54 protein-coding genes and 1 tRNA gene (1 of these 55 only partly in view) are annotated in these 56049 nt (G+C 54.6%); 29 read left to right on the top strand and 26 right to left on the bottom strand.

Features of this window, described 5'->3' with window-relative positions; genetic code table 11:
* The 6 genes from nuoN to waaA form a co-directional block, all read left to right on the top strand.
* A protein-coding gene (nuoN, locus tag ACI43T_RS08605) for an NADH-quinone oxidoreductase subunit NuoN (RefSeq protein WP_039404494.1) crosses the window boundary here: on the top strand, positions 1–669 show its 3' end. 807 nt of this gene lie to the left of the window's left edge; 669 of the gene's 1476 nt are visible here — the last part of the coding sequence; the start codon falls outside the window, past its left edge; it ends in the stop codon at positions 667–669.
* A 127-nt stretch (positions 670–796) separates the two neighbouring features.
* Positions 797–1096, top strand: coding sequence for a DUF2818 family protein (locus tag ACI43T_RS08600; protein WP_405386526.1), 300 nt, complete (start codon positions 797–799; stop codon positions 1094–1096).
* A 54-nt stretch (positions 1097–1150) separates the two neighbouring features.
* Complete coding sequence (gene proB / locus ACI43T_RS08595; RefSeq protein WP_405386524.1) at positions 1151–2275, top strand: glutamate 5-kinase; 1125 nt, start codon at positions 1151–1153, stop codon at positions 2273–2275.
* Between the two features lie 251 nt (positions 2276–2526).
* Positions 2527–4017: a cryptochrome/photolyase family protein gene (locus ACI43T_RS08590; protein WP_405386522.1), complete on the top strand. Its 1491-nt coding sequence runs from the start codon at positions 2527–2529 to the stop codon at positions 4015–4017.
* 145 nt (positions 4018–4162) lie between these two features.
* Positions 4163–5308, top strand: a complete 1146-nt coding sequence (locus tag ACI43T_RS08585; RefSeq protein ID WP_405386520.1) for an FUSC family protein — start codon at positions 4163–4165, stop codon at positions 5306–5308.
* 105 nt (positions 5309–5413) lie between these two features.
* Positions 5414–6679, top strand: coding sequence for a lipid IV(A) 3-deoxy-D-manno-octulosonic acid transferase (gene waaA, locus ACI43T_RS08580; RefSeq protein WP_314107414.1), 1266 nt, complete (start codon positions 5414–5416; stop codon positions 6677–6679).
* A gap of 64 nt (positions 6680–6743) precedes the next feature.
* Here the strand turns inward: waaA and ACI43T_RS08575 are convergent, their stop codons facing one another.
* The 4 genes from ACI43T_RS08575 to ACI43T_RS08560 form a co-directional block, all read right to left on the bottom strand.
* Complete coding sequence (locus ACI43T_RS08575) at positions 6744–6917, bottom strand: hypothetical protein (protein WP_405386517.1); 174 nt, start codon at positions 6915–6917, stop codon at positions 6744–6746.
* Between the two features lie 310 nt (positions 6918–7227).
* On the bottom strand, positions 7228–8700 hold the full coding sequence (locus ACI43T_RS08570; RefSeq protein WP_405386515.1) for a malate:quinone oxidoreductase: 1473 nt from the start codon (positions 8698–8700) through the stop codon (positions 7228–7230).
* A gap of 196 nt (positions 8701–8896) precedes the next feature.
* On the bottom strand, positions 8897–9487 hold the full coding sequence (locus tag ACI43T_RS08565; protein WP_377081639.1) for a GNAT family N-acetyltransferase: 591 nt from the start codon (positions 9485–9487) through the stop codon (positions 8897–8899).
* Positions 9484–10101, bottom strand: a complete 618-nt coding sequence (locus ACI43T_RS08560) for a 5-formyltetrahydrofolate cyclo-ligase (RefSeq protein WP_377081637.1) — start codon at positions 10099–10101, stop codon at positions 9484–9486. Before ACI43T_RS08560 ends, ACI43T_RS08565 begins: the two co-directional genes overlap by 4 nt.
* A gap of 65 nt (positions 10102–10166) precedes the next feature.
* On the opposite strand from ACI43T_RS08560, the gene ACI43T_RS08555 reads away from it, so the two are divergent.
* The 6 genes from ACI43T_RS08555 (at position 10167) to ACI43T_RS08530 (ending at position 15142) form a co-directional block, all read left to right on the top strand.
* Complete coding sequence (locus tag ACI43T_RS08555) at positions 10167–10382, top strand: hypothetical protein (RefSeq protein WP_377081635.1); 216 nt, start codon at positions 10167–10169, stop codon at positions 10380–10382.
* A 173-nt stretch (positions 10383–10555) separates the two neighbouring features.
* Positions 10556–11284, top strand: coding sequence for a 30S ribosomal protein S2 (gene rpsB, locus ACI43T_RS08550; RefSeq protein ID WP_009175016.1), 729 nt, complete (start codon positions 10556–10558; stop codon positions 11282–11284).
* A 123-nt stretch (positions 11285–11407) separates the two neighbouring features.
* Positions 11408–12262 (top strand): translation elongation factor Ts, encoded by an 855-nt coding sequence (tsf, locus tag ACI43T_RS08545; RefSeq protein ID WP_003759406.1) that lies wholly within the window; start codon positions 11408–11410, stop codon positions 12260–12262.
* Between the two features lie 432 nt (positions 12263–12694).
* A complete protein-coding gene (pyrH, locus tag ACI43T_RS08540) occupies positions 12695–13414 on the top strand; it encodes a UMP kinase (protein WP_293276089.1) in 720 nt (239 codons plus the stop codon).
* A gap of 692 nt (positions 13415–14106) precedes the next feature.
* Positions 14107–14574 (top strand): pilin, encoded by a 468-nt coding sequence (locus ACI43T_RS08535; protein WP_405386511.1) that lies wholly within the window; start codon positions 14107–14109, stop codon positions 14572–14574.
* A 121-nt stretch (positions 14575–14695) separates the two neighbouring features.
* Entirely contained in the window at positions 14696–15142 is a 447-nt protein-coding gene (locus ACI43T_RS08530; RefSeq protein ID WP_314107402.1) for a pilin, read from the top strand.
* 422 nt (positions 15143–15564) lie between these two features.
* On the opposite strand, the gene ACI43T_RS08525 is transcribed toward ACI43T_RS08530, so the two are convergent.
* From ACI43T_RS08525 to rsmI, 3 genes are all read right to left on the bottom strand, one after another.
* A tRNA-Pro gene (locus ACI43T_RS08525) sits at positions 15565–15641 on the bottom strand.
* A 71-nt stretch (positions 15642–15712) separates the two neighbouring features.
* Entirely contained in the window at positions 15713–16081 is a 369-nt protein-coding gene (locus tag ACI43T_RS08520) for a DUF488 domain-containing protein (RefSeq protein ID WP_293276086.1), read from the bottom strand.
* A 25-nt stretch (positions 16082–16106) separates the two neighbouring features.
* Entirely contained in the window at positions 16107–16994 is an 888-nt protein-coding gene (gene rsmI / locus ACI43T_RS08515; RefSeq protein WP_308025023.1) for a 16S rRNA (cytidine(1402)-2'-O)-methyltransferase, read from the bottom strand.
* Positions 16995–17090: 96 nt separating this feature from the next.
* On the opposite strand from rsmI, the gene ACI43T_RS08510 reads away from it, so the two are divergent.
* From ACI43T_RS08510 to ACI43T_RS08480, 7 genes are all read left to right on the top strand, one after another.
* Positions 17091–17438 carry a YraN family protein gene (locus tag ACI43T_RS08510; RefSeq protein ID WP_405386508.1) on the top strand — a complete coding sequence of 116 codons (348 nt, stop codon included), beginning with the start codon at positions 17091–17093 and terminating at the stop codon, positions 17436–17438.
* Between the two features lie 7 nt (positions 17439–17445).
* Positions 17446–18039 carry a phosphoheptose isomerase gene (locus tag ACI43T_RS08505; protein ID WP_009175008.1) on the top strand — a complete coding sequence of 198 codons (594 nt, stop codon included), beginning with the start codon at positions 17446–17448 and terminating at the stop codon, positions 18037–18039.
* A 74-nt stretch (positions 18040–18113) separates the two neighbouring features.
* Positions 18114–18722, top strand: coding sequence for a BON domain-containing protein (locus tag ACI43T_RS08500; protein WP_009175007.1), 609 nt, complete (start codon positions 18114–18116; stop codon positions 18720–18722).
* Positions 18723–18847: 125 nt separating this feature from the next.
* Positions 18848–19459 carry a hypothetical protein gene (locus tag ACI43T_RS08495; RefSeq protein ID WP_405386504.1) on the top strand — a complete coding sequence of 204 codons (612 nt, stop codon included), beginning with the start codon at positions 18848–18850 and terminating at the stop codon, positions 19457–19459.
* Between the two features lie 129 nt (positions 19460–19588).
* Complete coding sequence (gene map / locus ACI43T_RS08490) at positions 19589–20368, top strand: type I methionyl aminopeptidase (RefSeq protein ID WP_293276083.1); 780 nt, start codon at positions 19589–19591, stop codon at positions 20366–20368.
* 283 nt (positions 20369–20651) lie between these two features.
* On the top strand, positions 20652–20945 hold the full coding sequence (locus ACI43T_RS08485; RefSeq protein WP_009175004.1) for a helix-turn-helix domain-containing protein: 294 nt from the start codon (positions 20652–20654) through the stop codon (positions 20943–20945).
* Positions 20946–21080: 135 nt separating this feature from the next.
* A complete protein-coding gene (locus tag ACI43T_RS08480; protein ID WP_405386501.1) occupies positions 21081–24020 on the top strand; it encodes a valine--tRNA ligase in 2940 nt (979 codons plus the stop codon).
* A gap of 73 nt (positions 24021–24093) precedes the next feature.
* Here the strand turns inward: ACI43T_RS08480 and ACI43T_RS08475 are convergent, their stop codons facing one another.
* The 12 genes from ACI43T_RS08475 to ACI43T_RS08420 all read right to left on the bottom strand — a co-directional run bounded on the left by ACI43T_RS08475 (position 24094) and on the right by ACI43T_RS08420 (position 36181).
* The gene (locus ACI43T_RS08475; protein WP_293276081.1) at positions 24094–24588 is read right to left on the bottom strand and encodes a GlcG/HbpS family heme-binding protein; all 495 of its coding nucleotides are present in this window, start codon (positions 24586–24588) and stop codon (positions 24094–24096) included.
* Positions 24589–24762: 174 nt separating this feature from the next.
* Positions 24763–25473 (bottom strand): thiol:disulfide interchange protein DsbA/DsbL, encoded by a 711-nt coding sequence (locus tag ACI43T_RS08470; RefSeq protein ID WP_009175001.1) that lies wholly within the window; start codon positions 25471–25473, stop codon positions 24763–24765.
* Between the two features lie 185 nt (positions 25474–25658).
* The gene (locus ACI43T_RS08465) at positions 25659–26786 is read right to left on the bottom strand and encodes a Fic family protein (protein WP_405386498.1); all 1128 of its coding nucleotides are present in this window, start codon (positions 26784–26786) and stop codon (positions 25659–25661) included.
* A 175-nt stretch (positions 26787–26961) separates the two neighbouring features.
* Positions 26962–29235 (bottom strand): Tex family protein, encoded by a 2274-nt coding sequence (locus tag ACI43T_RS08460; RefSeq protein WP_405386496.1) that lies wholly within the window; start codon positions 29233–29235, stop codon positions 26962–26964.
* A gap of 107 nt (positions 29236–29342) precedes the next feature.
* On the bottom strand, positions 29343–30641 hold the full coding sequence (gene tyrS, locus ACI43T_RS08455) for a tyrosine--tRNA ligase (protein ID WP_405386494.1): 1299 nt from the start codon (positions 30639–30641) through the stop codon (positions 29343–29345).
* Positions 30638–31168, bottom strand: coding sequence for a hypothetical protein (locus tag ACI43T_RS08450; protein ID WP_405386492.1), 531 nt, complete (start codon positions 31166–31168; stop codon positions 30638–30640). Before ACI43T_RS08450 ends, tyrS begins: the two co-directional genes overlap by 4 nt.
* A gap of 3 nt (positions 31169–31171) precedes the next feature.
* Positions 31172–31753, bottom strand: a complete 582-nt coding sequence (locus ACI43T_RS08445; protein WP_405386490.1) for a hypothetical protein — start codon at positions 31751–31753, stop codon at positions 31172–31174.
* Between the two features lie 156 nt (positions 31754–31909).
* A complete protein-coding gene (locus tag ACI43T_RS08440; RefSeq protein ID WP_405386488.1) occupies positions 31910–32242 on the bottom strand; it encodes a DUF262 domain-containing protein in 333 nt (110 codons plus the stop codon).
* 39 nt (positions 32243–32281) lie between these two features.
* Positions 32282–33373, bottom strand: a complete 1092-nt coding sequence (gene ychF / locus ACI43T_RS08435) for a redox-regulated ATPase YchF (protein WP_405386485.1) — start codon at positions 33371–33373, stop codon at positions 32282–32284.
* Between the two features lie 167 nt (positions 33374–33540).
* The gene (locus tag ACI43T_RS08430) at positions 33541–34815 is read right to left on the bottom strand and encodes an AmpG family muropeptide MFS transporter (RefSeq protein WP_293276074.1); all 1275 of its coding nucleotides are present in this window, start codon (positions 34813–34815) and stop codon (positions 33541–33543) included.
* A gap of 137 nt (positions 34816–34952) precedes the next feature.
* Positions 34953–35759 carry a 4-hydroxy-tetrahydrodipicolinate reductase gene (gene dapB / locus ACI43T_RS08425; protein ID WP_405386483.1) on the bottom strand — a complete coding sequence of 269 codons (807 nt, stop codon included), beginning with the start codon at positions 35757–35759 and terminating at the stop codon, positions 34953–34955.
* A gap of 20 nt (positions 35760–35779) precedes the next feature.
* Complete coding sequence (locus tag ACI43T_RS08420; protein ID WP_293276072.1) at positions 35780–36181, bottom strand: outer membrane protein assembly factor BamE; 402 nt, start codon at positions 36179–36181, stop codon at positions 35780–35782.
* 217 nt (positions 36182–36398) lie between these two features.
* On the opposite strand from ACI43T_RS08420, the gene fur reads away from it, so the two are divergent.
* Both fur and aat read left to right on the top strand, forming a co-directional pair.
* Entirely contained in the window at positions 36399–36836 is a 438-nt protein-coding gene (gene fur / locus ACI43T_RS08415) for a ferric iron uptake transcriptional regulator (RefSeq protein ID WP_039851119.1), read from the top strand.
* A gap of 132 nt (positions 36837–36968) precedes the next feature.
* Entirely contained in the window at positions 36969–37709 is a 741-nt protein-coding gene (gene aat, locus ACI43T_RS08410; protein WP_293276071.1) for a leucyl/phenylalanyl-tRNA--protein transferase, read from the top strand.
* 206 nt (positions 37710–37915) lie between these two features.
* On the opposite strand, the gene ACI43T_RS08405 is transcribed toward aat, so the two are convergent.
* The 3 genes from ACI43T_RS08405 to parC form a co-directional block, all read right to left on the bottom strand.
* Complete coding sequence (locus ACI43T_RS08405; protein WP_009174991.1) at positions 37916–39541, bottom strand: sigma-54-dependent transcriptional regulator; 1626 nt, start codon at positions 39539–39541, stop codon at positions 37916–37918.
* Entirely contained in the window at positions 39534–41111 is a 1578-nt protein-coding gene (locus tag ACI43T_RS08400; RefSeq protein ID WP_009174990.1) for an ATP-binding protein, read from the bottom strand. The genes ACI43T_RS08405 and ACI43T_RS08400 overlap by 8 nt, the downstream gene beginning before the upstream one ends.
* A gap of 153 nt (positions 41112–41264) precedes the next feature.
* Positions 41265–43574, bottom strand: coding sequence for a DNA topoisomerase IV subunit A (gene parC, locus ACI43T_RS08395; protein ID WP_377079499.1), 2310 nt, complete (start codon positions 43572–43574; stop codon positions 41265–41267).
* 268 nt (positions 43575–43842) lie between these two features.
* On the opposite strand from parC, the gene ACI43T_RS08390 reads away from it, so the two are divergent.
* On the top strand, positions 43843–44175 hold the full coding sequence (locus tag ACI43T_RS08390) for a hypothetical protein (RefSeq protein ID WP_377079498.1): 333 nt from the start codon (positions 43843–43845) through the stop codon (positions 44173–44175).
* Positions 44176–44239: 64 nt separating this feature from the next.
* Here ACI43T_RS08390 and ACI43T_RS08385 read toward each other — a convergent pair whose 3' ends face one another.
* Entirely contained in the window at positions 44240–46201 is a 1962-nt protein-coding gene (locus ACI43T_RS08385; RefSeq protein WP_405386479.1) for a transglutaminase family protein, read from the bottom strand.
* A 136-nt stretch (positions 46202–46337) separates the two neighbouring features.
* Positions 46338–46646 carry a YfcZ/YiiS family protein gene (locus ACI43T_RS08380; protein WP_009174987.1) on the bottom strand — a complete coding sequence of 103 codons (309 nt, stop codon included), beginning with the start codon at positions 46644–46646 and terminating at the stop codon, positions 46338–46340.
* Positions 46647–46815: 169 nt separating this feature from the next.
* On the opposite strand from ACI43T_RS08380, the gene ACI43T_RS08375 reads away from it, so the two are divergent.
* Entirely contained in the window at positions 46816–47499 is a 684-nt protein-coding gene (locus ACI43T_RS08375; protein ID WP_009174986.1) for a 2,3-diphosphoglycerate-dependent phosphoglycerate mutase, read from the top strand.
* 657 nt (positions 47500–48156) lie between these two features.
* On the opposite strand, the gene mgtE is transcribed toward ACI43T_RS08375, so the two are convergent.
* Entirely contained in the window at positions 48157–49611 is a 1455-nt protein-coding gene (gene mgtE, locus ACI43T_RS08370) for a magnesium transporter (RefSeq protein WP_405386476.1), read from the bottom strand.
* Between the two features lie 247 nt (positions 49612–49858).
* On the bottom strand, positions 49859–50791 hold the full coding sequence (locus ACI43T_RS08365; protein WP_405386474.1) for a LysR family transcriptional regulator: 933 nt from the start codon (positions 50789–50791) through the stop codon (positions 49859–49861).
* 181 nt (positions 50792–50972) lie between these two features.
* Between ACI43T_RS08365 and ACI43T_RS08360 the strand changes: the two genes are divergently transcribed.
* The 6 genes from ACI43T_RS08360 (at position 50973) to ACI43T_RS08335 (ending at position 55873) form a co-directional block, all read left to right on the top strand.
* Complete coding sequence (locus ACI43T_RS08360; protein WP_405386472.1) at positions 50973–51722, top strand: Nif3-like dinuclear metal center hexameric protein; 750 nt, start codon at positions 50973–50975, stop codon at positions 51720–51722.
* Positions 51723–51846: 124 nt separating this feature from the next.
* Positions 51847–52428 carry a ubiquinol-cytochrome c reductase iron-sulfur subunit gene (gene petA / locus ACI43T_RS08355; protein WP_009174982.1) on the top strand — a complete coding sequence of 194 codons (582 nt, stop codon included), beginning with the start codon at positions 51847–51849 and terminating at the stop codon, positions 52426–52428.
* 18 nt (positions 52429–52446) lie between these two features.
* Positions 52447–53796 carry a cytochrome b gene (locus ACI43T_RS08350; RefSeq protein WP_377079496.1) on the top strand — a complete coding sequence of 450 codons (1350 nt, stop codon included), beginning with the start codon at positions 52447–52449 and terminating at the stop codon, positions 53794–53796.
* A 14-nt stretch (positions 53797–53810) separates the two neighbouring features.
* Complete coding sequence (locus ACI43T_RS08345) at positions 53811–54599, top strand: cytochrome c1 (protein ID WP_293276063.1); 789 nt, start codon at positions 53811–53813, stop codon at positions 54597–54599.
* A gap of 238 nt (positions 54600–54837) precedes the next feature.
* On the top strand, positions 54838–55443 hold the full coding sequence (locus ACI43T_RS08340) for a glutathione S-transferase N-terminal domain-containing protein (protein WP_009174979.1): 606 nt from the start codon (positions 54838–54840) through the stop codon (positions 55441–55443).
* A 19-nt stretch (positions 55444–55462) separates the two neighbouring features.
* Complete coding sequence (locus tag ACI43T_RS08335) at positions 55463–55873, top strand: ClpXP protease specificity-enhancing factor (RefSeq protein ID WP_405386469.1); 411 nt, start codon at positions 55463–55465, stop codon at positions 55871–55873.
* Positions 55874–56049: the final 176 nt, after the last annotated feature.

Below are 56049 nucleotides of genomic sequence, written 5' to 3'. Positions count from 1 at the left end.
CACGACTGGTCGCAGATGTTCGCCGTGTTGGCGGTGGCATCACTTTTGATCGGTAACCTCGCCGCCATCATGCAGGCCAACATCAAACGTATGCTCGCCTATTCCACCATATCGCATATGGGCTTTATCCTGCTGGCGTTTATGGCGGGGGCGGTCGGTTTCGCGGCGGGCTTGTATTACGCCATTACTTACGCGCTGATGGCGGCAGTCGGTTTCGGCATATTGATGGTATTGTCCACTGACAATATTGAGTGTGAAGAAATCAAAGACTTGGCGGGTTTGAACCAACGCCATGCTTGGTTTGCCTTCCTGATGCTGCTGGCGATGTTCTCGATGGCGGGTATTCCGCCGCTGATGGGCTTTTACGCCAAATTCGGCGTGATTAAGGCTTTGTTGAGCGCATCGACCGCCCAAAACGCCGCCATGGCGGGCAGCACATACATCGTACTTGCCGTGTTCGCCGTGGTGATGTCGTTAATCGGCGCGTTCTACTACCTGCGCGTGGTTAAAGTCATGTATTTCGACGAATCCACCCATGACCAACCCGTCGGCAGCAACTATGCCGCCAAATTCTTCCTAAGCGTCAACGCGTTCCTGCTGATTTTGTGGGGCATCATGCCGCAAACGGTGATTGACTGGTGTGCTAGGGCTTTGGAAAACACCTTGTAAAGCGATGAACCGAAACGGCAGCCGTGTCAGAGGCTGCCGTTTTTGTTAAGATACGCAGCTCAAGATTGTTTTTTCAGACGGCCTTTTGAATCAAAAAGGTCGTCTGAAAACAGAAAGACACACCATCATGACCGCATCCATGTACATCCTTTTGGTATTGGCACTCATCTTCGCCAACGCCCCCTTCGTTACCACCAAGTTTTTCGGCGTACTCCCGCTCAAGCGCAAACATATCGGGCATCACCTCGTCGAATTGGCGGCAGGCTTCATCCTGACCGCCGTCCTCGCCTACATCCTCGAATCCCGCGCCGGCGCGGTACACCAACAAGACTGGGAGTTTTACGCCACCGTAGTCTGCCTTTACCTGATATTCGCCTTCCCTTGTTTCGTGTGGCGCTACTTCTGGCATGCACGCAACCGCGAATAAACCTTTCAGACGGCCTCCCGACCATTCCGCCACCCCGAACACACGAGAAAAACCATGTCCCTGCAAAACCTCTCCAACATCCGCACCCTCGTCGTCAAAGTCGGCTCCAGCCTCGTTACCGCTGGCGGCAAAGGCATAGACCAAGCCGCACTCGACCGCTGGGCGGCGCAAATCGCCGAACTGGGCAAACAAGGCGTGCAAACCGTCCTCGTTTCCAGCGGCGCCATCGCCGAAGGCATCAAACGGCTGGGCTGGAGCAAACGCCCCACCGCCATCAACGAACTGCAAGCCGCCGCAGCCGTCGGGCAAACCGGCATCGCCCAAGCCTACGAAAACGCGTTCGCACCGCACGGCATCCGCACCGCCCAAATCCTGCTCACCCACGACGACCTGAGCAACCGCACCCGCTACCTCAACGCCCGCAGCACCCTGCAAACCCTGCTGTCCAAAGGCATCGTTCCCGTCATCAACGAAAACGACACCGTTACCACCGACGAAATCAAACTCGGCGACAACGACACCCTCGGCGCGCTCGTAACCAACCTCATCGAAGCCGACGCACTCGTCCTCCTGACCGACCAAAAAGGCCTGTACGACAGCGACCCGCGCAAAAATCCGCAAGCCAAACTGATTCCGACCATCGCAGCCGACCATCCCGACCTCGAAAGCATGGCAGGCGGCGCAGGCAGCAGCGTCGGCACCGGCGGCATGTACACCAAAGTGACCGCCGCCAAACGTGCCGCACTCAGCGGAGCCGCCACCGTCGTCGCATGGGGCGGCGAACCCGACGTCCTCGTCCGCCTCAAACAAGGCGAAAGCATAGGCACGCTCTTCACCAGCGCGCACAGCCGCGTCGCCGCCCGCAAACAATGGCTGCTCGGCCACGTCCAAACCGCCGGCAGCCTGACCGTCGATAGCGGCGCGGCAAAAGCCCTGACCGAACAGCACGCCAGCCTGCTGCCCGTCGGCTGCATCCGCGCGGACGGACATTTCCACCGCGGCGAACTCGTTGCCATCCTCGATACCGACGGCAAAGAAATCGCCCGCGGCCTGACCAATTACAGTAGTGGCGAAACCGCCAAAATCCTGCAAACCCCGTCCGAGCGCATCGCCGAAAAATTAGGCTACGCCCACGAAGACGAACTTATCCACCGCGACAATATGGCGTCGCATTGGTAGGGTGATCGGGCGGAGAACAAATCAGAGGCCGTCTGAAAATTTTTCAGACGGCCTCTGATACGTTATGAAAATTCGGAATACGGATATTTCTCCGTGCGGCAAATCGGTAAAGCAGCAGACATACCGGCCGCCGCATTCCCGCCCGTGCGCCAATTTAAACCTTTAAACCGGTTGCATGGCTTGCCCTGTCGTTCCCGCGCAGGTAGAAATCCGGCCTCGCCCTTGCCGAAGCGGCCGGAGATAAAAAATCCTTGGGCCTGATTTTCTGGATTTTCACCCGCACGGGCATGACGATGCGCATTCCCGCTTCCCGACACCCGCGATACCGCCTGCCTGAGTCCCGCAGCCGTCCTTCCTCGGCTGATTCTGTTAAAATCCTCTATCCCATCTTTTCAGACGGCCTCACCATGCAAAAACCCACACTCGTTTGGTTCCGCCGCAACCTCCGCCTTACCGACAATGCCGCCTTAGCCGCCGCCGTGCGGCGCGGGCGGCCGGTGGCGGGCGTGTTTGCGGCGGATGCGGCCAACCCGCGGCAGGCGGCGTTTCTGCGGGCTTCGGCGGCAGAATTGCACCGTGCGCTGGCGGAACGGGGCATTCCGCTGTTTGTCGCGCAGGAGGCCGAAACCGATATTCCGCGGCTTGCCGCCGAGCTGGACGCGGCGGCGGTGGTGGCCGACGAAGGCTGTATGGCCGACGAAACCGCGCGCGACAACCGGATTTGGCGGGTGCTGGACGCGCAAGGCCGTGCGTTTGAGCGCGTCAACGACGGCGCGGTGTTTGCCAGAGCGGAGATAATGGACGAACACGGCCGGCCGTATTTTGAATTTGCGCCGTACCGGCAGGCGTGGCTGCGGGCTTTTGCGCAGCGTTTTGCAGACCGAAGGCCGTCTGAAAGCCTGCCCGTCGGTTTTCAGACGGCCTTCGGAATCCTGCCGCCGTTTCCGGCACTGCCCGAAACCGCACCGCAGGAGCGGCAGCAGCAGGGCGGCGAGGCGGCGGGGCGACGGCAGTGGGCGCGGTTTGCCGCCGACATCGGCAACTATCCGCTCATGAGCGGATTCCCCGCCAAAAAAGGCACGGGCAGGGTCGGCGCCTATCTTGCCGCCGGCTGCCTCTCGCCGCGCGAACTGGCGCAGGCCGCGGCAAAACGGGGTGCGGCGCAATGGCTGGACAATCTTGTCCGCCGCGATTTTTTCCGACAGGTCATGTTCCACCGTCCCGAAGCCGCCGCCGAAGCCCTCCGCCCCGAATACCGCGAGATAAAATGGCCGGGTGGCCAAGACGTTCTGGCGCGCTGGCAGCAGGGGCAGACTGGTTTCCCGCTGATAGACGCCGCCATGCGCAGCCTGAATGCCACCGGCTGGCTGCATCCGGCGTTGCGCGCCGCCGCCGCCGCGTTTTTGTGCCGGATACTGCTGGCGGACTGGCGGCACGGCGCGGCTTGGTTCGCGCGCTGTCTGACCGATTACGACCCCGCTTCCAATACCGGCAACTGGCAGGAGGCGGCAGGCGTGGCCGGCCTGTTTTCCGGAGCCACCGCCAATCCGGTGTTGCTGGCGCAGCAGCTCGATCCCGACGGCACGTTCATCCGCCGCTATGTTCCCGAACTGGCGCACCTGCCCAAAGACGTCATCCATGCCCCGTGGCTGGCCCGCGCCAGCGTGGACACGCACGGCTATCCGTCGCCGATGGCGGATTGCGCGCGGCAGGGCAGGGCGTATGCGGCCTTGTTCCGCTAGGATGCGCGAACATGCGGCAGGCCGTCCGAACCCTCTTTTCAGACGGCCTGCGCTGCCCGCCGCCGTATAAAATTTTCCCGTTTCGGTTTAATATAGCGGCCTTTGCGCAAAAGCCGCGCCCTTTGGACTTTATCCCCGCCCCGCCATGAAACTCCCCCTGCACATCCCGTTTGCCGAACGCTGGCTCAACGCCTACGAACGCTACCGTTACAGCCGGCTGATACACGCCGTCCGGCTGGGGATGGCGGTGCTGTTCGCCACGGCGGTGGCGCGCGCGTTCCACCTGAAACACGGCGAATGGATAGGCATGACCGTGTTCGTCGTGTTGGGCATGTTGCAGTTTCAGGGCGCGATTTACTCCAAAGCGGTGGAACGTATGCTCGGCACGGTTATCGGGTTGGGCGCGGGGCTGGCCGTATTGTGGCTGAACCAGCATTATTTCCACGGCGGGCTTCCGTTTTACCTGACCGTCGGCGCGGCGAGTGCGGCGGCGGGTTGGGCGGCGGTGGGCAAAAACGGCTATATCCCGATGTTGGCGGGGCTGACCATGTGTATGCTCATCGGCGATAACGGCACGGAATGGCTCGACAGCGGCCTGATGCGCGCGTTCAACGTGCTGCTCGGCGCGGTCATCGCCATCGGTGCCGCTAAGCTGCTGCCGCTGAAATCCACCCTGATGTGGCGGTTCATGCTGGCCGACAACCTGACCGCATGCAGCCGCATCCTCGCCGAAGTGGGCAACGGCAGGCGCATGACCCGCGAGCGGCTGGAGCAGAACATGATCAAAATGCGCCAAATCAACGCCCGCATGGTCAAAAGCCGCAGCCACCTTGCCGCCACATCGGGCGAAAGCCACATCAGCCCCGCCATGATGGAGGCCATGCAGCATGCCCACCGCAAAATCGTCAACAGCACCGAGCTGCTGCTGAACACCGCCGCCAAACTGTCGCCGCCCGACGTGAGTGCGGAAGAGCGCAGCCTGCTCGACAGCCATTTCCAGCGTTTGCAGCGCGACCTGCGCCTGACCGCCCGCCTGCTCAAAGGCCATTACGCGCGGCGCGTGCGCATCGATACCGACATCAATCCGCGGCTGGGACGGCTGGCGCAGCATCTGCCGTTTGAGTGGCAGGGCTTCTTATGGCTGGGTACCAACATGCGTATGGAGGTGGCCGCGCTGGCGATCCTGCTCCAGCGCACCCGCCGCCGCTGGCTGGACACGCGGGAGCTGCAACGGCTCAGAGCGCACCTGATGGAACGCAGGGCGAATGTTTCGGACGATGAGGCCGTCTGAAAAACCGGTTTTCAGACGGCCCCTCCGAGCGGCCCCGTCCTCCCCAATCCCCCGCAAATCCGTTAGAATGGGCATTTCCTACATTTTCCGGGCAAATCCAAATCCATGATAAACCGCTGGTTCTACACCCGACTCTGGCAGTTTGCGCCGCCGCTCATCCGCCGCTATCTGAAAAAGCGCGGACGCAAGTCGCCCGCCTATCTGGAAAACTGGGGCGAGCGTTTCGGCGAACCTTTGTCCGACCCCGTGCAGCGCCCCGTGTGGATACACGCCGTTTCCGTGGGTGAAACCCGCGCCGCGCAGCCCTTGGCGGAAGCACTGCGCCGGCATTTCCCCGACGCGCCGCTGCTGCTGACGCAGATGACGCCGACCGGCCGCGCCGCCGCGCAGGAACTGTTCCCCGACGCACAATGCCGTTATCTGCCCTATGACCGTCCCGAATGGGTGCGGCAGTTTCTGCGCGAACACAACCCGCTGTTCGGCGTACTGATGGAAACGGAAATCTGGCCCAACCTGATGCACGGCTGCGCCGAAGAAGGCGTGCCGCTGTTCCTTGCCAACGCGCGGCTGTCGGAAAAATCGCAACGCGGCTACCTGAAGGTGCGCGGGCTGGTCGAACCGGCGATGCAGACCCTGAGCGGCTGCTTCGCGCAAACCGCGGCCGATGCCGAACGGCTGCACCTGATCGGCGCGTCCAACGTGCACGTCTGCGGCAACACCAAATACGATATTTCCCCGCCCGACAAAATGCGCGCGCTGGCGGCCGGTTTCGCCGAACGCATCGGCAGGCGGCCGGTGGCGGTGTGCGCCAGTACGCGGTTTTATCGGGGCGAAGACGAAACCGAGCTGCTGCTGTCGGCTTGGCGGCAATACCGCGGCGATGCGCTGCTGGTCGTCGTGCCGCGCCATCCGGAGCGGTTTCAGACGGCCTATGATACGGCGCGGTCGCTCGGCTTCCGCGTACAAAAGCGCAGCGACAATGCGATGGTTTCGCCGCAGACGCAGGTGTGGATAGGCGACAGCATGGGCGAACTGTTCGCGTATTACCTGACCGGCAGCGCGGCCTTCGTCGGCGGCAGCCTGGTCGACAGCGGCTGCCAGAACATCATCGAACCGATAGCCTGCGGCGTGCCCACCGTGTTCGGCTTCTCCACCTACAATTTTTCTTCCGCCTGCGAAAACGCGCTGAAAGCGGGCGCGGCGGTACAGGTCGGCAGCGCGGACGAGTGGCGGCAGACGGTGGAAACATGGCTCTCGGACGACAGCCTGCGCGCCCGATTTGCCGCCCAAGCGCAGGCGTTCGTGGCGCAGCACCGCGGTGCGAGCAGCCGTATGGCGCAGGAAGTCGCCAAAGCGGTGCAGGCCGTCTGAAAATAAATTTCTTTAAAAGAAACAGCTTGATTGGGTTGTGCGTGCAAAACCGGATGGGCAGGATTCAGCCGGCGACGGCGGCAAAAATACTTGAGGCAAGGGCGATGCCGATGCCTAGCCAAAAGATACGTTTGTTGGTTTGCCGTTCGGTCTGAATCCATTGTTGATGGATGCCGACGGCAATAACGAGGGCGATACAAATAATAAAAATCAAGATGTATGGATGGACGGTAGGCATAGCGAATCTTTCTTTAAAGCTACATGATGCGACTTCCCCAATGAGCATAAGGTTCGGAATCAGTTTGTGTTTTTACTTAAACAAACACGATATTGATTGAGATGGGGGGAAGGGATGAGGTTGTCGTTGCGATAAAAAGGCCGTCTGAAAACCCGTCGTTACCGCATCCTAACATTGTGATCACTTTTCGGCGATTCCGCTGCAATCGAATAATAAGTCGGGCTGGCGTCCCCTCCAACCCGATACCGATAACAAAAACAAAGGCCGTCTGAACATTTCAGACGGCCTTTGCGTTTGGCAATGCAATCCTTTAATGGTGGATGCCCAACACTTTCGCCGTATGGCTGAGGATTTCCTCGGCCAGATCGGGATTGTCGTTGAGTTTGACCCCGTAGCCCGGCACCAGATCTTTCAGGCGGCTCTGCCACGATGCGGCGCGTTTCGGGAAGCATTCGTGCAGCAGCCGTATCATCAGCGGCACGGCGGTGGACGCGCCCGGCGACGCGCCCAGCAGGGCGGCCAGAGAACCGTCGACGTGGGTGACCAGTTCCGTACCGAACTGCAACACGCCGCCTTTTTCCGAATCTTTCTTAATCACCTGCACGCGCTGGCCGGCGGTAATCAATTCCCAGTCGTCGGGGTCGGCCTGCGGATAGTATTCCAGCAGCGACGCGAGCCGCTCTTCCTTGGTTTTGCGCAGTTCGCCGAAGAGGTATTTGGTCAGCGGCATATTGTCCCAGCCCGCGCGCAGCATCGGGTAGATGTTGTGCAGGTGGATGGATTGCGGCAAATCCATCAGCGAACCCTGTTTCAGGAAATTCGGTTTGAAGCCCGCGTAGGGGCCGAACATCAGGTAACGCTGGCCGTCCACATGGCGCGTGTCGAGGTGGGGAACCGACATCGGCGGCGCGCCCACCGAAGCCTGTCCGTATACTTTGGCGTTGTGGCGTTGCGCGGTTTCGGGGTTGTGGTTGCGGAAAAACAGCCCCGACACCGGAAAGCCGCCGTAGCCCCTGCCTTCGGGTATGCCCGATTTCTGCAAAAGCGTCAGTGCGCCGCCGCCCGCACCCAGAAAAACGAAGCGGCTGCGCAGCGTCAGGCGTTGTTTGGGGTCGCTGGTGGCGGTGGTTTTGACGGCCCATGCGCCGTCGGATTCGCGGTCCACGCTTTCGACGTGCAGGCCGCATTTGAGTTTCACGCCTTTGGATTTCAGGTATTTCACCATCTGTCGGGTCAGGTTGCCGAAATCGACGTCCGTTCCTTCGGCGGCGTAGGTGGCGGCCAGCGGCTGCCCTTCGCTGCGGCCTTCGACGGTCAGCGGCGCCCATTCGCCGATTCGGGCGTGGTCGGTGGAAAATTCCATTTTTTCAAACAGCTTTTGGCTGCGGAATGCGTCGAAGCGTTTTTGCAGATAGTCGCAATGGTCTTGGCACATGACCAGCGACATATGGGGAACGGTATTGATGAACGAGTTGTCCGCCAGCTTGCCTTCGCTGACCAGCGACGCCCAAAACTGGCGGCTGAGTTGGAATTGTTCGGCAATGTTGAGCGCGCGTTCGGGATGGACTTTGCCGTCGGCACCCAGCGGCGCGTAGTTCAGTTCGCACAAGGCCGAATGCCCCGTGCCCGCGTTGTTCCACGGATTGGAAGATTCTTGTGCGATTTCGTCCAGCCTCTCGAGCAGGACGATTTCCCACGAGGGTTCGAGTTCTTTCAGAAGAACGCCTAAAGTGGCGCTCATAATACCTCCGCCAACCAAGATGACGTCTGTTGCTTCAGTCATGGTTATACTCCTAAATATCAGGCTGTCTTTCAGCCTTTGTGGTTATTTATTTTCATTCCTCCGTTGTATGCGCGTCGGCTGACAACAGGGTATTACAGAATTTAGAGGATTTTTTGGCGGAATGCAAAGACTTTGTTTGCGCTTTACAGTCGATTGTAAAAGCAAAGGCCGTCTGAAATGTTCAGACGGCCTTTGTTTATCGGGCTTCCGTCCCCCGTTCCAGCCGCTTGCGCAAAGCCGCCTGCGCCGCCGGCCACTCTTCGCGCAGCATACTGTACATCACCGTATCGCGCACGCTGCCGTCTTTGCGGATTTGGTGGCGGCGCAGGATGCCGTCTTTTTGCGCGCCCAGCCGTTCGATGGCGCGTTGCGACGCCGTGTTCAGAATATCGGTGCGCCAGCCCACGCAGACGCAACCCAGCGTTTCAAACGCATAGGTCAGCAACATCAGCTTACAGCTCGTATTGACGTGCGTGCGCTGTACGGATTGCGCATACCATGTGAATCCGATTTCCACGCGCGGGACGGCTTCGTCGATGTGGTACAGGCTGGTCGAGCCGACCACCTTGCCGCTGCGCTCGTCGATAACGGCAAACGCCGTGCGCGTGGCCGAGGCCGTCTGAATATACGCCGCCACTTGGTCGGGCGCGGGGGCGGAGGTAACCGCCAGCTCCCACAGCTTGCCGTCGCACACGGCTTCGCGCAGGCCGTCTTCGTGTTGCAGCGTCAGCGGTTCGAGGCGGACGCGGTTGAAAGAGAGGGTGGGTTTGTCGTTGAATCCGGTCATGATGTTCTCCTGCGGACAGGCCGTCTGAAACGCCGGAATGCCAATGCGCCCCGTTCCGAAACGAAACCGTCCAGCGGGACATCGTGCGCTTCGTGCGGCAGCCTGTCAACCAGTTGGCAGGCAAAGCCCACGCCTATGGTTTTTGCCTGCAAACGGTGTTTCATCGCCGAGAGCGTCGCATCATAATAACCGCCAGCCTGTCCCAAGCGGTAGCCTTCGCGGTCGATGCCGACAATCGGAACCAATAATATAGATAAACCGTGCACGCGGATTTTGCGCCCCGCAAACTGCGGCACATGCAGCTTCGCTCTGCCACGCTTGCGTTCTTGTTTCACTCCGTCGGCAGGATAGGGCGTGAACCACATCCGCCGCGAACGCGGTTCGATATAAGGAAGATACAGTTTAGCCCCGCGTTTTTGCGCCGCGCGGACAAAACCGTCCAGCCGCAGCTCGCTGCCCATCGGCCAATACACGCCGATTCTGCCGCCGCGTTTGATGCGCCGTTTGAGCAGCCGGCCGATTTCGCGTTCGGCGGCGGCCCGCTCGTCTCCGGACAACTGCGCGCGGGCGCGGCGCAGGCGGCGGCGCAGTTCCGATTTTTCCTGATTTCCCATTTTTCAGACGGCCTTTTATTGTAGAATTTCAAAATTATAAAACATCCGTTCTAGGAATCCGAACCATGTGGCACATCGTCGCCATCGGCTATCTTTTCGTTGCCGTGATGTATTCTGCCGCCCAGCCGAGTATCGCGCGGGCGTTGATTTACTTAGTTTTCTGGGCCGTGCTGCCCAGCCTGTTCACCGTATTCGCCGTCAGAATCCGCCGCCGCAACAAGCGCATGAAGCAGGCGGAAGCCGCGCCGCCGCCGCCCGCGCCGCCAGCGGCCGACGAATGAAGAATCAAGCCGTTACACCTTTTCAGACGGCCCGTATTCCTATATAATCCCACCGCTTTCCATTTCGGAAGCGTTTATTTTTTAAACTACGCCCACTTTCGCCGAAGGGTGCTTGGCCCTCGCGCCAAGTTCTATGCGATTGAATGTGTGCCTCTAACCCTTTAAGGAAAAACATGTCTCAAATTACAATGCGTCAGATGATTGAAGCCGGCGTTCACTTCGGCCACCAAACCCGTTTCTGGAACCCGAAAATGGAGCAATACATTTTCGGCGCGCGTAACAAAATCCACATCGTAAACCTAGAAAAAACCCTGCCGATGTTCTTGGAAGCGCAGGAAGCCGTACGCCGTCTGGTTGCCAACAAAGGCACCGTGCTGTTCGTCGGCACCAAACGCCAGGCGCGCGAAATCATCCGCGAAGAAGCCACCCGCGCCGGTATGCCTTTCGTCGATCACCGTTGGTTGGGCGGTATGCTGACCAACTACAAAACCGTTAAGCAATCCATCAAACGTCTGGAAGAAAAAACCGCTGCTTTGGAAAACGCTGCTGAAAGCGGTTTCGGCAAAAAAGAAATTCTGGAAATGCAACGCGACGTTGAAAAACTGGAACGTTCTTTGGGCGGTATCAAAAACATGAAAGGCCTGCCTGACGCGATTTTCGTTATCGACACCGGCTACCAAAAAGGTACTTTGGTCGAAGCTGAAAAACTGGGCATCCCCGTTATCGCCGTAGTCGATACCAACAACAGCCCTGACGGCGTGAAATACGTTATCCCCGGTAACGACGACTCCGCCAAAGCCATCCGCCTGTACTGCCGCGGCATCGCCGACGCAGTTTTGGAAGGTAAAAACCAAGCGCTGCAAGAAACCGTAGCCGCTGCCCAAGAAGCTGCTGCCGAGTAATCCGGCAAACCGAAGAGGGGCGTTATGCCCCTTTTCTCAAATCCCGTTCTGAAAAACCTTTTCAGACGACCCCATTCCCAAACACGGATACCCCGTGTTTCCCCAAAATCTAGGAGATTCAAAATGGCAGAAATTACTGCAAAAATGGTTGCCGACCTGCGCGCCGCTACCGGCCTGGGCATGATGGAATGCAAAAAAGCCTTGGTTGAAGCCGAAGGCAACTTCGAAAAAGCCGAAGAAATCCTGCGCATCAAATCCGGCGCGAAAGCCGGCAAACTGGCCGGCCGTACCGCTGCCGAAGGCGTATTGGCTTACGCCATCAACGGCAATGTCGGCGCATTGGTTGAAGTAAACTGCGAAACCGACTTCGTTGCCAAAGACGCAGGCTTCGTAGAATTCGCCAACTTCGTTGCGAAAACCGCTGCCGAGAAAAAACCGGCTACCGTTGAAGAACTGAGCGAACTGGTTGAAGCAGAACGCAAAGCCATCATCGCCAAATTGGGCGAGAACATGTCTGTCCGCCGCTTCCAAGTCATCGACACCGCCAACCAACTGGTTGCCTACATCCATGGTGCATTGGCTACCGAAGGCGTATTGGTTGAGTTCAAAGGCTCTGAAGACGTAGCGCGTAAAATCGGTATGCACATCGTTGCCGCCAAACCGCAATGCGTAACCGAAGCCGAAGTAGATGCCGAAACCATCGAAAAAGAACGCCACATCTACACCGAGCAAGCCATCGCTTCCGGTAAACCTGCCGACATCGCCGCTAAAATGGTTGAAGGCCGTATCCGCAAATTCTTGGCCGAAATCACCCTGAACGGCCAAGCATTCGTAATGAACCCTGACCAAACTGTTGCCCAATTCGCTAAAGAAAACGGCACTGAAATCATCAGCTTCGTACGTTACAAAGTAGGCGACGGTATCGAAAAAGCCGTTGTCGACTACGCAGCCGAAGTTGCCGCTGCTGCTAAAGTGTAAGGCAGAGATGAAAAAGAAAGCACCTGGATTCCAAACGAATCAGGGTGCTTTTTTTTGAGAGTTACACTGTTTAAAATACTGTCGAACAGAAAATATTTCATCATAATCAACACATAATAATTTATCCAAACCCATACACCCACGGAAAACGCGTTACCCTGTCAGCCAAACATCCCGAAAGGTCGTCTGAAAAATCAAACGCCCTTTCCCCGAATTGAAGCAGCGCCACAGGGTGAACTGAGCATTTGGAACGAGTCGGTTTTTTGTACGGAAAACGGCAGATTCAAGGCAAAAAGCGCAGCAAGATTGGACATCTTGCGAGTATTTTTAACGCAGAATATGCCGTTTTACGGAGCAAAATACCGCCGTTATCGAATGGTCAGTTTGCCCTGCATAACGAGCGCTATCCACCCAAAGAAAGCAAGGTATCCCATGACACAGCAAATCAAATACAAACGCGTATTATTGAAACTCTCCGGCGAATCCCTGATGGGTTCCGACCCTTTCGGCATCAACCACGACACCATCGTCCAAACCGTCGGTGAAATCGCCGAAGTCGTCAAAATGGGCGTACAAGTCGGCATCGTTGTCGGCGGCGGTAACATCTTCCGCGGTGTATCCGCCCAAGCAGGCAGTATGGACCGCGCCACTGCCGACTACATGGGCATGATGGCAACCGTTATGAATGCGCTCGCCCTCAAAGATGCCTTCGAAACCCTCGGCATCAAAGCGCGCGTACAATCCGCACTTTCCATGCAGCAAATCGCCGAAACCTACGCCCGTCCTAAAGCCATTCAATATTTGGAAGAAGGCAAAGTCGTCATCTTCGCCGCCGGTACGGGCAACCCGTTCTTCACCACCGACACCGCCGCCGCCCTGCGCGGAGCGGAAATGAACTGCGACGTTATGCTCAAAGCCACCAACGTGGACGGCGTTTATACCGCAGACCCGAAAAAAGACCCGTCCGCCACGCGCTACGAAACCATCACTTTTGACGAAGCCTTGAACAAAAACCTCAAAGTCATGGACGCGACCGCCTTCGCCCTCTGCCGCGAACGCAAACTCAACATCGTCGTCTTCGGTATCGCCAAACAAGGCTCGCTCAAACGTGTCGTTACCGGCGAAAATGAAGGCACGCTGGTACATTGCTGATTGAAACAGTGCATTGCGATAAAACAAACCAAGAGGCCGTCTGAAAATATTTTCAGACGGCCTCGGCACTTTATACCCGTCCCCGTCGTTCCCGCGCAGGCTGGAATCCAGACCTGTCCGTACATAAACTTGTCGGAAAAAAGGTTTCCTAAAATGCCGTGTTCTGGATTCCCGCCTGCGCGGAAATGACGGTTAAGGACGCAATAAAGTAGGTCGGGCATTTATGCCCGACGGCACGCTGAGGGAAATAACGATGCAAAACCGACAATCGGCAAGACATACCGCCTGTTTCGATATACATAACGCGCAAACCGCATGTGCCAAAAAATGACATATGACGGAAAATGTAAAAAATGCCTTAATCATAAAAGCACAATATGACGGAAAACGTCATATTGCATGAATAAATATTTGGCATATTAGCACCCAAGAAATACCGCTCGCAGGCTAAATGAATATAAAAATGTTTAAAAACAAAGTTGTAAATAAAGATTCGAAAAAATATAGCTGATTGGCACGCCCGTTGCTTGATACCTAATGTCCGGCAAAGCTGGAAAGTAGTAAAAGCCAAGCCGGGAAGCTGTATATTCCTTCTTTTAGGTTTTACTCATAATAGAAACGTGCCAAGCACATTACGGATTTTATTTATAACATTAAACAATTTATTCACATTTTAAACTGGAGTTTATAAAATGAAAGCAATGCAAAAAGGTTTCACCCTGATCGAATTGATGATTGTCGTAGCCATTATCGGTATTCTGGCCGCCATCGCCCTGCCGGCTTACCAAGACTACACAGCCCGCGCGCAAATTTCCGAAGCAGTTACTTTGGCCGACGGTCAAAAAACCGCTGTAACTGAATACTATGCAGATAAAGGTGAATTTCCTAAAAATAATGCGGACGCAGGTGTTGCTGCCTCCACCGATATTAAAGGTAAGTATGTAACTTCGGTTACCATCGGAGCTAATGGTGTAATCACTGCTTTGATGAATTCAACAGGCGTTGCCGATGGTGTAAAAGGCGCATCAATCGTTCTGACCCCTACTGCTGCTTCTGGTGCCGTAACATGGGAATGTAAAGCCAAAAAATCTGGTGGTGGTGCTGCCGGTGGTGCTGCCGGTAATTTGGAAGCTAAATACATTCCTGCCGCTTGCCGTTAATTTTTAATATTTAATTGAATAGAGCGTATCTCGTTGGTTATACAGGAGATACGCTCATTTTATAGTGAAAATTTAATCAAGAAGTAATTGCAGTTGTCTTAAATATTGCTTGGGAAATAAAATGATACATGCGATTTTACAAAAGGGATTTACTCTGATTGAGTTGATGATAGTAATAGCAATTATCGGTATTTTGGCAGCTATTTCTTTTCCAATTTACAATAATTACACAGCCCGCGCACAGGTAACGGAAGCATTATTATTTGCCAGTACGATTAAAACAGATATTAGTACCTCGTATTTCGGGCAGGGGTGGATAAGCATCGGTAATTATGGTACGGCCGATAGCCCGAATGGGAAATATGTGCAAACGGTAAAGGTAGATGCAAATGGAAAAATTACTATTACGATGAGTGATAAGGCGAATGTTGCCATCAGACGGAAAACTTTAACATTAGTGCCGACCGTTAATCCTTCTGGTAATGCTGAAAACATTATTGTGTGGGCATGTGATTCGTCGGCGGCAGATGCGATTCCAAAAAATTTCTTACCATCCCCTTGCCGTTAGTAATGGGATGTTGGGCATTACTGCCAAAAACCATCAGAGTTAATGGAATGGTGTTTAAAGCATTCAGGCAACTTAAATTATCGTCATTCCCGCGCAGGCGGGAATCCAGAATGTCGGGGTGAGGTAACCTTTTTTCTTCCACGGTTCCACAAGGGAAAGGTCTGGATTCCCGCCTGCGCGGGAATGACGGGTAGAGGGTTGCCGTAAATCGGATGGGGGCATTGTCGGGCATGGATGCCCAACCTATACTGATTGGATTTGCGGCGAAAACGGGATAAGGCGGATTTTAATTGCCGAGGCCGTCTGAAAACCTGACGGGGAATGACGGGATGTCTGCATGACTGCCCGAACGGTGAAACGACGAATTGCGCTTTGAAAAATTAACCCGCTTCGGTGTTGGAAACCGAAGCGGGTTTGATATTTGGTCGGAATGAGAGGATTCGAACCTCCGACCCCTTCGTCCCGAACGAAGTGCGCTACCGGGCTGCGCTACATTCCGAATAAGGCAGTATTATAGCAACACGGGTTTGCGGAATGCAAATATTGTTTTCCGCAGGCGTTTCAGACGGCCTATCGGTAAACGAAGGGGATGCCCAGGTATTGCGCCAGCGCGGAGACGTGCGACTGCTGCGGGTTTTTGACGGCGGTCAGTATCAGCACGGCGCCGTGCTGTTTTTCCAACTCCAAGAGGTGCGCGACGGCTTTTTGCTGCGTTTCGCCCTGCAATTCTTCGTGGTAGCGGGTTACGAAGGCGGCGAAATGTTGCGCGGGGTCTTCGTGATACCAGCGGCGCAGCTCTGCACTGGGGGCGATGGCTTTCAGCCATTCGGCGGCGGCAAATTTTTCTTTGGTTACGCCGCGCGGGTAGAGGCGGTCGATGAAGACGGCGGTTTGTCCGGCGGCGGGCCGGTAGTCGTAGATGCGTTGTACGGTAAACATTGCGGATTTCCTGCGGGACGGGTTTTCAGACGGCCTTGCCTTTATCTTTGCGGGCCAGCGCCAAGTCGTACAGGGCTTTTTTGCTTTCGCCGGTAATCTTGGCGGCCAGTTCGGCGGCCTGTTTGGTCGGCAGCTCGGCGGCGAGGATGTTCATGATGTGTTGCGCGGCTTCGGGCAGGCCGTCGTGTTTTTCGCGGCGGGCGGGGTGGAGGATGAGCACCATTTCGCCGCGGATTTGGTCGTTGTCGGCCTGTAAGGCGGTTTGGATTTCGGAAACGGTGCCGCTTAAAAAGGTTTCGAAGGTTTTGGTGATTTCGCGGGCGAGGGTGAGCCTGCGTTCGGGAAACAGGGCGGCCATGTCGGACAGGGCGGCTTCGATGCGGTGCGGGGTTTCGAACATGACCACCGGAAAATCGGCTTGCGCCCATTTGGCAAGCAGCTTCTGCCGTTCGCCGGATTTGGGCGGGAGGAAGCCGTTGAAATAAAAATCGGATTCGGTTACGCCCGCCGCGCTCAATGCGCCCATCACCGCGCTGGCGCCGACGACGGGAACGACTCTGAATCCGGCTTCGCGCACGCGCTCGGCAAGTTTGGCGCCGGGGTCGCACACGGCGGGCGTACCTGCGTCGGAGACTTGGGCGACGGTGAGGCCGTCTGAAAGATGGGCGATGATTTTGTCTGCCATCTGCCGCTCGTTGTGTTCGCGCACGCTGACCAGCCTGCCCTGTATGCCGTATGCGCTCAGCAGGCGGGCGGTTACGCGGGTGTCCTCGGCGCAGATAAGGTCGGCGTTTTGCAGGACGGCGAGCGCGCGCAGGGTGATGTCGGCCAAATTGCCGATGGGCGTGGCGACAACGTATAATGTTTTGGGCATAATGCTGCCGCAGGCTTTCTGGAGTTGTTTCTGAATCATGTCGGAGGCCGTCTGAAAGTCGGAATGGGATTATCGTGCTGCCGGTATTATAAGGGAAATCGGGCGGGCGGCTTTGTTTTGAAGGTGGGAGACATCATGCGTTTGAACCATAAACAGGGTGCGGCGGGTGAAGATGCCGCGATGGCGTTTTTGCAGGGCAGGGGGTGCAGGCTGGTGGAGAGGAACTGGCACTGCGCTTTCGGCGAAATCGATTTGATAGTCAAAAACGGTAACACGATTCTGTTTGTTGAAGTAAAATACCGAAAAAACGGCGGTTTCGGCGGTGCGGCATACAGCATTACGCCTTCAAAGCTGGCAAAGTTGCGGAAAACTGCGGAACATTACTTGCAGCAACACGGTCTGAGTCATGCGCCGTGCCGCTTGGATGCGGTGCTGATTCAGGGAGAAAACCCGCCCGAATGGGTGCAGAATATTACAGGCTGATTTGGATATGACGACATTACAAGAGCGCGTTGCCGCGCATTTTGCCGAAAGCATCAAAGCGAAACAGCAGGCGGCCGAGGTGTTGGTCGAACCGACCGCGCAGGCGGCGGAATTGCTGCTGGCGTGCCTGATGAACGACGGCAGGTTCCTGATTTGCGGCAACGGCGGTTCGGCTGCCGACGCGCAGCATTTTGCCGCCGAAATGACCGGACGTTTTGAAAAGGAACGCATGGAGCTGGCCGCCATCGCCCTGACCACCGATACTTCCGCGCTGACCGCCATTGGTAACGACTACGGTTTCGAGCATATTTTCAGCAAGCAGGTGCGCGCGCTGGGCCGTGCGGGCGACGTTTTGGTCGGCATTTCCACTTCGGGCAATTCCGCCAACGTCATCGAAGCCATTAAAGCGGCACACGAGCGCGACATGCGGGTCATCGCCCTGACCGGACGCGACGGCGGCAAAATCGCCGCCATGCTGCAAGACAGCGACATCCTGCTCAATGTGCCGTACCCGCGCACCGCGCGTATTCAGGAAAACCATATTCTATTGATTCACGCCATCTGCGACTGTATCGACACGATGCTGCTTGAAGGCATGTAATTCTTTCAGACGGCCTGCCGTTCCCGAAAGCGGAGCGGCAGGCCGTCTGAAAATCATTTGCACAAAGGAAAATTATGAAAATCAAACACTATGTCAAGCCGGTTTTGACCGCCGCCGTATTGAGTCTGACCCTGAGCGGCTGCGTGGGCGCGGTTTTGGGCGGGGCGGCCGTAGGCGGCAAATCGCTGGCCGACCGCCGTACCACCGGCGCGCAGGCCGACGACAGCGTTATGTCGGTACGCGTCGAAAACACCATCCGTTCCTACCTGCGCCAGAATAACCAGGTAACGGGTTACACGCCGAAAATCAGCGTGGTCGGCTACAACCGCCATCTGCTGCTGCTCGGACAGGTGGCCACCGAAGAAGAGAAAAAATTTGCCGAACAGGTCGCCCGTTCCGAGCAGGCGGCCCAAGGCGTGTACAACTATATCAATGTCGCCCCGCAGCCGCGCACGTTCGGCGATGTCGCGGCCGATTCATGGGGCACGTCCAAAGTCCGCACCTATCTGCTCGGCCTGAAGCCGGCCACGCAGAGCCGCGTCAAAATCGTTACCTACGACAATGTAACCTACATCATGGGCATCCTGACGCCGGAAGAGCAGGAGCAGGTTACCCGAAAAGTCAGCACCACCTACGGCGTGCAGAAGGTCGTTACGCTGTATCAGAATTACGTTAAACCATAATAAAACCAAACGGTCTAATCATTTCAAAGGCCGTCTGAAATCCTGAGGCATCCGGTTTCAGACGGCCTGTACGGAAACAGTCTTTCATCCCAAGGGAATCTATTAAAAAGGAACGGAAACAAACTATGCCGGTATCCAGAAAACCTAAACCGCAGCCCTTCCAGCTCAAACCCAAACACCTCGTTACCGCCGTGTTGAGCGTTTGTGCCGCAGCCATTGTCGCCGTCATCGTCGGCGTGGTGGGCACGTTCAATTCGCACGACAAAGCGCGCCCCATCGAGGCGCAGCCCAAAGACGAAACAGGCACGGGCCGCGTGGAAGTATTGAAACCCGAAGGGTCGGGCGCCGTGCCGGCAGGCGGCATCGTCATCAATCCGAATGCGGGCGGTCAGCATCCGACGGGCATTACGGATGACCGGATGGTTCCGCCCGCTCCAATCAATAGCGGAAGCCCTGCCGCCGCCGACAGCGGTTCCGCCCGCCAGCAACCCGCCACCCGCAGTAATGCCTCAGAAACCGATGCCGGTCCGAACCAGCCTGCTGCGGCCAAACAGGACAAACCCGACAATCAAGCCGTAACACCTCCGCCTCCGCCGCAAAACGAACAACCGGAGCCGGAAACGCGCAAAGAACCTCCGAAACCCGAACCGGAACCGCCCGCCGAAACCAAACCCGTACCGGAACAGGCCAAACCCCAATCCCAGCAGCAAAAAGAAGAGATGGACGAACTTTTTTAAGGCCCGTCCGTTCCGCCGGTTTGATTTGTACGATGATACAGACGGTTTAAAACCGGATTCGGACGGTTTCAATTCTTTCAGACGGCATCGGAATCCCCGCAGGCCGTCTGAAAACATCAAGGAAGCATCATGAACGAAGTCATCATCAAAACCCCCGAAGAAATCGAAAAAATGCGCGAGCTGGGCAAACTCGTTGCCGAAGCCCTCGACTACATCGGCCAATTCGTCAAACCCGGCATCACCACCAACGAAATCGACAAACTCGTTTACGACTATCATGTAAACGTCCAAGGCGGCTATCCCGCCCCCTTGCACTACGGCAACCCGCCTTATCCCAAATCCTGCTGTACTTCCGTCAACCACGTCATCTGCCACGGCATCCCCGACGACAAGCCGCTCAAAGAAGGCGACATCATCAACATCGACCTGACCATCAAAAAAGACGGCTTCCACGGCGACTCCAGCCGCATGTTTGCCGTCGGCAAAATTTCCCCCATTGCCCAACGTCTGATTGACGTTACCCACGAATCCATGATGGCAGGCATCGCCGCCGTCAAACCCGGCGCCACGCTCGGCGATGTCGGCTACGCCTGCCAGCAGGTTGCCGAAAACGCAGGCTATTCCGTCGTGCAGGAATTTTGCGGCCACGGCATCGGACGCGGCTTTCACGAAGCCCCGCAAGTCCTGCACTACGGCCGCAAAGGCCAAGGCTTAGTTTTGAAGCCCGGCATGATTTTTACTATCGAACCGATGATTAACCAAGGCAAACGCCACCTGCGCATTCTCCCCGACGGCTGGACAGTGGTTACCAAAGACCGTTCGCTTTCCGCCCAATGGGAACATGAAGTTTTGGTAACGGAAACCGGCTGCGAAATCCTTACTATCAGCCCTGCAAGCGGAAGGCCTTGATATTTAAGAGTGTTTATTTGTGTAAAATATGCTTTATAGCTTATTTACATAAAATTATAACTTTTTGATTTGTATAATATAATTTTTCTGAAAAAAGTTAGTTTGGAAATATTTATCCAGATTATGACAACATCGATAAAACTTCTTTGGATTATGCTGTCTAAACTACAGTGTTTCGGAAAATTATAGAGCTTACACTTTAATTGTTGATAATCTGTGAGGTTGGCGGAGCGGTTCTCCGTCGGCCGGATTTGAGTTTTAGATAAATAAAGAAGGAAATTTCATGAAGTCGTTTGAGAAAATTGACAATATCCGCGATATCCGCAAAAAACTCGGTTTAAATCAAATGGACTTTTGGAGCCGCATCGGTGTAACCCAGTCGGGCGGTTCGCGTTATGAGTCCGGTCGCAACATGCCCAAACCCGTACGCGAACTGCTGCGCTTGGTGCATATCGAACGTGTGGACTTGGCAAAAGTCAACCGTGAGGATTTGGCCGTGGCCTCCTTGCTGAAAAACCGCGACCCTGAGTTGTACGCTTCCCTGAAGAAAGAAGCCAAATCCGACAAAGGCAAATAAGCCCGTTTTGGTTTGTTTCAAAAAGGCCGTCTGAAACGGAATATCGTTTCAGACGGCCTTTTTGCGCTATAATCCGCAATTATTTTTTAAACAGACGTTTGCCCGCAAACCCTTTTACAGACAGCATTTTTTACCATGTTAGACAAATACAATCCCGCCGAAATCGAATCCAAACACTATCAAAACTGGGAGACCCAAGGTTATTTCCAGCCCGATATGGATTTGACCAAACCGTCTTTTTCCATCCAACTGCCGCCGCCTAACGTAACCGGCACGCTGCACATGGGCCATGCCTTCAACCAAACCATCATGGACGGCCTGACCCGCTACTACCGCATGAAAGGCTGCAACACCGCCTGGATTCCGGGCACCGACCACGCGGGCATCGCCACGCAAATCGTGGTTGAGCGCCAGCTTGCCGCGCAAAACGTGTCCCGTCATGACTTGGGTCGTGAAAAATTCTTGGAAAAAGTGTGGGAATGGAAAGAAGTTTCCGGCGGCACGATTACGCAGCAGATGCGCCGCGTGGGCTGCTCTGCCGACTGGACGCGCGAGTATTTCACGATGGACGATGTGCGCGCCGAAACCGTGACCGAAGTATTCGTGCGCCTGTATGAACAGGGCTTGATTTACCGCGGCAAACGCTTGGTGAACTGGGATCCGGTATTGGGCACGGCGGTATCGGATTTGGAAGTGGAAAGCGTGGAAGAACAAGGCTCTATGTGGCACATCCGCTATCCGCTGGCCGACAATCCTGCCGAAGCCGTTATCGTGGCGACCACCCGCCCTGAAACGCTGCTGGGCGACGTGGCCGTTGCCGTCAATCCTGAAGACGAACGTTATACCCATTTGATTGGCAAAGAATTAATCCTGCCGCTGACCGGCCGCACCATCCCCGTGATTGCCGACGAATACGTTGAAAAAGACTTCGGTACCGGTTGCGTGAAAATCACGCCTGCGCACGACTTCAACGACTACGAAGTCGGCAAACGCCACGACACGCGCTTGGTTAATGTATTTGACTTGGAAGCCAAAGTGCTGGCAAACGCCGAAGTGTTCAACTTCAAAGGCGAAGCGCAACAAGGCTTTGCCCTGCCTGAAAAATACGCAGGCTTAGACCGCTTTGCCGCGCGCAAACAAATGGTTGCCGATTTGCAGGAACAAGGCTTGTTGGTCGAAATCAAAGCACACACGCTGATGACGCCGAAAGGCGACCGTACCGGCTCAGTGATTGAGCCGATGCTGACCAGTCAATGGTTTGTGGCGATGTCGGATAAACCTAATAATCCAGATAACCTCCGAATGTACGAAGTACATGAAGCAATTCAGGAAAGGATTGAAGGTAGAGAAATCAAATTTTTTGGCAACAAAAACCAACAACCTAAATGCCCTGAACCCGACAGCGACTTCAAAGGCTTGAGCCTCGCCGACAAAGCCAAAAAAGCCGTCGACAGCGGCGCGGTACGCTTTATCCCTGAAAACTGGGTCAACACCTACAACCAATGGATGAACAACATCCAAGACTGGTGCATCTCGCGCCAACTGTGGTGGGGGCATCAAATCCCCGCGTGGTACGACGAAGCAGGCAATGTTTACGTCGCCCGCAATCAGGCGGAAGCCGAAAAACAAGCCGGCAAAACCGGTTTGACCCGCGAAGAAGACGTATTGGACACATGGTTCTCCTCCGCGCTCGTGCCGTTCTCCACGCTCGGCTGGCCGTCTGAAACCGACGAACTCAAAGCCTTCCTGCCGTCCAATGTTTTGGTCACCGGCTACGAAATTATCTTCTTCTGGGTGGCGCGCATGATTATGATGACCACCCACTTCACCGGCAAAGTACCGTTTAAAGACGTGTACATCCATGGCATCGTGCGCGACCACGAAGGCAAAAAAATGTCCAAATCCGAAGGCAACGTCATCGACCCCGTCGATTTGATTGACGGCATCGACTTGGACACGCTGCTGGTGAAACGCACGACCGGTCTGCGCAAACCCGAAACCGCGCCGAAAGTGGAAGAAGCCACGAAAAAACTCTTCCCCGAAGGTATCCCCAGCATGGGCGCGGACGCCTTGCGCTTCACCATGGCGAGCTACGCCAGCTTGGGGCGCAGCGTGAACTTTGACTTCAAACGCGCCGAAGGCTACCGCAACTTCTGCAACAAAATCTGGAACGCCACCAACTTCGTCTTGATGAACACCGAAAACCAAGACTGCGGCTACGGCGCAACCGCCACCGAACCGCGCGGCTACTCCTTCCCCGATATGTGGATCATAGGCCGTCTGAATCAGACCATCGAGCAAGTAACGCAAGCCTATGAAACCTATCGCTTTGATTTGGCGGCGGAAACCCTGTACAGCTTCGTGTGGAACGACTATTGCGACTGGTATCTGGAACTCGCCAAAGTGCAGCTCCAAACCGGCTGCGCCAGCCGCCAGCGCGCCACACGCCATACCTTATTGCGCGTACTCGAAGCCGCCCTGCGCCTGCTGCATCCGATTATCCCGTTCATCACCGAAGAATTGTGGCAAACCGTCGCCCCCATGTGCGACGCCAAAACCGCCGACAGCATCATGCTCGCCCGTTTCCCCGAAGCCGACCGCGAACAAATCGTTCAGACGACCTTCGAGCAAATGACCGTGTTGCAGGATTTGATTGGTGCCGTCCGCAACCTGCGCGGCGAAATGGGCATCCAGCCCAACGTGAAAGCCCCGCTGTTTGTCGAAAGCGCGGACGACTTGGCGGACTACCTCAAATACCTGCCGATGATGACCCGCCTGACCGAAGCACAGCAAGTCGCCGCCCTGCCCGAAAGCGAAGACGCGCCCGTCGCCGTCTGCAACGGCGCGCGCCTGATGCTGAAAGTCGAAATCGACAAAGCCGCCGAAACCGCCCGCTTGAGCAAAGAGGCCGAGAAGCTGCAAAAAGCCTTGGACAAACTCAATGCCAAACTCTCCAAACCCGGCTACACCGAAAAAGCCCCCGCGCATCTGGTGGAAAAAGACAAAGCCGATTTGGCGGAGTTGGAAGACAAAATGACGAAAGTTCAAAATCAGTTGGCGAAGTTGAAAGACTGATTGCTGGCGGAACAAGCAAAAGGCCGTCTGAAAACCGATAACAAGGTTTTCAGACGGCCTTACAATATCCCGCTTATCTGCTTGGCAAAGCCGCAGCGCCCGCTTTGGCCACGCTTTCGTCTTCATCCACCGAGCCGCCGCTGACGCCCACGCTGCCGACGATAACGCCCGCTTTGTTTACCAGCAGTACGCCGCCGGCAAAGATGGCCAAGCCGTTATTGGTTACTTCGATACCGTAGAGCTCGCCGCCCGGTTGCGAAGCCTTGCCCAAATCGCGGGTGGACATATTGAAATAGCGTGCCGTTTTCGCTTTTTTCTGCGCAATATCGATGCTGCCGATAAACGCGTCGTCCATACGCGCAAACGCCTTCAAATTACCGCCTGCGTCCATGACCGCGATATTCATCGGCACCTTAATCTCATGCGCTTTTTTCATCGAAGCCTGCACCACCGCCTGCGCCTGCGCCGTTGTCAAATCTCCGGGCAGCGTTTTGGTCAGTTTGGCAGAAAAAACCGGCGCGCTGAATGCCAAAGCGCACAACAATGCAACTGATTTCGAGCCACGCATAATCTGTCTCCTTGGTTTGTGAAAGAAGGGAACTGCCACTTAGATTTTATGCCCGTTACAGGCGCAGGGAAAGCATGGCGGAGGAAAATAGCCCAGTATCGCCGACTCCATAACAAGAAGGCCGTCTGAAACGATATTTCAGACGGTCTTTCCGTTGATACGGCGCAGGGCCGGTTATTTCGCGGGTTGCGTTTTTTGCTCTTCGCGTACTTTGTCGATTAAGAGATCGACGGTCTGCATACCGGACTGCCAGTCGGCGAATTTAACCGCGTATTTGCCGCCCACAATAACCGCAGGGGTGCTGGTGATTTGGTAGGTGTTGGTCAGTTTTTCCATTTGGTCGGCGCGGGCTTGGCTTTCGGACGATTCGTAGGCCGCCAATACTTTTTTACCGTCAAAGGCGGTTTGTTCGTTCAGCCATTTCTTCACGGTATCGGCATCGGCCAGATTGATTTTCTGGTTGATGTAGGCATTGAAAATCAGGCTGTCGGCCTTGGCTTTTTCACCGGCTATGTCCACGGCTGCGGCCAAGCGCGCCAGCGGTTTCATTTCGGCATTCCAAACGACGTGTTCGCCGCGCAGGTAGGTATCGTCTTTAAACGTTTTGACGTGTTCGGTCAGCACGGGCTCCAGATGCTGGCAGTGCGGGCAGAAATAGCCGAAAAATTCCAATACTTCGATTTTACCCGCCTGATTCTGCGGAATCGATACCGGCAGGACGGTATAGTTTTGGCCTTCGACCAAACTGGTTACCGCTGCGGGAACCGGTGCGCTGGAGGTGCTTTGCTGCGCACCGTCGGCGGGGACGCTGGTTTCAGTTTTGCCGCCGCAGGCAGCCAAAGCGAACAGGGTGAGGGCGGCGAGGGAGATTTTTTTCAGGTTCATGGTTTTTCTTTCAAATGAGATAGTTCGGCATTTTATTGTATTTTTGCGGTTTGATGAACCGGTGGCAGTGAAAAAGAGTGTTTAACGGCGGGAAACAAACGGCAGCGGATTGTGGAATTGGCAGTATATGGGTTTCGGAGGCCGTCTGAAAACGGTTTTCAGACGGCCTCGATTGTATAAACGGATTAAATCCGTACTAATTCCAACAAGGGTTCAAACGAATATAATGCGGCGCGGCTGCCTGCTGCCGGTTCGATGGTGTGGATGATTTGGTTGTCCGATAAAGTTTTCAGCAGTTTTTGCAGGGTTGGTTTGGGGATGTCGTGCCCGATGGCGAAGCGGTTGGCTTTGAAAACTGGCTGGGTAAATAGCGCGTCTAAGGCGGTTAATGTCCATTTGGATGCCAGCAAGTCGGGCAGCCTGTTTTTCATGTCTTCATACAGTGCGGTAATTTTTTCGGCAATATCCAGATTTTGCCTTGCCTGCTCGCTGACGGCGCGGCAGAAAAATGCGCACCATCCCGACCAGTCGCCGTGTGCCGAAACATTGCGCATCCGTTCGATGTATTCGTCTTTATTTTCTTCAAAAAAATGACTGATATAGAAGTGCGGTTCGCTAATCTGCCGCATTTGCCAAAGCAACAGCGGAATCAACATCCGGCCGATGCGTCCGTTGCCATCTTTAAACGGATGCAGTGCTTCAAATTCTATATGGGAAACGGCGGTTTTAATCAATGGCTTGGCATCGCTGGTGTTGATGTATTCAAACAATGTGTCCAAACCTGCCTGCAAATGTTCGGGTGCCACGGGAACAAAATCTATCTGCCGCGAACCGCGCCGGCCGATATAGTTCTGTTCGGTTTTAAACTGTCCTGGCGTTTTGTTCGCCCCGCGTCCGAAACTGAGCAGGCCTTGATGCATGGAGCGCAGCATGGATGCACTGAGTGGATGCCCGTCCTTCAAGGCCGATTGTGCGGTTCTCAGGGTGCGCTGATAGAGCAGGGTTTCCACCGTATCTTGACGCACTTCCCGCGTTGTCTGCTTCTGTTCGGCTTCCGCTTCATAACGCAGGATTTCGTCCAATGTGCTGATGGTGCCTTCGATACGCGACGAGATGACTGCTTCGCGGCTGCGCAGCGGTGCCAGCAGAATTTCGCTGTTGTGCAGGGTTTTTAACATTTGGTCGTAACGCGAAAGTGCGTCGGTTGCAGAGAGTATTTCATCGAAAAAACGTGATAATTCCAGCTCTTTGGGCGGGAATGCGCCGAGGTGGTAGGTAACGGCGCGGCTTAAATCTATGGCGGAAGCATTCATTTATGTATCTTATTTTTGAAAACTTGATTAACAAGTCGAATTGTACATCAAATTTGAGTTGCAAATAAATTTGCGAATTGGATTTCATAAAAAAAGAGCCGCAAATTATTTTGCAGCTCTTTTTTGATACGCAAATTTCACTGTGAATCAAATTTTATATTTTTTGATGCATAAATTACCGTTTCAACTTCGCAAACGCATCCGCCATCGCCGAATTGGTCGGGGCGCGGTCGTTGCGTTGGGGTTTGCGGTCGCGGCGTTCGGAGTGTTTGCTTTCAGACGGCCTGTTGCCTTTGGTTGCGCCGCCCGCTTCGTCATCCAAGCGCATGGTCAGCGCGATGCGTTTTCTGGCGGCGTCGACTTCCAGAACTTTCACTTTCACCACGTCGCCGGCTTTCACCACTTCGCGCGGGTCTTGGACGAACTTATTGGACAGGGCGGAGATGTGCACCAAGCCGTCCTGATGGACGCCGATGTCCACGAATGCGCCGAAGTTGGCGACGTTGGAAACCACGCCTTCGAGTATCATGCCGACTTGCAAGTCGCTGATTTCGTGGATGCCTTCGGCGAATGAGGCCGTCTGAAACTCGCCGCGCGGGTCGCGGCCGGGTTTTTCCAGCTCGGACAGGATGTCCAGAATGGTCGGCAGGCCGAAGCGCTCGTCGGTGAAGTCGGACGCTTTGATTTGCTTGACGCGCTCGCGGTTGCCGATGAGTTCGGCGGCGGTAATGCCTTGTTGTGCCAGCATTTTGGCGACGACGGGATAGGCTTCGGGGTGGACGGCGCTTGCGTCCAGCGGCTCTTTGCCACCGTTAATCCGCAAAAAGCCGGCCGCCTGCTCGAAGGTTTTTTCGCCCAAACGTGGTACTTTCAGCAATTTTTTGCGGCTGTCGAACGCGCCGTTTTCATCGCGGTAGGCGACGATGTTTTGGGCAAGGGTCTGATTCAAGCCGGAAATCCGCGCCAAGAGCGGGGCGGAGGCGGTGTTCACGTCCACGCCGACGGCGTTCACGCAGTCTTCGACCACCGCGTCCAGCGATTTGGCGAGCTGGCTTTGGTTCACGTCGTGCTGATACTGGCCCACGCCGATGGATTTGGGGTCGATTTTGACCAACTCGGCAAGCGGGTCTTGCAGCCTGCGGGCGATAGACACTGCGCCGCGCAGGGAAACGTCCAAGTCGGGGAACTCGCGCGCCGCCAGTTCGGACGCGGAATAGATGGACGCACCGGCTTCGGACACGACGATTTTGTGCAGCCCCATTTCCGGCATTCCGCGCACCAGTTCGCCCGCGATTTTGTCGGTTTCGCGGCTGGCGGTGCCGTTGCCGATGGCGATGAGCTTCACGCCGTGTTGTTTAATCAGGCGCGACAGTGTTGCCAACATATTGTTTTCTTGGTGTAAATAGACGATGACGGTATCCAGCAGCTTGCCCGTGTCGTCCACCACGGCGCATTTCACGCCGTTGCGGTAGCCGGGGTCGAGGCCCAGCGTGGTCAGCCGTCCGGCGGGCGCGGCGAGCAGCAAGTCTTTGAGATTGCGGGCGAACACGGTAATCGCGTCGGTGTCGGCGGCTTCTTTCAGACGACCTAAGGCTTCGAGTTCCAGCGACAGAAAGATTTTCGCGCGCCAAGTCAGGCGCACGGTGTCGCGCAGCCATTTGTGGTTGTCTGAAACCTTGAAACGGCGGGCGATGATTTGCTCGTATTCGCTTTGCTGCGTCATCGGCGTGTCGTCGGGCTGGTATTTGAGCGCGATGTTCAACACGCCTTCGTTGCGGCCGCGCAAAACCGCCAGCGCGCGGTGGCTGGGCATGGCGCGCACGGGTTCGCGGTGGTCGAAATAATCGCTGAATTTTTCGCCTTCGGTTTCTTTGCCTTCAACGACTTGCGCGTGGATTTCGGCTTCGTTCCACAGCTTGTCGCGCAGCTTGCCGATGAGTTCCGCGTCTTCGGCAAATTGCTCCATCAGAATCGCGCGCGCGCCGTCCAACGCGGCTTTGGTGTCGGGGACGTTTTCGTTCAGGTAACCTTGCGCGGCAGCTTCCACGTCCTGCGGCTGCTCGGCAAGCAACACGTCCGCCAGCGGCTGCAAACCGTGTTCGCGCGCGATTTGCGCCTTGGTGCGGCGTTTGGGTTTGTAGGGCAGATACAGGTCTTCCAGCGCGGTTTTGTTGTCGGCGGCTTCGATTTGCGCCCTGAGGTCGTCTGAAAGTTTGCCTTGCTCTTCAATGCTTTTTAAAACAACGGCTTTGCGCTCTTCCAACTCGCGCAGGTATTGCAGCCGCTCGGCAAGCTGGCGCAGCTGCGTATCGTCCAACCCGCCCGTGGCTTCCTTGCGGTAGCGGGCGATAAAGGGCACGGTCGCGCCGTCGTCCAAAAGCTCGACGGCAGCGGTGATTTGCGCGGCAGTGGCGGAGAGTTCTTGGGAGAGGATTTGGGTGATGTTCATGGGTAATAGCGGAAGATTAAAGACGGGAATGATGTTGATGTGATGCCGGTGTCGGCAGGGGAAAGGCCGTCTGAAAAATATTTTTCAGACGGCCTCCGGCATCGGGTTTATTGCCAAACCAAGAGCGCGTGGTTGCGTTTGCCGCGCCGCACGATGGTGTATTTGCCGAAGCGTTTGTGCGCGTCGGTCAGCAGATAGGCATCGTCGGGGCGTTCGGCGGCGTGGTTCGGGTTGTTTAATTCGGCGGCTTGGCCGTTGAGCAATACCGCTTTGCTGTTCACAAAACCGCGCGCTTCTTTGTTGGACGAGGCCAAGCCGGTTTTAACCAAGGCTTCGACGACGTTGAGGCCGTCTGAAACTTCAAATGCGGGTAGGCCGTCGAGTGCGAGCTGTTCGAAGTCGCTTTCGGTGAGATGGCTTTGGTCTTCGGCAAACAGGCTTTCGGAAATGCGCTGCGCGGCTTGCAGGGCGGCTTCGCCGTGAATCAGGCGGGTCATTTCTTCGGCAAGGATGCGTTGCGCTTCGGGCTTGGTGCCGCTGGCTTTGTCTTTCGCTTCGATGGCATCGATTTCTTCGATAGACAGGAAGGTGAAGTATTTCAGGAATTTATACACATCGGCATCGGCAACTTTCAGCCAGAACTGGTAGAACTGATACGGCGAGGTTTTCTTCGCGTTCAGCCATACCGCGCCGCCTTCGGTTTTGCCGAATTTGGTGCCGTCGGATTTGGTGACCAGCGGCAGGGTCAGGCCGAATACTTGTTTTTGGTTCAGACGGCGGGTCAGGTCGATACCGGCGGTGATGTTGCCCCATTGGTCGGAGCCGCCGATTTCCAAAACCGCGCCGTGGCGTTTGTTCAATTCGGCAAAGTCGTAGCCTTGCAGCAGGGAGTAGGCGAACTCGGTGAAGGAAATGCCCACATCGTCGCGCTCGATACGTTGTTTGACGGATTCTTTGTTCAACATGGCGTTGACGGAGAAATGCTTGCCGATGTCGCGCAGGAAGTCGAGGCAGTTCATGCTGCCGAACCAGTCGGCGTTGTTCGCCATAATGGCGGCGTTTTCGCCTTCAAAGCTCAAAAACGGTTTCAATTGGTTGCGGATGCTTTCTACCCAGCCGGCAACGGTTTCGGCGGAATTCAAGCTGCGCTCCACCGCTTTGAAACTGGGGTCGCCGATCATGCCGGTCGCGCCGCCCACCAAAGCAATCGGCGTATGCCCCGCCTGTTGGAAACGGCGCAATGCCAACACGGGCAACAAGTGGCCGATATGCAGGCTGTCGGCTGTTGGGTCGAAACCGCAGTAGAGGGCGATTTTTTGTTCGTTTAACAAAGCGTCTAAGGCTTCGATGTCGGTAGTTTGCGCGATAAGGCCGCGCGCTTTCAAATCTTGGATAACGGAGGTCATTTTAAGATTGTCCCATTTAGAAGATAGTCTTCAACCTGAATTAGAACAGAATGAATTATACGAAATTTATTTAGAATAACATTAGGCGCATATAGTGTTTGCTGTTGTTCAATTCCGCAAAGGCTGGTGTGAGCTAATTGATTTCTATATTCGTGTAGTCCGTCTAATTCAGAACGTAATTTGTCTATTTCTATAATATCGTATTCAAGTTTCAAAACTAGGTAAGGGCCTAATAATTTTTCTAGTAATATTCTTAAATGGTTAGAGTAACTTAATCCGTGCATTTCATTGATTTTTTTTGTTACGGAACTTTTAAGCTTGGAAAAATCATGGTTTGTGCTTCCTTGGGCCAAAGGATGCATTAAATCTAAAGAAGATAAAATCAAATTATCATGTATTTCTTCCAGCCAACCACACAGTTCCAATGCCGCCATTTTGCACAGTAGATCATTCGATATTTGTTCAGATTCATCATCATACATTTTAACTAGAGATATTAAGACTTTCTCAATTGATTGAGTTTCCACTATTTACACTCCAGAGAATGCCAATTGTGCAGCTTTCAATCTATTTTTTACTTTATTAGTTTTGAAAATACCTTCTTGTAATTCATTAGCAGAGAAATATTCGTTATCTTTCATCTTTTTTATGCAAGATATTAAAAAATCTTTATCTTTATCTTGTAGAAAGGATAAATTTTTACTAATGCCATACAGAACGGCATCGGCAATTACTCTTGATTTTGAATCTTCGTCAAGTCCTCCTTTTTTTAGTATATTAATAGTTTTTGAGAGTAACTCATTTTTTTGGTTTAAAAATGCTTCATTAGCATTTTTATGATCTGACATATACTCGTTTAAAAAACGTGTTAAAGGGCTTTGATATTCTTCTGCACGGTCATTAAATGCAAAAAAGCGTAATATAAATTCTTCAAATGAAAAACGTTTATTTTCTTGATTAAGTAGAGTTGATAATTCTTTCTCGTATTGTGCTGAGATACGAGTTAAAAATTTACTAAATTCACCATTGAATATACCATTCCGTATTTCCTGCGAATTGAGTTTTGCACCACCTGTATTAAGTCTATGAAATATAGTAAATATATAGTCCATATGACTTTTATTGGATAGTGAACAACGTAAAATAGTTATCGGTATGGTAGCATTTTCAATAGTTTCAATAATTTCAGGATGATTTTCTGCAATTTCACGTATGAATTTACCTGATAAATTCTCATTAATATCATTTAGTGATGGTAATTTTAAATCTTATTGCTCATGGTTTGCGATAGATAAGAATCTAATAATTGTAGAAATACGTTGAAGACCGTCAATTACAATTCTTTGGTTATTATCTATATCTAGACCTATACACATACTTGGTATTGGAAGGTTCTTTAGTAAAGAATCCAAGAAACGTACTTGGTCAGTTAATTTCCACACTTGATTTCTTTGGAAAGCAGGAGATATGTCTATCTGTTTTTTATCATACATGCGCTTTAAGTCTGCACAAGAGCGTAATTCATTAAACGCAAAAATATCTTTTGGTGGAACGGTATCAGTTAAATCAAACTCTTCAAAATCAGTATTAGATTTTTCCATGATTTATCCTTTAAATTTATATAATTAATATATTAGAATTTAAACATTAAACAAAAAGTGCATCACATCCCCATCCTGCACGATATATTCCTTGCCTTCCACGCGCATTTTGCCGGTTTCTTTGGCTTTGGCTTCGCCGCCGAGTGAGACAAAATCGTCGTAGGAAATGACTTGGGCGCGGATGAAGCCGCGTTCGAAGTCGGTGTGGATGACGCCGGCGGCTTGCGGGGCGGTGTCGCCTTTGTGGATGGTCCAGGCGCGGACTTCTTTGACGCCGGCGGTGAAGTAGGTTTGCAGGCCCAAGAGGTCGTAGCCGGCGCGGATCAGGCGGTTCAAGCCTGGCTCTTCCAAGCCCATTTCGGCGAGGAACTCGGCTTTTTCGTCATCTTCCAATTCGGCGATTTCGCTCTCCATCGCGGCGCATACCGCAACGACGGGGGCGTTTTCTTTTTCAGCCAATTTTTTCAGGCGGTCGAGGTGCGGATTGTTTTCAAAACCGTCTTCGGCAACGTTGCCGACATACATGGCGGGTTTGGCGGTCAGCAGGAACAGTGGCTTGAGCATGGCGAGTTCTTCCGCGTCTAAGCCGAAGGAGCGCACGGGTTTGCCTTCGTCTAGATGCGGCAGCAGTTTTTTGCACAGCTCGACCAGTTTTTGCGCGTCTTTGTCGCCTGAGCGGGCGCGTTTTTCTTCGCGGACGATGGCTTTTTCGACGCTGGCGAGGTCGGCAAGGGCTAGTTCGGTGCCGATGGTTTCGATGTCGGCAATCGGATCGACTTTGCCGGAAACGTGGACGATGTTGTCGTCGTCAAAGCAGCGCACGACGTTGACGATGGCGTCGGTTTCGCGGATGTTGGCGAGGAACTGGTTGCCCAAGCCTTCGCCTTTGCTCGCGCCTGCGACCAAACCGGCAATGTCGACGAATTCGACGATGGCGGGCTGCATTTTTTGCGGATTGACGATTTTCGCCAGTTCCGCCATGCGCGGGTCGGGCACTTCGACGATGCCGACGTTGGGTTCGATGGTGCAGAAGGGATAGTTTGCCGCTTCGATGCCCGATTGGGTCAGCGCGTTAAAGAGGGTGGATTTGCCGACGTTGGGCAGGCCGACGATGCCGCATTTCAAGCTCATGGTTTTTCCTGAAAATAGAGAAATTTAACGGCGGATTATAGCATATCCGACGGTAAAAGGCCGTCTGAAATCCGGCCGGAGGGCCTTGGTTCGGAAACAATCCTGCGGTTTATTGCCGTCTGTTTTTCGGGTTAGACAGGCAATAAACCGCAGGATTGCGCTTGGGTTCAGTTTGTCGGTTTATCCCCGCCCCAAGGTGCGACTTTCAGCAGCAGGAACATGCCCGGCAGGGCCAGTATGAAGCAGAGCCAGAAGAAATGGACGTAGCCCAGCCATTCGATCAGGTAGCCGGTGGTGGCGTTGATAAAGGTGCGCGGTACGGCGGAGAGGCTGGTAAACAGGGCGAGCTGGGTGGCGGTAAAGGCGGGATTGGTTTCGCGCGCCATGTAGGATACAAAGGCGGCGGTACCCAATCCGACGCCGACGGCTTCCGCGCCGATAACGCCCGCGAGCATCATTTGTTCGGTCAGGGTGATGGTGTCAAATCTGCCGAAGCCGGCCAGCCAGACAAATCCCAGGATGGTCACGACCTGTACGACGCCGAAGAGCCACAGTGCTTTGTTGATGCCGAGTTTCAGCATCCAGATGCCGCCGAGTATGCCGGCGATGACGGCGGGCCAGAGGCCGGCGTTTTTGGCAATCAGGCCGATGTCGGTTTTGCTGAAACCCATGTCGAGATAAAACGGGGTGGCCAGCGAGGTGGCCATGCTGTCGCCGAGTTTGTACAGGAAGATGAACAACAGCACCAAGGCGGCTTGTTTCGTGCCTTTACGCGAGAAAAATTCTTGAAACGGTTCAACCACGGTCTGAACCAGTGTGCGCGGTGCGGCGGGCGGCAGGTCGGGTTCTTTGGCGAGAAACAGCGTCATCAGCAGGCCGGGCAGCATGAAGAGGGCGGTAATGATGAAGACGTTGCCCCACGGCATCCTGTCGGCCAAAATCAGGCTCAACGAGCCGGGGACGAGGGCGGCGATGCGGTAGGCGTTGACGTGGATGGAGTTGCCTAGGCCCAGTTCTTCGTCCGGCAGGATTTCGCGGCGGAAAGCGTCCAGCACGATATCCTGACTGGCGGAAAAAAAGGCGACGACGGCGGAGAGGCCGATGATGACGGGCAGGTGTTGGTGCGGGTTGAGGAAGGCGTAGGCGGCAAGGGCCAGCAGCAGGCCGATTTGCGTAACCAGCATCCAGCCGCGGCGGCGGCCGAGAAAGGGCAGGCGCACGGCGTCCATTACGGGTGACCAGATGAATTTCCAAGTAAACGGCAGGCCGATTAAAGCCATCAGACCGATGGTTTTCAGGTCGATGTGTTCGCTGCGCAGCCAGGCCGGAATCAGGTTGATCAGGAAATACAGCGGCAGGCCCGAAGTGAAGCCGGTGAAGATGCAGATCAGCATGTTCCGCGAGAAGATTTGCCGGAGTGTGCTGGATTGAGGTGTGGTCATGATGGGGCGTGTGGCGTGTGGTAAAGCGGTATTGTAGCAAATACGGCCGGACGAATCGGGAAAACTTGGAGGCCGTCTGAAAACCCAGTTTCAGACGGCCTCATTCAAAGGATTTTGAAAATGGCGGCACGGAACGTTCAGTTGCGCAAACCCAGTACGTCCTGCATATCGTACAAACCCGTTTTGCCGTTTGCCCAGACTGCGGCGCGGACGGCGCCGGCGGCGAAGGTCATGCGGCTGCTGGCTTTGTGGGTGATTTCGACGCGTTCGCCGTCGGTGGCGAAGAGGGCGGTGTGGTCGCCGACGATGTCGCCTGCGCGGACGGTAGCGAAGCCGATGGTGGACGGATCGCGCGGGCCGGTATGGCCTTCGCGGCCGTAAACGGCGCATTGTTTGAGGTCGCGGCCGAGCGCGTCGGCGATGACTTCGCCCATGCGCAGGGCGGTGCCGCTGGGGGCGTCGACTTTGTGGCGGTGGTGGCCTTCGATGATTTCGATGTCGTAGCCTTCGTTGAGGACGCGGGCGACGGTGTCGAGGATGTGGAAGGTGAGGTTGACGCCGACGCTGAAGTTGGCGGCGAAGACGACGCCTATTTTTTCGCTGGCGGCTCGGATGGCGGCTTTGCCCGCGTCGTCGAAACCGGTAGTGCCGATGATGATGTTGACGCCTTTTCCCACGCATTTTTGCAGGTGTTTCAGGGTCGGTTCGGGACGGGTGAAGTCGATGAGTACGTCGCTTTGGGCGAGAACGGCATCAACGTCATCTGAAATGGCGATGCCGGTTTTGATGCCGGAGGCGAAGCCTGCGTCCAAGCCTAATACTTCGGAACCGGAGTGTTCGAGTGCGCCGGAGAGGACGGTGTCGGGATGGTTGTTGACGGCTTCAACCAGTACGCGCCCCATGCGGCCGTTGACGCCGGCGATGGCGATTTTCAATGCGCTCATGCGGTTTCCTTATGCCCTGTTTATTTCAGCGGAGCGGTCGCTTGCCCGCCCGATGCGGATTTTTGTTCGGCCTGCACGGCTTCGATGGCTTTTTGAACGGCGTTGCCCTCGGCGCGCGCGAGCAGTCCGTTTTCAAAATAGAGGGTCAGATCGACCTGTTCTTTGATGACGCCGTTGCGGCTGGTGTTGAAAGTGTAATCCCAACGGTCGGCGTGGAACGGATCGCGCAGCAACGGTGTGCCCAGCAGCAGGATAACTTGGTCGCGGGTCATGCCCGGTTGCAGGGATACAACGGCGCGGGGGTCCAATTCATTGCCCTGCACGACTTTGAGTTTGTATGAAGGGAAAAGGGATACGCGCTCGGCAGAACAAGCCGCCAAACCCAACAGGGCGGCAAGGGCGAGATACAGGGTTTTGTTCACGGGTTTACCTTTCTTTTCAAATGATTGGGAGCGGCTGCTTACGTTCGCACAAACGGTGCGGGAAAGCAAACGATAATCATCTTTGTGGTAAAGATTTTATGTGATTATCACGAATCGAAGCGGATAATTTATTAAAAACCTTTATTGTGCCATAGTGGGCAAGTCTGCTAAAAGTGCGTATTATAACGGTTATTACATCACAGGGGTATTGAATACTATGGAAAATAATTTCAGCAATATTGCGCAACTGAAGGACAGCGGACTGAAAGTTACCGGCCCGCGCCTGAAGATTTTGGATTTGTTCGAGGCCCATGCCGAAGAGCATTTGAGCGCGGAAGATGTTTACCGCATCCTGCTCGAACAGGGCGTCGAAATCGGCGTCGCCACGATTTACCGTGTGCTGACCCAGTTTGAACAGGCGGGTATTTTGCAGCGGCATCATTTTGAAACGGGCAAGGCCGTGTACGAATTGGACAAGGGCGACCATCATGATCATATCGTCTGCGTCAAATGCGGCAGTGTGCACGAATTTCATAATCCGGAAATTGAAGCGCTGCAAGACAGAATTGCGGAAGAAAACGGCTACCGTATCGTCGACCATGCTCTGTATATGTACGGCGTATGCGCCGATTGCCAAGCCAAAGCGAAACGCTAGGCGGATTACCGATTTGAGATTTTCAGACGGCCTCGGAGTCCATTCAGGCCGTCTGAAATCATTTTAGGCCGGCCGGTCGCCAAGGTCTGATTGTGTTTTGACCGTTTTTATGTCTGGTTTGAGTGTGTTTATATGAGAGTTCCGTTTCTTCCGCCGCAGGAATACGTTTTTCCTAACCCTGACTATGCCATTGCCGAATGCGAAGGATTGGTCGGTATCAGCGCCGATTTGGATGCGGGCCGCCTGATTGCGGCCTACCGCAGGGGGATTTTCCCGTGGTTTCGGCAAAACGGGTTGTTTTACTGGTTTGCCACTGCCCCGCGTACTGTGTTGCTGCCCGAAAATATCCATATCGGCAAATCCTTGGCCAAAACCCTGCGCGGTAAGGCATACCGCGTAACCGTGAATCAGGCGTTTGCCGATGTGATTGCGGGCTGTGCCGCTGCGCCGCGTCCGAACCAGGACGGAACATGGATTGCGCCTGAATTTCAGACGGCCTATTTTGACCTGCACCGGCTTGGCTTTGCACATTCGTTTGAATGCTGGTATCCCGATACTGACGATGGAGGCCGTCTGAAACTGGCCGGCGGTTTGTACGGCGTGCAAATCGGCCGTGTGTTTTACGGTGAGTCGATGTTTGCCCGTGCGCCGGACGCTTCTAAAATCGCTTTCGCCTGCGCCGTGCCGTTTCTTGAGCGATGCGGGGTGGAATTGATTGACTGTCAGCAGGATACCGAACATTTGAAGCGGTTTGGTTCGCAACAGATGGATTTCCACGAGTTCCATACGGCATTGGTGCGTTTGAACGATATGCCGTTGAAGGAAGCGGTCGGGCGGCGGATATTGGCGGATAACGTAAAAAGGCAGGATTAGGGGGAGGGGAGAACCTGTTTAAGGTTTTTGCAGATTCGGATAAAGGTGGAGGCCGTCTGAAAGTGCGTTTTCAGACGGCCTCCACCTTTATTTTGCTGTTTTAACTATGGCAGTGCGGCAGGTTTCGGGAAGCCTGCGTTTTATCAGCGGACAGGCAGGGGGGATCGCTTTCGTATCCCGCTATATCAAAGAGGCTGCGTTCTGCTTTAATTGATGTCCAGCCGCTCCATTCGGTAACGCATCGAGCGGAAGCTGATGCCCAGTAACTTGGCAGCTTGCGTGCGGTTGTAACGGGTTTGTTGCAGAGCCTGTTCGATGATGTCGCGTTCGATTTGGTCGAGGTAGTCCTGAATCTGCATGGTGCGGGGATCGAAAGGGGGAAGTGCGCCGTGAGCGGATGAGTTTTCCGGCTGCATTTGCTGCCCTTCCGATTCGGAGATGTCATCCAAAGTGACATCTCCGTTTTGGTGATTCTCCTTGGGAAGGGGGGCTTTTTGGATTTGCAGATCGTCCAGTTGGATAACCTGTCCGACCGTCAGTGCCACCGCACGTTCCAAGATGTTTTCCAACTCGCGGAAGTTGCCGGGATAGCTGTAATGCAGTAAGGCTTCCTGTGCTTTGGGGCTGAGTTTGTAGGTTTGCGTGCCGTGGCGGTGTTTATAGAGCAGATACAGAATCAGAGCGCCCATGTCCTCGCGCATTTCGCGCAGGGGCGGCATGTGCAGGGTAACGACGTTGAGGCGGTAGTATAAGTCTTGGCGGAATGCGCCGCTTTCGACGAGTGCTTCGAGATTTTTATGGGTGGCGCAGATGATGCGGACGTCGACAAAAGTTTCCCGCGCGTCGCCGATGCGCCGCACGGCTTTTTCCTGAATGGCGCGCAGGAGTTTGACCTGCATCGCCAGCGGCAAATCGGCTACTTCGTCAAGAAACAGCGTACCGCCGTCGGCGTGTTGGAAGAAACCGAGACGGTCTTGGTCGGCACCGGTGAAGCTGCCTTTTTTGTAACCGAAAAACTCGCTTTCCATCAGATTTTCGGGGATGGCACCGCAGTTGACGGCGATGAAGGGTTTGTCGGCCCGGTCGGAAAGTTCGTGGATGGTGCGCGCAGCCTGTTCTTTACCGGTACCGGATTCGCCGGAAATATAGACGGGCACGCCGCTGCGCGCCAAACGCCGGATAAGGTGGCGGACTTCGACCATCTGCGGCGACATTCCGAGCAGGCGGGGCATATCCGCCTCGCCGCCAAGTTCGGGAGGCTCTTCGTTCGGACGTATGGCGATTTCACCGCTGGAGAAGCGTTCTTTTATCGAGCGCAGGCTTTCGGGGATGGAAACCGAACCGCTCAAATCGCGTTTGGCAGGTTTGGGCGGCTGGGCTTTGGGTTTGTTGAACGCCGCGGCGACAGGGGCGGGCTGAGGTTTTTCAGACGGCGCCTGCGCTGCATCCTCTGCATGGTCGGAAACGGATACCGCCGATTTGACCAAGGATCGCAGTTGCGAGAGGGTAATCGGTTTTTGCAGATAGTCGAATGCGCCGGCCTTTAAGGCTTCGACGGCTTGGTCGGCATTGCCGAAGGCGGTGATGACGGCGACAGGGGTGTCAAGCATCAGTTCGTTGATGTATTGCACGACTTCGAGGCCGGAACCGTCGGGCATACGCATGTCTGTCAACACCAGCGAGTAATCGTCGTTGTCGAGTTTGTCTTTGGCATCTTCCACGCCGACGGCGGTTTGCACGCGCAAACCCATTTTCATCAGCGTCATTTCCATCAGGTCGCGGATGTCTGCCTCGTCATCGACGACCAATACGGGGTCTTGCAGCTTACTCATTTAATTCCCTCGGTAAAATCAGCTCGAATCCGTTCATTTCGGGATGGTAATGCAGTTGGCCCATATTGGCGTGCGCCAGTTCGCGGGCGACATAAAGGCCTAATCCCGTACCTTGTTTTTCGGTCGTGTAGAACGGTTCGAACAGGTGATCGCGCACCTCGGCGGAAATGCCTTTGCCGTTGTCGGCGACGACAATGGAGATATGCATGCGGCCGCTCGGACGGATTAATACTGTGATGGCGTTTTCGTTTTGGCGGCTGTGGCGCCATGCGTTGTTGCAGAGGTTCCACATGATCTGCTGGACGTGCATGGTATCGGCGAGCACGGTCAGGTTGCTGCCTTCCATGTTCATGCGCAGGCAGCCGACGGCATCGGGATTGTTGAGCGTGAATTCCTGCTTGAACGCCAGCCAGAACTTCATCAGATTGAGCGGTTCGCGGTTGATGTTGTCGCGTTTGTTGAGCAGGGATACGTCTTCCAGCATTTTATCGATGCGTTGGATATTGCTGTCGATGATGCCGTAGAGCTTGGTTTTGACGGGGTCTTCTTCTTCGCCGTCTTGCAGCAGATCGCTGGCATGGCGGATGGCCGACATCGGATTGCGGATTTCGTGGGCGAGGTTGGCGGTAAGCTGTCCGAGCGAGGTGAGCTTGGTGGACATGGCTTCCGCCGCCACTTCGCGCAGCGAGCGGACATACAGCATCAAAAGTTCGGTCTGTTCCTGAATCAGGGGGACGGCGCGAACATGCATGGCGTGCTGGAAGATGTGGATGTCGGTTTCAAAAGCTTTGTCGGGCTGGTACTGCCAGCGGGTAACTAATTCGCTGAATACGACTTCCTGCTGGTCAACCGCCAAGCTGGGGAAGTAAGTTTTCGCCTGTTTGTTGAAGAGCCATACCCGCTGCGTGGCATCGATGACGATGACGGCTTCTTGCACGCGGTTGAGCACCAGGCGGTTCAGGCCGCTGATACGGCGGTAGGCAAGCTGGTGTTTACTGGCGGATTCGGTAGCCTGCTCCAGATATTTGGCGGCAAAGGCGGTCAGGATGGCGACGAGATAGCTGGCGGCAATCAGCAGCAGGGCGGTCAGTACGGAATGGCTGTCCCAGCTTAGCGGATTGAAACGGATGCCGTTGCCGAGGAAAAGGTTGAACAGGTACAACATGGAGGCGTAGCCTGCATACAGCATCGGGTAGTGCCCGTAGCTGAGCAGGCATGACGTGGCCACGAAAGGCAGTACCAAAATGCCGAAACCCGAATCCAGCCCGCCGGCGATATACACCAGAATCATCATCATGGAAATATCGACGACTGCGCTGGCGTTGGGCAGGTCCAGCGACTGCACCTGCCAGTCGGGACGGAAGATGGAGAGCAGGATTAAGACGGAATATACGGTGGCCCAACTGTAAAACTCTATTGTCGGGAAAGAGCTTGCCGCTATTTCGCCACCGGCGTAGGTGCTGAATACTTTGAATACGACCAAAGACAATACGATGGCTATCCGGGCGATATTGATCAGGCCTGGGATGCGCTCGCTCAGACTGTCTAATTCTTGGATGCCTTTATTCATTTGCATCCTCTGTATTGTTTTGTTCTTATCATTTATGGAAAAATACCCGTTTGTCGCCTTGCGGCTCAGTTTTCTGCGCTCCCCAGCGGACGCAGTTTCTAAGAAAATTATACCGATAGTATAACTCATTTTATAGATATATTAATAGCGTGATTATACAGAATCTACGCCTAATAATCTTTTCAGACGGCCTGAAATCTCCAAAACTTTCCCTTTTTTACCACGTTTGCCGACGATGTCGCGGATGCGCAGGCGTTCTTGGTGGACTGCGCCGCGCCTGCCGACGGTTTCGACGGTAAATTCGGCGGAGAAAATCACGGCGGTGTGTTCCAGCGATGCGCCGTCGGTCAGCGACATCAACTGCAAACCGCGCCCTTTGGGCATGACTTTGAGCTCGCCGATGGAAAACGCCAAGAGGCGGTGGTCGCTGCTGGCCAGTATGATTTTACAGTCGGGATTGATGAGCGAAGATGCATAGACGGCAATCGGCGGCAGGACGGTTTCGCCGCTGTTCACAGTCATCACCACTTTGCCCGCTTTCACGCGTCCGACCATATCGCCCAGTTTGGCGATGAAGCCGTAGCCGCCGCTGCCTGAGAGTAGGTAGTGCTGTTCGGGCTGGCCGGTGAGCATGGCGACGGGTTTCGCGCCGTTTTGCAGCTCAATTAAGGATGAAACCGGCACGCCGTCGCCTCGTCCGCCGGGGATTTCGGCGGCATCAAGCGTGTAGGTTCTGCCCAATGAATCCAGGATGACAACGGGTAAAACGGTACGGCCTTCGAGGGTTTGTTTGAGGCGGTCGCCTTCTTTGAACGCGGTTTGGCTCAAATCGAGATTGTGTCCGGCGCGGCTGCGTATCCAGCCTTTTTCCGACAAAATCAGCGTGATGGGTTCGTCGGCGGTGGTTTGCGTCAGCACGGCGCGTCCGGCCTCCTCCACCAGCGTGCGGCGCGCGTCGCCGAACTGCTTCATGTCCGCCTGCATCTCTTTGATAATCAGCTTGCGTTTTTCGTTTTCGTCGCCCAAAAGGATATTCAGACGGCCTTGTTCCTCACGCAATTCATTCAATTCTTTTTCGAGTTTGAAACCTTCCAAACGCGCCAACTGGCGCAGGCGGATTTCCAAAATGTCTTCGGCTTGGATTTCGGTCAGCCCGAACGCCGCCATCAAATCGGCTTTCGGGTCGTCTGATTCGCGGATGACTTTAATCACTTCGTCAATGTGCAGAAAGACTTTCAGACGGCCTTCAAGGATGTGCAACCGTTTTTCCACTTGGTTCAAACGGAATTTCAGACGACGTGTTACGGTAACGACACGGAAATCCAACCACTCCTGCAAAATCGTTTTCAGGTTTTTCTGCGCGGGGCGGTTGTCCAGCCCCATCATCACCAAATTCATGGACACATTGCCTTCCAGTGAAGTCTGCGCCATCAACGTGTTGATGAAGGTATCCGTATCGATGCGGCTGGATTTCGGCTCGAACACTAGGCGCACGGGATGCTCGCCATCGGACTCGTCGCGCACGCGGTCGATTAAATCCAGCATCAGCTTTTTGGTATTGAGCTGGTCTTGGTTGAGCTGCTTTTTACCCGCTTTCGGTTTCGGGTTGGTTTGTTCTTCGATTTCGGCAAGGATTTTGGCGGAATTGGCGTTCGGCGGTAGCTCGGTCACAATCACCCGCCATTGCCCGCGCGCCAGCTTCTCGATTTCGTAACGCGCACGCACACGCACGCTACCCTTGCCGGTTTCGTAAATCCGGCGCAATTCATCCGCCGGCGTGATGATTTGACCGCCGCCGGCAAAATCGGGGGCGGGGATGTATTGCATCAGGTCGGCGGTTTCCAGCGTCGGCTTTTTCAACAGCGCAATCGCCGCCAGCGTGACTTCGTTCAAATTGTGCGACGGAATTTCGGTCGCCATGCCCACCGCGATGCCTGACGCACCGTTGAGCAAGACCATAGGTAGGCGGGCGGGCAGGTGCAGCGGTTCGTCAAACGCGCCGTCGTAGTTCGGCACGAAATCCACCGTCCCCTGATTGATTTCTGACAACAGCAATTCCGCAATCGGCGTCAGCCGCGCTTCGGTGTAACGCATCGCCGCCGCCCCGTCGCCGTCGCGCGAACCGAAGTTGCCGATGCCGTCGATTAAGGGATAGCGCAAGGTAAAATCCTGCGCCATGCGAACCATCGCCTCATAGGCAGAACTGTCACCGTGCGGGTGGTATTTACCCAAAATCTCGCCGACCACGCGCGCCGACTTCACCGGCTTTGCCCCCGCCGTCAAACCCATATCGCGCATGGCAAACAAAATGCGCCGCTGCACGGGCTTTTGGCCATCTGAAACTTCAGGCAGCGCGCGGCCTTTGACCACGCTCATGGCGTATTCGAGATAGGCGCGTTCGGCGTACTGACCTAATAGCAGGTAGTCTTCGCCGACGGGGGAAAGGGTGGCTTGCTCGTTCATCGAAATTTGAAAAGGCAGATAAAATAATGAGCTATATTGTAAAGCAAAACAGGCGCTTCTGCTTGGATTTGACAGGCCGTCTGAAAACTGTTTTCAGACGGCCTGTCCTTAATGGGTGCGTCGGCGGGGTGAACCGAATTGTCCATTTGAATGTGCGGAAAACATAAATTAAAGTAAACGAAATAACGGCATCGTTGTCTCAGCGGACAGGGCCTTCTTCATCGGGGGGCTTGAATCGCTATTTATTAAATTAACGGAAGGAGTTTTTATGATGCAGGAACTTAAAATGCGGCGGTCGGCGCAAATTTCAGACGGCGGTTTCACGCAGAAACGCCGTTTTTTCCGCGTTTGCTTGGGCGCGGTTTTCAGACCTTGTTCCGCCGTGTTTGCATCCGCAAAAGAAATGGTAACGGCAAAAAGGTTTTTGGCCCTTTTCTGTGCGGGTTTGTTGAGTGCGTGCAGTTCTCTTGATACGGACGGTTTGACCAATAAACCCTATTCCTCCGGCAAACGGCTTGATCCGAACTGCGACCATTATGCGACCAGCGGCGATAGCGGCAGTTGTGCGCCGACAAGGCAATGGTATCCGAAGGGCAAATAGGGGCGGAAATTGCCATATCGGCTGCCTGCCGTTTCGCCATAACGCCTGCGTACTGCCTGACGTTTTACTTTTTCCGATACCGCCTTGCCGTTTTCACCGCCGCGCGGTACCAGCGGCGTTCCGCCCGCGGGTCGGACGGGAGTCCGGCGTAGCGCAGGTTGTCGTAATCGGCCAGCAGCGTTTCCAGCGCGCCGTCCTGAATGCCGTTTTCGTGCAGCAGGCTTTTCAGTTCGGCGGCGGTAACGGAAGGGGCGGATTCGCCGCCATCGCCGAGCAGGGCGAGTTTCAGCAGCATGAAGCCTTCTTCCAGATGGTCGCGGCTGCGGTTTTTGGCCTGCCAGCGGTAGAGCGGCAGCAGGGCGGCGGCGAGTGCGGCGGGCAGGAACAGCAACAGCGTTTTCAGGTTGAATCCGCCCAAGCCGAGCAGGGAGAAGAAGCTGTTTTGGCGGCTTTGGTCGTAGTTGACCACCCATTGCTGCCAGTAAAACTGGCCGGCGTCGCGCCAGCGGCTGAAGGCGGACTCATCGGCAATCAGCACGCGGTCGTTTTGCGGCAGGGCGGAACCGATACCCTGTTCGGTACGGACGGCGGCAACGGCGGCGGTCGGGTCGACGCGCAGCCAAACCTGTTCGCTCGGAAGCCATACCTCCGTCCATGCGTGGGCGTCTTTGGCACGGATTTGCCAAAAGCCGCCCTGCGGGTTGTATTCCGCGCCCTGATAGCCGGTTACAATCCGCGCGGGCAGGCCGGCGGCGCGCATGATGACGGCGAAACTCTGTGCGTAGTGTTCGCAGAAACCCTGTCTGGTGGCGAACATAAACTCGTCGATGCTGTTGCGTCCGGCAGTCGTCGGCGGGCGCAGGGTGTAGCTGAAATGCCGGCGGGAGAAGTGGTTGAGGACGTTGCGGATGAACGCGCGTTCGGTCGGAGACTGCTTGGCCAATGTTTCGGCGAGGCGGCGCGTCTGCGGGTTGCCTTCGGGCAAGCGCGTGTAACGGCGGTATTCGGCTTCGTTGAGCGCGTGCGGCAGGGTGTCGCCCAGTGCGGCCTGCAAATCCAGCCGGCGCAAGCCTTCGCGGCTGCGTTCGGCGCGGACGGTGCCGCCCAGCCGCCGCACCAGCCCCTGCGGCAATACGCCTGCGGGGTAGTCGAGTGCGGGCAGGGCGCCGTTTTGGTCGCGGATAATCATCTGGTAGCGCACGCCTCGGCCTTCCGAAACCCGAAGCTGCGGCGCGCCGTCGGCGGCAAAGTCGGGCATGGCCTGCCAGCGCGTGCCGTCGAAATCGCTCATGATGATGGCGCGCCAGTATAAATCGCGCGGTTGGGGTTTGAGGCCGTCTGAAAAGGTGATGTTGGCCACCCATTCGTCGCTTTGCACCAGATTGCTGATGCTGCCCGGCTGCATGGTGCCCGACAGGCCTGTTTTCGCCTGCTGCCCGCCCTGCGGGATGCGCCACAATGGTTCTTTCATGCGCGGCACGCTGACGAACAACACCGCCGCCAGCGGCAGCACCGCCAGCAGCGACGAGGCGGCGCAACGCAGTGCTTCGCGCAAGCCGAGGCCGCCCGCCGATACGGCCAGGCATACCGCCGCCGCCGTCAGCGCCGCCAGCAGCCAGAGGCCGGTAAGCAGGCTCTGGTTGAACAGCACCGCCGAACCGATAAGGAACAACATCGCCAGCAGAAGCACGTTCCAGTCGCGTTGCGAGCTGCTTTCAAAGGCTTTGAGCGTTACCAACAGCAGCAGGAACGCCACGCCGCCCTCGCGCCCGAACACCGTGCCGAGCTGCGTCCAAACCAAAACGCCCGACAACACGCCCAGCAGGGCCAATACGGGTGCGGGCAGTTTGCCGATTCCCGCATACAGCAGCGCGCCGCGCACGGCCAGCAGGGCGGCAAACAACAAGACGACGGCGGTAGGCAGGGAGAAAACCAGCGGCAGGGCGGCCCAGAGCAGGGCGGCCAGCACCGTCAGCGCGGTACGCGGCGGCGGAGGGGCCGACAAAAAAGCGAAGCGGGAAGACATGGGGGCAATGTGTGGAAACGGTTATTTTGATTGGGCGGTATTTTAACCCGTATTGATTTTAAATAGGATGATTATTTGAGGCGGGGTCTTAAAGAATGAGGCCGTCTGAAATTTCAGACGGCCTCATTATCGCACGTCAGCGTGTTTTGAACTGGAAGATGACTTTCTCGGCCTGACAGCAGAACTCGAATTCGGCATCCAGCCGGAAGCCGCCGCTTTCAGGAACGATACGGCTGCCGATGCGGCAGGGTTCGCTTTCGACTTCGCGCGCCTGCGCGGTGTAGTGCGCCAACGCGTCGGCGGCGGCTTGTTCGGTTTCAAAAAGGCGGCTGACGGCGGCGGTGCGGTCGGTGCCGTCGAATATCGTGCCGGTTTCGACGGCGCAGTCGGGGCAGAGGCCGACGCCTTTTTCTTCGGTTTCGAAGGGTTTGTTTGATTTGTCCATGAGCTGTACTCCGTAAAAAAGCCGCCCACAGTATATGCCCGAATCAGGCCGTCTGAAACCGTATGGCGGTCGTACTTGACAAAAACCAAACTACAAACAGCTACTTCCAGCCGAATCGGTGGAAATATGTTATAAATAACACTTTTAAAACCACCTATGGAGCAACGACATGGAATTGGTATTTATCCGTCACGGACAAAGCGAATGGAACGCGAAAAACCTGTTTACGGGCTGGCGCGACGTGAAACTGAGCGAGCAGGGCCTTGCCGAAGCCGCCGCCGCCGGTAAAAAGCTGAAGGAAAACGGCTACGAGTTCGACATCGCCTTCACCTCCGTCCTGACCCGCGCGATTAAAACCTGCAACATCGTTTTGGAAGAATCCGACCAGTTGTTTGTGCCGCAGGTCAAAACATGGCGGCTGAACGAACGCCACTACGGCCAACTGCAAGGTTTGGACAAAAAACAAACCGCCGAAAAATACGGCGACGAGCAAGTCCACATCTGGCGCCGAAGCTACGACACCTTGCCGCCGCTGCTCGACCCGAAAGACCCGTTCTCTGCCCACAACGACCGCCGCTACGCCAATCTGCCCAGCGATGTCGTGCCTGACGGCGAAAACCTGAAAGTAACCTTGGAGCGCGTGCTGCCGTTTTGGGAAGACCAAATCGCCCCCGCATTGCTCAGCGGCAAACGTGTCCTGGTCGCCGCCCACGGCAACTCCCTGCGCGCCTTGGCCAAACACATCGAAGGCATCTCCGACGCCGACATCATGGGCTTGGAAATCCCGACCGGCCAGCCGCTGGTGTACAAATTGGACAATGATTTGAAAGTGGTTGAGAAATTCTACCTGTAACGGAATTCGGGTTAAAAAGGCCGTCTGAAAAACTTTCAGACGGCCTTTTTGTGTTCACCCATGAATCAGCGGTATTCTTCCATGATTTCGTAGCCTTTTGATTTCATACAATATAATACCAATTTTTGGGTCTGTGTTTTTTCCAAATGGTTTGCCCCGACATCACTGCGGCAATATCCAAGCTGGTCTTTTGCTTCCTGTTTGGAAATTCCCTCTTTCCCCTAATAACGGTGGGGTTGAGGCTGATTAAGGTGCGGCACATGCAGCAAGTGCCGCAGCAGACACCGCTATTAGAATGATATGCCCGGTTTTTATTTTCCACCCTGCCCTTTTGGCGGATTGTTGCCCCGTCCACCACCCGAAGGATTGCCGGTTTTGCTTGGCCAGTTTGGGTTGGTACCCGAACCGCTATTCCCTTTTCCTGTATTTGACATCGTTTACTCCTTTTCGGTAAAAATTAAAAAATCTAACAAAGTGAATCTTAATGATAATTAATATTGGGTATTAATTCAACTATAGCTTATTGTTTGAATATTCGGATTTTTCCATACTCATAATGTTTCAACATATGTTCCCATACAAAAAAAGCCGTCTGAAAACAAATTTTCGTTTTCAGACGGCCTTTTTATATCCTCAAAATCAATTTTTCAGACGACCTTACAACAAGAATATCGTCGCCAGCCCCAAGAAAATCAGAAAACCGCCGGAATCCGTTACCGCCGTAATCAGCACCGAGCTGCCCAAAGCAGGGTCGCGGCCGGATTTTTCCATGATGACGGGGATGAGTACGCCGACCGAAGCGGCAAGCAAGAGGTTCAGCGTCATTGCGGCGACCATCACCAAGCCGATGCCGATGCTGCCGTACAGCAGCCATGACACCACGCCCATGACCGTTCCCCAGATGATGCCGTTGACCAGAGCGACGCCGACTTCTTTTTTCAACAAGCGTCCCGCCTGCATCCCCGTCAACTGCCCCATCGCCATCGCGCGGACAATCATAGTGATGGTTTGGTTGCCGGAATTACCGCCGATGCCGGCAACGATGGGCATCAGCGCGGCGAGTGCGACGATTTTCTCGATGCTGCCTTCAAACGCGCCGATAACGCGGCTGGCTAGAAAGGCGGTGCAGAGGTTGACGGCAAGCCACATCCAGCGGTTTTTCACCGAATCCCAGACAGGTGCAAACAAATCCTCCTCTTCCTGCAAACCCGCCATGTTCAACATATCCGCTTCGGATTCTTCACGGATAACGTCCACCATCTCGTCAATGGTAATCCTGCCGATGAGCTTTTTGTTTTCATCGACCACGGGCGCGGTAACCAAGTCATAACGTTCGAACGCCTGCGCCGCTTCTTCCACGTCGTCTTCAGGACGGAAGCGCACGACTTCGGTCGCCATCACGTCCGCCACCAAGTCTTCGGGATCGGCGACCAAAAGTTTGCGGATGGGCAGCACGCCTTGCAGGATGTCGTTTTCATCGACCACGAAAATCTTGTCGGTATGGTCGGGCAGGCTCTCGAAACGGCGCAGGTAACGCAGCACCACTTCGCAGGCAACGTCGGCGCGGATGCTGACCAACTCGAAGTCCATAATCGCGCCGACTTGGTTGTCTTCATACGACATCGCCGCCTTGACTTGAGCGCGCTCTTCCTCGTCGCGCGTCTGCAAGGCTTCATAGACCACTTGGTGCGGCAAATCGCCCGCCAGCTCCGCCAGTTCGTCCGCGTCCAAGTCATCGACCGCCGCCAACAGCTCGTCTTTGTCCATCGACTCGATCAGTGTTTCGCGCACAGCATCGGACACTTCCAGCAACACTTCGCCGTCGTCTTCGGGCGTGACCAACAGCCAGACGATATTACGTTCGCGCGGCGGCAACGATTCCAACACGGCCGCCACGTCGGCGGGGTGCAGCTCGTTCAAAAGGACGGTCAGCTCGGTAAATTTGTCGCGCAACGCCTCGTCCTCAATCGGCACGCCTTCCTCAATTTGCGGGAAGGCGGGCGAGAGGATTTCGCACAGCGCGTGGATACGGTCGAAATCGGCGGAAACGCGCTCTACGTCGCTTTCGATACCGTCGTTTTCAAGGTTCGGAGGGGTTTGTTCGATGCTCATAAATGCTCCGCCCGCCAGACGCGGGAAGGCATTTCGGCGGGATGGTTATTGCGGGTTTGAATCGGATGGAGTGTTCAGTAAAAACGAACTGGGAAGGTCCATAATAAAAGCCTGCTGGTTCAGGCATGAGTTGGAAACGGGGCGTATTCTACCCTGTTTTTGGGCGGTTTACTATTTTTAACGGGAAGAGGCCGTCTGAAAACCTGAAACCAATGTTTTCAGACGGCCTCTTTATGGTGATGTCGAATTATTCGGCCATTTCCAGTTCGCTCAAGCCCGGCAAGTCGGCAAAGCCCCGTTCGCGCACGATTTGGCAGAAATTGTCGAGGTAGCTTTTATCGGCGTCTTCCGCGCGGATGGCGGCGTAGAGTTCGCTTTGCAGGCCGTTGGAAGTGATTTGGCGGCGGACGACGTAGCCTTTTTCGAGATAGGGCATCACCGTCCAATAGGGTAGGGCGGCGATGCCCCTGCGGCTGGCGACGAGCTGGATGATGGCGATGGTCAGTTCGCTGTGGCGGCGCGGCGGGTTGATGCCTTTGGGCAGCAGCACCTTGCGCAGCAAATCCAGCATTTCGTCGGGAACGGGATAGGTAATCAGGGTTTCGCCGATAAAGTCTTCGGCTTCCCAGACGGGTTTGTCGGCAAGCGGGTGGTCCTTGGCGCAGATGCCGACCATTTCGTAGGCAAACAGCGGGCGGAAGCGGATGCCGTTTTGTTTCTCGGCTTCGGAAACGATGGCGAGGTCGGCGCGGTGCTGCATCAGCAATCCGACCGGATCGGCTTGGAAGCCGGAGACGATGTCCAATTCGACCTGCGGCCACATGGGGCGGAACTCGCCCATCGCAGGCATCAGCCAGTCGAAACAGGTATGGCATTCGACCGCCAGCCGCAACTCGCCCGCCTCGCCTTCGATGATGCGCGCCAAGTCGCGTTCGGCGGCGGCAACCTGCGGCAGCAGGTCGCGGGCAAGCTGGAGCAGGCGTTCGCCGGCCGGAGTAAAACGCAAAGGGGAGGATTTGCGTTCGAACAAGGGGGTGTCGTAGTAGTTTTCGAGGGCGCGGATTTGGTGCGAGAGGGCGGATTGGGTCAGGAAAACGCGTTTGGCGGCAAGGGAGACGCTGCCGGTTTCTTCCAGCACCAGCAGGGTTTTGAGGTGGCGCAATTCGATGATGGAGTCCATGTTTCAGACGGCCTTACGGATGGAAGGAGGCATATTAAAATAATTCGCGCTGGCATGTAAACATAAGGGAAGGGCGGTCAAACAGTGAAACGGCTTGTAATCCGATGTCCGGCGGATGCGGCGGAATACGGGTTTTCGGATAAAATACATGCCCTGTTTTCGAAAAAGAAAGGAACGCCAAATGGCTGGATGTCGGGAAATTTTGGACTGGTGCGCCCAAACGCTGCAAACGGACGTGTTTAAAGATTACGCCCCCAACGGTTTGCAGGTCGAAGGAAAAGCGGAAATCGGAAAAATCGTTACGTCGGTTACGGCGAGCAAAGCGGCGGTCGATTTCGCCGCGGCGCAGCAGGCCGATATGCTGCTGGTGCACCACGGGATGTTTTGGAAAAGCGAGCCGGTTACGGTTACGGGGTGGAAAAAAACGCGTATCGAAACATTGCTGCGCCACCAAATCAACCTTACCGGATACCATCTGCCGCTGGATGCGCATCCCGAATTGGGCAACAACGCGCAGCTTGCCAAACTTCTGGACTGGGAGTTGGAAAAACAGTTCGGCGAGCAGAACCTGTTGAACGCAGGCCGTCTGAAAAAAACGCAGAGTCTGGCGCAGTTGGCGCAGAGTATCGAACTGAAGCTGGAACGCAAACCGGTAGTCGTCGGCGATGCCGGCAGGGAAATCCGCCGCATCGCATGGTGCACCGGCGGGGCGCAGGGATTTTTTCAGACGGCCATCGACGAAGGCGTCGACGCATATGTAACCGGCGAAATTTCTGAGGCGCAATACCATTTGGCCAATGAAACCGGCGTCGCCTTCATCAGTGCTGGACACCATGCTACGGAGCGTTACGGAATCAGGGCATTAGGCGAAGCATTGGCGCAACGGTTCGATGTAGTATGGTGTTGTTTCGACGAGCCGAATCCCGCCTGAAAAGTTGAAATATATCAGAAAAACTTTACCTTACTTTAAATAATGCTTTGAGTATCACGGCAAACTAGGTAGAATTACATTGTTTAATGGCTCGGTATTTCCAAAATTTTAGGACGACTGAATAATGGATAATCATGAAATCAACAACGGCCGCCGCCGTTTCCTGATACTCGCGACAAGCGGGGCGGGAGGTGTGGCTGCCTTAGGTGTGGCTACGCCCTTCGTGGCAAGCTTTTTCCCTTCGGAAAAGGCTAAAGCCGCAGGTGCCGCCGTCGAAATCGACGTCAGCAAAATCGAATCAGGGCAGATGATGACTGCCGAGTGGCAGGGCAAACCGATTTGGGTGGTCAACCGCACCGCCCAGCAGCTCAAAGACCTCAAGGCGCTCGACGGCGCAGTAAGCGACCCGAAATCAGAAGTCGAGCAGCAGCCTGAAAACTGCAAAAACGAAACCCGTTCGATTAAGCCGAATATCTTTGTGGCCATCGGTATCTGCACTCACTTGGGCTGTTCGCCGACCTACCGTCCCGACGTCGCCCCCGCAGATTTGGGGTCGGCCTGGAAAGGCGGCTTCTTCTGTCCGTGCCACGGCTCGAAATTCGACATGGCCGGACGTGTGTATAAAGGTGTTCCTGCACCGACCAACTTGGTCGTACCGCCGTATAAATATCTGAGCGATACCACCGTGTTGGTAGGCGAAGCATAAAAATAAGGAACGATAATTATGGCAAACCAAACCAATAGCAAAGCAAAAGCATTGTTAGACTGGGTGGACGCCCGCTTCCCCCTGTCTAAAATGTGGAATGAGCATCTGGCGCAATACTATGCGCCCAAGAACTTCAACTTCTGGTATTACTTCGGTTCGTTGGCCCTGCTTGTGCTGGTGATTCAAATCGTCAGCGGTATATTCCTGACCATGAACTACAAGCCGGACGGAAATCTGAATGCTTATCACCTGCCTGCCGCCTTCACCGCGGTAGAGTACATCATGCGCGACGTGTCGGGCGGCTGGATTATCCGCTATATGCACTCCACAGGCGCATCTTTCTTCTTCATCGTCGTCTATCTGCATATGTTCCGCGGCCTGATTTACGGTTCGTACAAAAAGCCGCGCGAATTGGTATGGATTTTCGGTTCGCTGGTATTTTTGGCATTGATGGCGGAAGCCTTCATGGGCTATCTGCTGCCGTGGGGGCAGATGTCGTTTTGGGGTGCGCAGGTAATCATCAACCTGTTCTCAGCCATTCCCGTAATCGGTCCCGATTTGTCCACTTGGATCCGCGGCGATTTCAATATTTCCGACGTAACGCTCAACCGTTTCTTCGCCCTGCACGTTATCGCCGTGCCGCTGGTGTTAATCGGTTTGGTTGTGGCGCACATCATCGCCTTGCACGAAGTGGGTTCCAATAACCCTGACGGTGTGGAAATCAAAAAACTAAAAGATGAAAACGGCGTGCCTTTGGACGGTATCCCGTTCCATCCTTACTATACCGTTAAAGACATCTTGGGCGTCGTAGTATTCCTGATTGTGTTCTGCGCGGTATTGTTCTTCGCTCCTGAAGGCGGCGGCTATTTCCTCGAAGCCCCCAACTTTGACGCGGCCAATCCGTTGAAAACGCCGGCACACATTGCTCCCGTATGGTATTTCACCCCGTTTTACGCCATTTTGCGTGCGATTCCTTCTTTCTTGGGTACGCAGGTTTGGGGCGTTATCGGCATGGGGGCTGCGGTGGTCTTGATTGCCCTACTGCCTTGGTTGGATCGCGGAGAAGTGAAATCAGTCCGTTATCGAGGCCCGATTTTCAAAACGGCTTTAGTGTTGTTTATCATTTCATTCATCGGTTTGGGTATTTTGGGTGCAATGGTGGCAACCGATGCCCGTACGTTGGTTGCGCGTATCCTTTCGTTTATCTATTTCGCCTTCTTCTTGGGTATGCCGTTTTATACCAAATTGGATAAAACCCAACCGGTTCCGGAACGCGTAACCATGAGTACGACCAAACAAAAAATCATGTTTTTTGTTTACACCAGCATTACTCTGGTAGGCGCATACCTGTTTGCAACATACATCTGATGAGGGCAGCGAAAATGAAACACACTCTGAAAAACTGGGTTGCTGCCTTATTGTTGGCAGCTCCGATGAGTATGGCTCTTGCTTCAGGAGGCCATGCCAATTATGAAAAAGTCGATATCGACCTGCGTGACCAAGTCAGCCTGCAACACGGTGCGCAAATCTTCGCCAACTACTGTCTTTCCTGCCACTCGGCCAGCGGTATGCGTTTCAACCGTCTGAGAGACATCGGCTTGACCGAGGATGAAATCAAGAAAAACCTGATGTTTACCACCGATAAAGTGGGTGATGTCATGCTGTCGGCGATGAATCCCAAAGACGCGGCTAAATGGTTTGGTGCGGAACCGCCCGATTTGACGTTGATTGCCCGTTCCCGCGGCGCGGATTATCTGTATGCTTATATGCGTGGTTTCTATAAGGATCCGACCCGTCCGAACGGTTGGAACAATACGGTGTTTGACAAGGTCGGTATGCCGCATCCGTTGTGGGAACAGCAGGGGATCCGGGCGGTTGAGTTGGATGCCAAAGGCCAGCCCGTTATGGTCAAGGACGAACACGGCAACCTGACTCCGAAACTATATTGGGAATCGACCGGTCTGCACAGCCGCCGTCTGCCTAACGGTAAAGTCATTGAAAAAGAGTATGACGACTATACGCGCGACTTAGTAAACTTCTTGGTTTATATGGGTGAACCGGCTCAACTTGAACGTAAGCGCATAGGGTATATGGTCATGATTTTCCTGTTGGCTGTTATGCTGCCGCTGGCATATTTCCTGAAAAAAGAATACTGGAAAGACGTACATTAATCTTTATTGAATGGGTAAAAAGGCAAGGTCGAAAAACTTTGCCTTTTTCTTTTTCAGACGGCATATGAAAATCGGCTGCTTGCGGTTGGATATAATTTAGTAATGCTGGAATATATTTTTATAAAATAATAGATTACGTTGGTTTTCTAGATTGGGAACATACAATCGGCTATAATTGCACAATTAAGTTTGTATATGGCCGTCTGAAAGACGGTATTTTGCAGGAGTTTAAAGAATTATGATGACATTGTATTCCGGGATTACTTGTCCGTTCAGCCAGCGCTGCCGTTTCGTGTTGTACGAAAAAGGAATGGACTTTGAAATCAAGGATGTGGATATTTTCAACAAACCTGAAGATTTAGCCGTGATGAATCCGTACAACCAAGTTCCGGTTTTGGTAGAGCGCGATTTGATTTTGTACGAATCCAATATCATCAACGAATATATTGACGAACGGTTCCCGCATCCGCAACTGATGCCGGGTGATCCGGTTATGCGTGGCCGAGGCCGCTTAGTACTGTACAGAATGGAAAAAGAATTGTTCAGCCTTGTGCAGGTTTTGGAAACTCCCGAATCGACAAATAAAGAACAAGCCAAAGCCCGTGAAGCCATCGGTAACGGTCTGACTTTGCTGGCACCTTCTTTTGCAAAAAACAAATACATCTTAGGCGATGATTTCTCTATGATTGATGTGGCTTTGTCCCCCCTGCTGTGGCGATTGGACTATTACGACATCAAATTGGGCAAGACTGCCGCTCCGTTGCTGAAATATGCCGAACGTATTTTTCAGCGTGAGGCTTTCATCGAAGCACTGACCCCTGCCGAAAAAGCAATGCGCCGCTGACCGCAGAAAGGACAAACCGATGACTACGGGTACGAAACCCTATTTGCTCCGAGCGTTATATGAATGGTGTGTGGATAATGGCCAGACGCCGCATATTGTCGCTTGGGTAAACGAGCATACGCGCGTGCCTATGCAATATGTGCGCGAAAATGAAATCGTGTTGAATATCGGCCCGACAGCCAGCCATAATCTCAATATTGATAATGAATGGGTGAATTTTTCGGCCCGCTTCAATGGTGTGGCACACGATATTTGGATTCCCGTTGGTCATGTTGTCAGCATTTTTGCACGCGAAAGTGGGGAAGGGATGGGTTTTGAAGTTGAGCCGTATCAGCCGGAAAATATTCCGACTCAGGAACAAATACCTCAGTCCGAATCCAAAGATACGGAAAGTGCGAAACCGAAAAAAGGATTGAAACTGGTTAAGTAAACAAAAAAGGCCGTCTGAAAAAATGTGAACTGCACCTCAAAAGTTGGACATTCTCTCCAACCCGCCAAGGTGCAGTTTTTTATGACCCAATATACATTAAATATCAAGCCGTATTCCATTATCTGCGCATACGCAGCCGACAGCGCACCCAGACCATTACGGCCTCTTCCGCATCC

The sequence above is a fragment of the Neisseria oralis genome (assembly GCF_045062685.1).
In the GTDB taxonomy this organism is placed as follows: Bacteria; Pseudomonadota; Gammaproteobacteria; order Burkholderiales; family Neisseriaceae; genus Neisseria; species Neisseria oralis.
The sequence above is the reverse complement of the archived record's forward strand: the minus strand, read 5'-3'. Positions and strand labels throughout refer to the sequence as shown.

What these genes read in the sequence shown, in the direction of transcription:
- ACI43T_RS08600 (WP_405386526.1), top strand. Translation starts at nt 797, where the DNA reads ATGACCGCATCCATGTACATCCTTTTGGTATTGGCACTCATCTTCGCC.
- proB (WP_405386524.1), top strand. Translation starts at nt 1,151, where the DNA reads ATGTCCCTGCAAAACCTCTCCAACATCCGCACCCTCGTCGTCAAAGTC.
- ACI43T_RS08585 (WP_405386520.1), top strand. Translation starts at nt 4,163, where the DNA reads ATGAAACTCCCCCTGCACATCCCGTTTGCCGAACGCTGGCTCAACGCC.
- waaA (WP_314107414.1), top strand. Translation starts at nt 5,414, where the DNA reads ATGATAAACCGCTGGTTCTACACCCGACTCTGGCAGTTTGCGCCGCCG.
- ACI43T_RS08575 (WP_405386517.1), bottom strand. Translation starts at nt 6,917, where the DNA reads ATGCCTACCGTCCATCCATACATCTTGATTTTTATTATTTGTATCGCC.
- ACI43T_RS08570 (WP_405386515.1), bottom strand. Translation starts at nt 8,700, where the DNA reads ATGACTGAAGCAACAGACGTCATCTTGGTTGGCGGAGGTATTATGAGC.
- ACI43T_RS08565 (WP_377081639.1), bottom strand. Translation starts at nt 9,487, where the DNA reads ATGACCGGATTCAACGACAAACCCACCCTCTCTTTCAACCGCGTCCGC.
- ACI43T_RS08560 (WP_377081637.1), bottom strand. Translation starts at nt 10,101, where the DNA reads ATGGGAAATCAGGAAAAATCGGAACTGCGCCGCCGCCTGCGCCGCGCC.
- ACI43T_RS08555 (WP_377081635.1), top strand. Translation starts at nt 10,167, where the DNA reads ATGTGGCACATCGTCGCCATCGGCTATCTTTTCGTTGCCGTGATGTAT.
- rpsB (WP_009175016.1), top strand. Translation starts at nt 10,556, where the DNA reads ATGTCTCAAATTACAATGCGTCAGATGATTGAAGCCGGCGTTCACTTC.
- tsf (WP_003759406.1), top strand. Translation starts at nt 11,408, where the DNA reads ATGGCAGAAATTACTGCAAAAATGGTTGCCGACCTGCGCGCCGCTACC.
- pyrH (WP_293276089.1), top strand. Translation starts at nt 12,695, where the DNA reads ATGACACAGCAAATCAAATACAAACGCGTATTATTGAAACTCTCCGGC.
- ACI43T_RS08535 (WP_405386511.1), top strand. Translation starts at nt 14,107, where the DNA reads ATGAAAGCAATGCAAAAAGGTTTCACCCTGATCGAATTGATGATTGTC.
- ACI43T_RS08530 (WP_314107402.1), top strand. Translation starts at nt 14,696, where the DNA reads ATGATACATGCGATTTTACAAAAGGGATTTACTCTGATTGAGTTGATG.
- ACI43T_RS08520 (WP_293276086.1), bottom strand. Translation starts at nt 16,081, where the DNA reads ATGTTTACCGTACAACGCATCTACGACTACCGGCCCGCCGCCGGACAA.
- rsmI (WP_308025023.1), bottom strand. Translation starts at nt 16,994, where the DNA reads ATGATTCAGAAACAACTCCAGAAAGCCTGCGGCAGCATTATGCCCAAA.
- ACI43T_RS08510 (WP_405386508.1), top strand. Translation starts at nt 17,091, where the DNA reads ATGCGTTTGAACCATAAACAGGGTGCGGCGGGTGAAGATGCCGCGATG.
- ACI43T_RS08505 (WP_009175008.1), top strand. Translation starts at nt 17,446, where the DNA reads ATGACGACATTACAAGAGCGCGTTGCCGCGCATTTTGCCGAAAGCATC.
- ACI43T_RS08500 (WP_009175007.1), top strand. Translation starts at nt 18,114, where the DNA reads ATGAAAATCAAACACTATGTCAAGCCGGTTTTGACCGCCGCCGTATTG.
- ACI43T_RS08495 (WP_405386504.1), top strand. Translation starts at nt 18,848, where the DNA reads ATGCCGGTATCCAGAAAACCTAAACCGCAGCCCTTCCAGCTCAAACCC.
- map (WP_293276083.1), top strand. Translation starts at nt 19,589, where the DNA reads ATGAACGAAGTCATCATCAAAACCCCCGAAGAAATCGAAAAAATGCGC.
- ACI43T_RS08485 (WP_009175004.1), top strand. Translation starts at nt 20,652, where the DNA reads ATGAAGTCGTTTGAGAAAATTGACAATATCCGCGATATCCGCAAAAAA.
- ACI43T_RS08480 (WP_405386501.1), top strand. Translation starts at nt 21,081, where the DNA reads ATGTTAGACAAATACAATCCCGCCGAAATCGAATCCAAACACTATCAA.
- ACI43T_RS08475 (WP_293276081.1), bottom strand. Translation starts at nt 24,588, where the DNA reads ATGCGTGGCTCGAAATCAGTTGCATTGTTGTGCGCTTTGGCATTCAGC.
- ACI43T_RS08470 (WP_009175001.1), bottom strand. Translation starts at nt 25,473, where the DNA reads ATGAACCTGAAAAAAATCTCCCTCGCCGCCCTCACCCTGTTCGCTTTG.
- ACI43T_RS08465 (WP_405386498.1), bottom strand. Translation starts at nt 26,786, where the DNA reads ATGAATGCTTCCGCCATAGATTTAAGCCGCGCCGTTACCTACCACCTC.
- ACI43T_RS08460 (WP_405386496.1), bottom strand. Translation starts at nt 29,235, where the DNA reads ATGAACATCACCCAAATCCTCTCCCAAGAACTCTCCGCCACTGCCGCG.
- tyrS (WP_405386494.1), bottom strand. Translation starts at nt 30,641, where the DNA reads ATGACCTCCGTTATCCAAGATTTGAAAGCGCGCGGCCTTATCGCGCAA.
- ACI43T_RS08445 (WP_405386490.1), bottom strand. Translation starts at nt 31,753, where the DNA reads ATGGACTATATATTTACTATATTTCATAGACTTAATACAGGTGGTGCA.
- ACI43T_RS08440 (WP_405386488.1), bottom strand. Translation starts at nt 32,242, where the DNA reads ATGGAAAAATCTAATACTGATTTTGAAGAGTTTGATTTAACTGATACC.
- ychF (WP_405386485.1), bottom strand. Translation starts at nt 33,373, where the DNA reads ATGAGCTTGAAATGCGGCATCGTCGGCCTGCCCAACGTCGGCAAATCC.
- ACI43T_RS08430 (WP_293276074.1), bottom strand. Translation starts at nt 34,815, where the DNA reads ATGACCACACCTCAATCCAGCACACTCCGGCAAATCTTCTCGCGGAAC.
- dapB (WP_405386483.1), bottom strand. Translation starts at nt 35,759, where the DNA reads ATGAGCGCATTGAAAATCGCCATCGCCGGCGTCAACGGCCGCATGGGG.
- fur (WP_039851119.1), top strand. Translation starts at nt 36,399, where the DNA reads ATGGAAAATAATTTCAGCAATATTGCGCAACTGAAGGACAGCGGACTG.
- aat (WP_293276071.1), top strand. Translation starts at nt 36,969, where the DNA reads ATGAGAGTTCCGTTTCTTCCGCCGCAGGAATACGTTTTTCCTAACCCT.
- ACI43T_RS08405 (WP_009174991.1), bottom strand. Translation starts at nt 39,541, where the DNA reads ATGAGTAAGCTGCAAGACCCCGTATTGGTCGTCGATGACGAGGCAGAC.
- ACI43T_RS08400 (WP_009174990.1), bottom strand. Translation starts at nt 41,111, where the DNA reads ATGAATAAAGGCATCCAAGAATTAGACAGTCTGAGCGAGCGCATCCCA.
- parC (WP_377079499.1), bottom strand. Translation starts at nt 43,574, where the DNA reads ATGAACGAGCAAGCCACCCTTTCCCCCGTCGGCGAAGACTACCTGCTA.
- ACI43T_RS08390 (WP_377079498.1), top strand. Translation starts at nt 43,843, where the DNA reads ATGATGCAGGAACTTAAAATGCGGCGGTCGGCGCAAATTTCAGACGGC.
- ACI43T_RS08385 (WP_405386479.1), bottom strand. Translation starts at nt 46,201, where the DNA reads ATGTCTTCCCGCTTCGCTTTTTTGTCGGCCCCTCCGCCGCCGCGTACC.
- ACI43T_RS08380 (WP_009174987.1), bottom strand. Translation starts at nt 46,646, where the DNA reads ATGGACAAATCAAACAAACCCTTCGAAACCGAAGAAAAAGGCGTCGGC.
- ACI43T_RS08375 (WP_009174986.1), top strand. Translation starts at nt 46,816, where the DNA reads ATGGAATTGGTATTTATCCGTCACGGACAAAGCGAATGGAACGCGAAA.
- mgtE (WP_405386476.1), bottom strand. Translation starts at nt 49,611, where the DNA reads ATGAGCATCGAACAAACCCCTCCGAACCTTGAAAACGACGGTATCGAA.
- ACI43T_RS08365 (WP_405386474.1), bottom strand. Translation starts at nt 50,791, where the DNA reads ATGGACTCCATCATCGAATTGCGCCACCTCAAAACCCTGCTGGTGCTG.
- ACI43T_RS08360 (WP_405386472.1), top strand. Translation starts at nt 50,973, where the DNA reads ATGGCTGGATGTCGGGAAATTTTGGACTGGTGCGCCCAAACGCTGCAA.
- petA (WP_009174982.1), top strand. Translation starts at nt 51,847, where the DNA reads ATGGATAATCATGAAATCAACAACGGCCGCCGCCGTTTCCTGATACTC.
- ACI43T_RS08350 (WP_377079496.1), top strand. Translation starts at nt 52,447, where the DNA reads ATGGCAAACCAAACCAATAGCAAAGCAAAAGCATTGTTAGACTGGGTG.
- ACI43T_RS08345 (WP_293276063.1), top strand. Translation starts at nt 53,811, where the DNA reads ATGAAACACACTCTGAAAAACTGGGTTGCTGCCTTATTGTTGGCAGCT.
- ACI43T_RS08340 (WP_009174979.1), top strand. Translation starts at nt 54,838, where the DNA reads ATGATGACATTGTATTCCGGGATTACTTGTCCGTTCAGCCAGCGCTGC.
- ACI43T_RS08335 (WP_405386469.1), top strand. Translation starts at nt 55,463, where the DNA reads ATGACTACGGGTACGAAACCCTATTTGCTCCGAGCGTTATATGAATGG.